Origin of the sequence: Priestia sp. GS2 (genome assembly GCF_036409025.1) — a bacterium.
Classification (GTDB): Bacteria; Bacillota; Bacilli; order Bacillales; family Bacillaceae_H; genus Priestia; species Priestia aryabhattai_A.
This window is the reverse complement of record NZ_JAZGJX010000001.1, coordinates 416201-473266: the sequence shown is the minus strand read 5'-3', so window position 1 is coordinate 473266 and position 57066 is coordinate 416201. Positions and strand designations below refer to the sequence as shown.

Annotated in this window: 66 protein-coding genes and 2 riboswitches (1 of these 68 running past the window's edge); of the genes, 10 read left to right on the top strand and 56 right to left on the bottom strand. The window is 37.4% G+C overall.

What is annotated here, in order from left to right; translation table 11 throughout:
- The 21 genes from dxs to V2145_RS02380 form a co-directional block, all read right to left on the bottom strand.
- A protein-coding gene (gene dxs / locus V2145_RS02480; RefSeq protein WP_094910759.1) for a 1-deoxy-D-xylulose-5-phosphate synthase crosses the window boundary here: on the bottom strand, positions 1-924 show its 5' end (the start). 975 nt of this gene lie to the left of the window's left edge; only the first 924 of its 1899 coding nucleotides appear in the window; the start codon lies at positions 922-924; its stop codon lies beyond the left edge, outside the window.
- A gap of 316 nt (positions 925-1240) precedes the next feature.
- Positions 1241-2134 (bottom strand): polyprenyl synthetase family protein, encoded by an 894-nt coding sequence (locus tag V2145_RS02475; RefSeq protein ID WP_094910760.1) that lies wholly within the window; start codon positions 2132-2134, stop codon positions 1241-1243.
- 2 nt (positions 2135-2136) lie between these two features.
- Complete coding sequence (locus tag V2145_RS02470) at positions 2137-2370, bottom strand: exodeoxyribonuclease VII small subunit (RefSeq protein ID WP_094910761.1); 234 nt, start codon at positions 2368-2370, stop codon at positions 2137-2139.
- Positions 2371-2373: 3 nt separating this feature from the next.
- The gene (gene xseA, locus V2145_RS02465; protein ID WP_094910762.1) at positions 2374-3717 is read right to left on the bottom strand and encodes an exodeoxyribonuclease VII large subunit; all 1344 of its coding nucleotides are present in this window, start codon (positions 3715-3717) and stop codon (positions 2374-2376) included.
- 83 nt (positions 3718-3800) lie between these two features.
- Complete coding sequence (gene nusB / locus V2145_RS02460) at positions 3801-4193, bottom strand: transcription antitermination factor NusB (protein WP_094910763.1); 393 nt, start codon at positions 4191-4193, stop codon at positions 3801-3803.
- A 289-nt stretch (positions 4194-4482) separates the two neighbouring features.
- The gene (locus V2145_RS02455; RefSeq protein ID WP_094910764.1) at positions 4483-4884 is read right to left on the bottom strand and encodes an Asp23/Gls24 family envelope stress response protein; all 402 of its coding nucleotides are present in this window, start codon (positions 4882-4884) and stop codon (positions 4483-4485) included.
- Between the two features lie 29 nt (positions 4885-4913).
- Complete coding sequence (gene accC, locus V2145_RS02450; RefSeq protein ID WP_094910765.1) at positions 4914-6266, bottom strand: acetyl-CoA carboxylase biotin carboxylase subunit; 1353 nt, start codon at positions 6264-6266, stop codon at positions 4914-4916.
- Between the two features lie 13 nt (positions 6267-6279).
- Positions 6280-6783 carry an acetyl-CoA carboxylase biotin carboxyl carrier protein gene (gene accB / locus V2145_RS02445; RefSeq protein ID WP_094910766.1) on the bottom strand — a complete coding sequence of 168 codons (504 nt, stop codon included), beginning with the start codon at positions 6781-6783 and terminating at the stop codon, positions 6280-6282.
- A 331-nt stretch (positions 6784-7114) separates the two neighbouring features.
- Positions 7115-7708, bottom strand: a complete 594-nt coding sequence (locus V2145_RS02440; protein ID WP_094910767.1) for a SpoIIIAH-like family protein — start codon at positions 7706-7708, stop codon at positions 7115-7117.
- Between the two features lie 13 nt (positions 7709-7721).
- Positions 7722-8369 (bottom strand): stage III sporulation protein AG, encoded by a 648-nt coding sequence (gene spoIIIAG, locus V2145_RS02435; RefSeq protein ID WP_094910768.1) that lies wholly within the window; start codon positions 8367-8369, stop codon positions 7722-7724.
- Between the two features lie 7 nt (positions 8370-8376).
- Entirely contained in the window at positions 8377-8988 is a 612-nt protein-coding gene (spoIIIAF, locus tag V2145_RS02430; protein ID WP_094910769.1) for a stage III sporulation protein AF, read from the bottom strand.
- An 11-nt stretch (positions 8989-8999) separates the two neighbouring features.
- Positions 9000-10172: a stage III sporulation protein AE gene (gene spoIIIAE, locus V2145_RS02425; protein WP_210610692.1), complete on the bottom strand. Its 1173-nt coding sequence runs from the start codon at positions 10170-10172 to the stop codon at positions 9000-9002.
- Positions 10173-10209: 37 nt separating this feature from the next.
- Positions 10210-10593 (bottom strand): stage III sporulation protein AD, encoded by a 384-nt coding sequence (gene spoIIIAD, locus V2145_RS02420; protein ID WP_061784668.1) that lies wholly within the window; start codon positions 10591-10593, stop codon positions 10210-10212.
- Positions 10594-10613: 20 nt separating this feature from the next.
- On the bottom strand, positions 10614-10820 hold the full coding sequence (gene spoIIIAC / locus V2145_RS02415) for a stage III sporulation protein AC (protein WP_025911519.1): 207 nt from the start codon (positions 10818-10820) through the stop codon (positions 10614-10616).
- Positions 10821-10837: 17 nt separating this feature from the next.
- The gene (gene spoIIIAB, locus V2145_RS02410) at positions 10838-11350 is read right to left on the bottom strand and encodes a stage III sporulation protein SpoIIIAB (RefSeq protein ID WP_094910770.1); all 513 of its coding nucleotides are present in this window, start codon (positions 11348-11350) and stop codon (positions 10838-10840) included.
- A gap of 16 nt (positions 11351-11366) precedes the next feature.
- Positions 11367-12299 carry a stage III sporulation protein AA gene (gene spoIIIAA, locus V2145_RS02405; protein ID WP_330987293.1) on the bottom strand — a complete coding sequence of 311 codons (933 nt, stop codon included), beginning with the start codon at positions 12297-12299 and terminating at the stop codon, positions 11367-11369.
- A 66-nt stretch (positions 12300-12365) separates the two neighbouring features.
- On the bottom strand, positions 12366-12647 hold the full coding sequence (locus V2145_RS02400) for a YqhV family protein (protein ID WP_025911524.1): 282 nt from the start codon (positions 12645-12647) through the stop codon (positions 12366-12368).
- Positions 12648-12770: 123 nt separating this feature from the next.
- On the bottom strand, positions 12771-13328 hold the full coding sequence (gene efp / locus V2145_RS02395; RefSeq protein WP_094910772.1) for an elongation factor P: 558 nt from the start codon (positions 13326-13328) through the stop codon (positions 12771-12773).
- A 19-nt stretch (positions 13329-13347) separates the two neighbouring features.
- Entirely contained in the window at positions 13348-14406 is a 1059-nt protein-coding gene (locus V2145_RS02390) for a M24 family metallopeptidase (protein ID WP_131888287.1), read from the bottom strand.
- 3 nt (positions 14407-14409) lie between these two features.
- The gene (aroQ, locus tag V2145_RS02385) at positions 14410-14847 is read right to left on the bottom strand and encodes a type II 3-dehydroquinate dehydratase (RefSeq protein ID WP_094910774.1); all 438 of its coding nucleotides are present in this window, start codon (positions 14845-14847) and stop codon (positions 14410-14412) included.
- Positions 14848-14939: 92 nt separating this feature from the next.
- Positions 14940-15464 (bottom strand): YqhR family membrane protein, encoded by a 525-nt coding sequence (locus V2145_RS02380; RefSeq protein ID WP_094910775.1) that lies wholly within the window; start codon positions 15462-15464, stop codon positions 14940-14942.
- A gap of 222 nt (positions 15465-15686) precedes the next feature.
- Here V2145_RS02380 and V2145_RS02375 point away from each other — a divergent pair, with 222 nt between their 5' ends.
- Positions 15687-16634, top strand: a complete 948-nt coding sequence (locus V2145_RS02375; RefSeq protein ID WP_311856712.1) for a DUF1385 domain-containing protein — start codon at positions 15687-15689, stop codon at positions 16632-16634.
- Positions 16635-16675: 41 nt separating this feature from the next.
- Positions 16676-17074, top strand: coding sequence for an SA1362 family protein (locus tag V2145_RS02370; protein ID WP_025911533.1), 399 nt, complete (start codon positions 16676-16678; stop codon positions 17072-17074).
- Positions 17075-17112: 38 nt separating this feature from the next.
- On the opposite strand, the gene V2145_RS02365 is transcribed toward V2145_RS02370, so the two are convergent.
- The 4 genes from V2145_RS02365 to V2145_RS02350 form a co-directional block, all read right to left on the bottom strand.
- Complete coding sequence (locus V2145_RS02365; protein WP_094910777.1) at positions 17113-17994, bottom strand: patatin-like phospholipase family protein; 882 nt, start codon at positions 17992-17994, stop codon at positions 17113-17115.
- Positions 17995-18112: 118 nt separating this feature from the next.
- Complete coding sequence (gene mntR / locus V2145_RS02360) at positions 18113-18544, bottom strand: transcriptional regulator MntR (RefSeq protein WP_094910778.1); 432 nt, start codon at positions 18542-18544, stop codon at positions 18113-18115.
- A gap of 221 nt (positions 18545-18765) precedes the next feature.
- On the bottom strand, positions 18766-21321 hold the full coding sequence (locus tag V2145_RS02355) for a vitamin B12-dependent ribonucleotide reductase (RefSeq protein ID WP_311856710.1): 2556 nt from the start codon (positions 21319-21321) through the stop codon (positions 18766-18768).
- A gap of 274 nt (positions 21322-21595) precedes the next feature.
- Entirely contained in the window at positions 21596-22429 is an 834-nt protein-coding gene (locus V2145_RS02350; protein ID WP_311856709.1) for a lipoate--protein ligase family protein, read from the bottom strand.
- 224 nt (positions 22430-22653) lie between these two features.
- On the opposite strand from V2145_RS02350, the gene V2145_RS02345 reads away from it, so the two are divergent.
- A complete protein-coding gene (locus V2145_RS02345) occupies positions 22654-23028 on the top strand; it encodes a rhodanese-like domain-containing protein (RefSeq protein ID WP_025911539.1) in 375 nt (124 codons plus the stop codon).
- Between the two features lie 41 nt (positions 23029-23069).
- Here the strand turns inward: V2145_RS02345 and gcvPB are convergent, their stop codons facing one another.
- Genes gcvPB through gcvT form a run of 3 tightly spaced genes read right to left on the bottom strand, consistent with a single transcriptional unit; the run spans position 23070 to position 26992 of the window.
- Entirely contained in the window at positions 23070-24533 is a 1464-nt protein-coding gene (gcvPB, locus tag V2145_RS02340) for an aminomethyl-transferring glycine dehydrogenase subunit GcvPB (RefSeq protein ID WP_330987292.1), read from the bottom strand.
- Complete coding sequence (gene gcvPA / locus V2145_RS02335) at positions 24526-25872, bottom strand: aminomethyl-transferring glycine dehydrogenase subunit GcvPA (protein WP_094910782.1); 1347 nt, start codon at positions 25870-25872, stop codon at positions 24526-24528. Before gcvPA ends, gcvPB begins: the two co-directional genes overlap by 8 nt.
- Before the next feature lie 31 nt (positions 25873-25903).
- Positions 25904-26992, bottom strand: a complete 1089-nt coding sequence (gcvT, locus tag V2145_RS02330; protein WP_311856705.1) for a glycine cleavage system aminomethyltransferase GcvT — start codon at positions 26990-26992, stop codon at positions 25904-25906.
- 105 nt (positions 26993-27097) lie between these two features.
- A riboswitch (glycine riboswitch) is annotated at positions 27098-27179 on the bottom strand.
- A gap of 3 nt (positions 27180-27182) precedes the next feature.
- A riboswitch (glycine riboswitch) is annotated at positions 27183-27271 on the bottom strand.
- A gap of 186 nt (positions 27272-27457) precedes the next feature.
- Here gcvT and V2145_RS02325 point away from each other — a divergent pair.
- Both V2145_RS02325 and V2145_RS02320 read left to right on the top strand, forming a co-directional pair.
- On the top strand, positions 27458-29134 hold the full coding sequence (locus V2145_RS02325) for a DEAD/DEAH box helicase (protein WP_311856703.1): 1677 nt from the start codon (positions 27458-27460) through the stop codon (positions 29132-29134).
- On the top strand, positions 29121-29942 hold the full coding sequence (locus V2145_RS02320; protein ID WP_330987291.1) for a YqhG family protein: 822 nt from the start codon (positions 29121-29123) through the stop codon (positions 29940-29942). The genes V2145_RS02325 and V2145_RS02320 overlap by 14 nt, the downstream gene beginning before the upstream one ends.
- 37 nt (positions 29943-29979) lie before the next feature.
- Here V2145_RS02320 and V2145_RS02315 read toward each other — a convergent pair whose 3' ends face one another.
- On the bottom strand, positions 29980-30171 hold the full coding sequence (locus V2145_RS02315; RefSeq protein WP_094910786.1) for a YqzE family protein: 192 nt from the start codon (positions 30169-30171) through the stop codon (positions 29980-29982).
- Positions 30172-30315: 144 nt separating this feature from the next.
- Here V2145_RS02315 and V2145_RS02310 point away from each other — a divergent pair, with 144 nt between their 5' ends.
- Positions 30316-30942 carry a cupin domain-containing protein gene (locus V2145_RS02310; RefSeq protein ID WP_131888291.1) on the top strand — a complete coding sequence of 209 codons (627 nt, stop codon included), beginning with the start codon at positions 30316-30318 and terminating at the stop codon, positions 30940-30942.
- Between the two features lie 50 nt (positions 30943-30992).
- Here the strand turns inward: V2145_RS02310 and comGG are convergent, their stop codons facing one another.
- The 8 genes from comGG to V2145_RS02270 form a co-directional block, all read right to left on the bottom strand.
- Positions 30993-31412: a competence type IV pilus minor pilin ComGG gene (gene comGG / locus V2145_RS02305; protein ID WP_311856701.1), complete on the bottom strand. Its 420-nt coding sequence runs from the start codon at positions 31410-31412 to the stop codon at positions 30993-30995.
- On the bottom strand, positions 31375-31803 hold the full coding sequence (gene comGF, locus V2145_RS02300) for a competence type IV pilus minor pilin ComGF (protein WP_330987290.1): 429 nt from the start codon (positions 31801-31803) through the stop codon (positions 31375-31377). The genes comGG and comGF overlap by 38 nt, the downstream gene beginning before the upstream one ends.
- Positions 31800-32135 carry a type II secretion system protein gene (locus tag V2145_RS02295; RefSeq protein WP_094910790.1) on the bottom strand — a complete coding sequence of 112 codons (336 nt, stop codon included), beginning with the start codon at positions 32133-32135 and terminating at the stop codon, positions 31800-31802. The genes comGF and V2145_RS02295 overlap by 4 nt, the downstream gene beginning before the upstream one ends.
- On the bottom strand, positions 32119-32568 hold the full coding sequence (gene comGD, locus V2145_RS02290) for a competence type IV pilus minor pilin ComGD (protein ID WP_256993310.1): 450 nt from the start codon (positions 32566-32568) through the stop codon (positions 32119-32121). The genes V2145_RS02295 and comGD overlap by 17 nt, the downstream gene beginning before the upstream one ends.
- The gene (gene comGC / locus V2145_RS02285; RefSeq protein ID WP_094910792.1) at positions 32555-32866 is read right to left on the bottom strand and encodes a competence type IV pilus major pilin ComGC; all 312 of its coding nucleotides are present in this window, start codon (positions 32864-32866) and stop codon (positions 32555-32557) included. Before comGC ends, comGD begins: the two co-directional genes overlap by 14 nt.
- A gap of 13 nt (positions 32867-32879) precedes the next feature.
- The gene (gene comGB / locus V2145_RS02280; RefSeq protein ID WP_256993311.1) at positions 32880-33872 is read right to left on the bottom strand and encodes a competence type IV pilus assembly protein ComGB; all 993 of its coding nucleotides are present in this window, start codon (positions 33870-33872) and stop codon (positions 32880-32882) included.
- A gap of 46 nt (positions 33873-33918) precedes the next feature.
- Positions 33919-34977 (bottom strand): competence type IV pilus ATPase ComGA, encoded by a 1059-nt coding sequence (gene comGA / locus V2145_RS02275; RefSeq protein WP_094910794.1) that lies wholly within the window; start codon positions 34975-34977, stop codon positions 33919-33921.
- Between the two features lie 208 nt (positions 34978-35185).
- Positions 35186-35569 carry a Spx/MgsR family RNA polymerase-binding regulatory protein gene (locus V2145_RS02270; protein ID WP_094910795.1) on the bottom strand — a complete coding sequence of 128 codons (384 nt, stop codon included), beginning with the start codon at positions 35567-35569 and terminating at the stop codon, positions 35186-35188.
- A 294-nt stretch (positions 35570-35863) separates the two neighbouring features.
- On the opposite strand from V2145_RS02270, the gene V2145_RS02265 reads away from it, so the two are divergent.
- Positions 35864-36103, top strand: a complete 240-nt coding sequence (locus V2145_RS02265; RefSeq protein ID WP_094910796.1) for a DUF2626 domain-containing protein — start codon at positions 35864-35866, stop codon at positions 36101-36103.
- A gap of 43 nt (positions 36104-36146) precedes the next feature.
- Here the strand turns inward: V2145_RS02265 and V2145_RS02260 are convergent, their stop codons facing one another.
- Entirely contained in the window at positions 36147-36779 is a 633-nt protein-coding gene (locus tag V2145_RS02260; RefSeq protein WP_311856698.1) for an MBL fold metallo-hydrolase, read from the bottom strand.
- A gap of 196 nt (positions 36780-36975) precedes the next feature.
- On the opposite strand from V2145_RS02260, the gene V2145_RS02255 reads away from it, so the two are divergent.
- On the top strand, positions 36976-37149 hold the full coding sequence (locus V2145_RS02255; protein WP_025911564.1) for a DUF2759 domain-containing protein: 174 nt from the start codon (positions 36976-36978) through the stop codon (positions 37147-37149).
- Positions 37150-37203: 54 nt separating this feature from the next.
- On the opposite strand, the gene V2145_RS02250 is transcribed toward V2145_RS02255, so the two are convergent.
- The 12 genes from V2145_RS02250 to V2145_RS02195 all read right to left on the bottom strand — a co-directional run bounded on the left by V2145_RS02250 (position 37204) and on the right by V2145_RS02195 (position 49179).
- Complete coding sequence (locus tag V2145_RS02250; protein ID WP_330987289.1) at positions 37204-38109, bottom strand: M14 family metallopeptidase; 906 nt, start codon at positions 38107-38109, stop codon at positions 37204-37206.
- Positions 38110-38201: 92 nt separating this feature from the next.
- Positions 38202-40106 (bottom strand): LTA synthase family protein, encoded by a 1905-nt coding sequence (locus tag V2145_RS02245; protein ID WP_311856696.1) that lies wholly within the window; start codon positions 40104-40106, stop codon positions 38202-38204.
- 289 nt (positions 40107-40395) lie between these two features.
- Entirely contained in the window at positions 40396-41361 is a 966-nt protein-coding gene (locus V2145_RS02240; protein WP_094910800.1) for an ROK family glucokinase, read from the bottom strand.
- Positions 41362-41368: 7 nt separating this feature from the next.
- Positions 41369-41569 carry a YqgQ family protein gene (locus tag V2145_RS02235; RefSeq protein ID WP_094910801.1) on the bottom strand — a complete coding sequence of 67 codons (201 nt, stop codon included), beginning with the start codon at positions 41567-41569 and terminating at the stop codon, positions 41369-41371.
- Between the two features lie 113 nt (positions 41570-41682).
- Complete coding sequence (locus V2145_RS02230) at positions 41683-43206, bottom strand: rhomboid family intramembrane serine protease (protein ID WP_311856693.1); 1524 nt, start codon at positions 43204-43206, stop codon at positions 41683-41685.
- A gap of 130 nt (positions 43207-43336) precedes the next feature.
- Entirely contained in the window at positions 43337-43513 is a 177-nt protein-coding gene (locus V2145_RS02225; RefSeq protein ID WP_179289214.1) for a hypothetical protein, read from the bottom strand.
- A 58-nt stretch (positions 43514-43571) separates the two neighbouring features.
- Positions 43572-44363 (bottom strand): DUF92 domain-containing protein, encoded by a 792-nt coding sequence (locus V2145_RS02220; protein WP_256993312.1) that lies wholly within the window; start codon positions 44361-44363, stop codon positions 43572-43574.
- A complete protein-coding gene (locus V2145_RS02215) occupies positions 44350-44922 on the bottom strand; it encodes a 5-formyltetrahydrofolate cyclo-ligase (RefSeq protein WP_094910802.1) in 573 nt (190 codons plus the stop codon). Before V2145_RS02215 ends, V2145_RS02220 begins: the two co-directional genes overlap by 14 nt.
- Before the next feature lie 60 nt (positions 44923-44982).
- Positions 44983-45132, bottom strand: coding sequence for a 50S ribosomal protein L33 (gene rpmG, locus V2145_RS02210; protein ID WP_013059189.1), 150 nt, complete (start codon positions 45130-45132; stop codon positions 44983-44985).
- Positions 45133-45318: 186 nt separating this feature from the next.
- Positions 45319-46425 (bottom strand): nucleotidyltransferase family protein, encoded by a 1107-nt coding sequence (locus V2145_RS02205; RefSeq protein WP_330987288.1) that lies wholly within the window; start codon positions 46423-46425, stop codon positions 45319-45321.
- Positions 46422-48692 carry a glycosyltransferase gene (locus tag V2145_RS02200; RefSeq protein WP_330987287.1) on the bottom strand — a complete coding sequence of 757 codons (2271 nt, stop codon included), beginning with the start codon at positions 48690-48692 and terminating at the stop codon, positions 46422-46424. The genes V2145_RS02205 and V2145_RS02200 overlap by 4 nt, the downstream gene beginning before the upstream one ends.
- Entirely contained in the window at positions 48685-49179 is a 495-nt protein-coding gene (locus tag V2145_RS02195; protein ID WP_330987286.1) for a DUF4912 domain-containing protein, read from the bottom strand. Before V2145_RS02195 ends, V2145_RS02200 begins: the two co-directional genes overlap by 8 nt.
- A gap of 128 nt (positions 49180-49307) precedes the next feature.
- On the opposite strand from V2145_RS02195, the gene V2145_RS02190 reads away from it, so the two are divergent.
- Together V2145_RS02190 and V2145_RS02185 are read left to right on the top strand one after the other, a co-directional pair.
- The gene (locus V2145_RS02190) at positions 49308-49613 is read left to right on the top strand and encodes a hypothetical protein (protein WP_330987285.1); all 306 of its coding nucleotides are present in this window, start codon (positions 49308-49310) and stop codon (positions 49611-49613) included.
- Positions 49606-50034, top strand: a complete 429-nt coding sequence (locus V2145_RS02185; RefSeq protein WP_094910808.1) for an endolytic transglycosylase MltG — start codon at positions 49606-49608, stop codon at positions 50032-50034. Before V2145_RS02190 ends, V2145_RS02185 begins: the two co-directional genes overlap by 8 nt.
- Before the next feature lie 37 nt (positions 50035-50071).
- On the opposite strand, the gene phoU is transcribed toward V2145_RS02185, so the two are convergent.
- The 6 genes from phoU to V2145_RS02155 form a co-directional block, all read right to left on the bottom strand.
- Positions 50072-50731, bottom strand: coding sequence for a phosphate signaling complex protein PhoU (gene phoU, locus V2145_RS02180; protein ID WP_094910809.1), 660 nt, complete (start codon positions 50729-50731; stop codon positions 50072-50074).
- Between the two features lie 30 nt (positions 50732-50761).
- A complete protein-coding gene (gene pstB, locus V2145_RS02175) occupies positions 50762-51553 on the bottom strand; it encodes a phosphate ABC transporter ATP-binding protein PstB (protein ID WP_397428330.1) in 792 nt (263 codons plus the stop codon).
- A 66-nt stretch (positions 51554-51619) separates the two neighbouring features.
- On the bottom strand, positions 51620-52495 hold the full coding sequence (gene pstA, locus V2145_RS02170) for a phosphate ABC transporter permease PstA (RefSeq protein ID WP_205687723.1): 876 nt from the start codon (positions 52493-52495) through the stop codon (positions 51620-51622).
- 2 nt (positions 52496-52497) lie between these two features.
- Positions 52498-53454: a phosphate ABC transporter permease subunit PstC gene (pstC, locus tag V2145_RS02165; protein WP_247600451.1), complete on the bottom strand. Its 957-nt coding sequence runs from the start codon at positions 53452-53454 to the stop codon at positions 52498-52500.
- 71 nt (positions 53455-53525) lie between these two features.
- Positions 53526-54476 carry a PstS family phosphate ABC transporter substrate-binding protein gene (locus V2145_RS02160; protein WP_330987284.1) on the bottom strand — a complete coding sequence of 317 codons (951 nt, stop codon included), beginning with the start codon at positions 54474-54476 and terminating at the stop codon, positions 53526-53528.
- 270 nt (positions 54477-54746) lie between these two features.
- Positions 54747-56927, bottom strand: a complete 2181-nt coding sequence (locus V2145_RS02155) for a peptidoglycan D,D-transpeptidase FtsI family protein (protein WP_094910813.1) — start codon at positions 56925-56927, stop codon at positions 54747-54749.
- Positions 56928-57066: the final 139 nt, after the last annotated feature.

Below are 57066 nucleotides of genomic sequence, written 5' to 3'. Positions count from 1 at the left end.
AAAGTCACCAGACTCAATTTTGTAAGGGCCTGTACCATGCCACGCACCGCTAGTATCACTTTCTGCTGGTAAGTACCCCTTACCTTTTTTCGTAATAACATGAACGACAACTGGCCCTTTTGTCTTCTTGGCATACTGAAGAGTTTCTAAAAGCTCTTCGTAATTATGACCATCCACCGGACCGAGGTATGTAAATCCAAGGTCTTCAAAAAACATACCGGATACAACCATATACTTTAGACCATCTTTAACGCGCTCCGCTGTGGCTGCTAGTTTCCCACCAACGGCTGGAACTTTTTTCAAAAGCACTTCTAGCTCATCTTTTACCCAATTGTATTTCCCTGCTGTACGAAGTCGCCCCAGTACGCTGTGAAGGGCACCTACATTTGGAGCAATCGACATCTCATTATCGTTTAAAATAACAGTCATATCTGTTTTTTCATGGCCAATATGGTTTAGCGCTTCCAAGGCCATACCGCCTGTTAAGGCTCCGTCACCAATAATTGGGATAACATGAGATTTTGTTTTTTGTAAATCACGCGCAACTGCCATTCCCATTGCAGCTGATAATGAAGTAGAACTGTGTCCCGTTTCCCACACATCATGTTCGCTTTCATCACGCTTAGGAAAACCGCAAAGGCCTTTATACTGGCGAATAGTATCGAATTCGCATGCTCGCCCCGTTAAAATTTTATGAACATAGGACTGATGTCCAACATCCCATAGAAATTTATCTTTAGGACTGTTAAATACTTTATGAAGGGCCACCGTCAGCTCAACTACTCCTAAGTTTGGCCCAATATGGCCTCCTGTTACAGAGAGCTTTGTAATTAAAAAGCGACGAATGTCTTCACTCAATGCTTCTAATTCTGTTATTGACATCTTTTTTAAAAAATCAGGACTTTTTATCGCTGTAAGATCCAATCTGGATCACTCACTTTCGTACTTGTTATAAAGTTACCTTAATACATTTTGTATGGTTTTATACTAATAGTCAATTATTAACACAGTTACTACTTATAATACCTTTGTCAGGTTATAAGTAAACATACCTCTCTTTAAAAGAAAACAGTGAAAAAATAGCCGCTAACACAAATGTGATAACGGCCACCAAAATATTGTATATGTCTTGCAAACCTATGCACTACGTCTTTGACATAGTAGTAAGGCTATTATAGCATAGGCAATATTGGGACTCAATCTTATTTTATCTCATTTATATAAAAAACAAGGCCGTTGCTTAACGATCACGTTTTGCTACGTATAGACAAATTTCTTCAAGCAACCCCGTATCCAAATTCGCTGTTTTAAGCGCATCTAAGCTCGATTGAATATGGTGATGAAGCTTTTGTTTGGCTTCTTCCATTCCCAGTAGAAGTGGATACGTCGTCTTTTCGTTTTCCTTATCGCTTCCCACTGGTTTGCCAATTGCTTCTTCGGACCCTTCAATATCTAAAATGTCATCTTGAATTTGAAAAGCAATTCCTAAGTTAAAGCTGAACTTTTCTAGAAGCTTCAACTGCTCTTCAGTTGCCTCACCTAAGATTGCACCTGCTTTCACACAAAAACTTAAAAGCTTTCCTGTTTTATGTATATGAATATCTTCTAGCTCCTGAAGGGTTAAATATTCATGTTGCTGTTCTCCTTGCATATCAGCAACCTGTCCTTTAATCATGCCTTCTGCTCCCGCTGCTTTTGTAAGCTCGCTCAGAAGCTCTACTTTTACTTCATCTTTTATTTGTGAGGCATTTATAATTACCTGAAAACTGTTTGTTAATAGCGCGTCTCCCGCTAAAATTGCCGTTGCTTCGCCATATACCTTGTGATTTGTAGGCTTGCCTCTTCGTAAATCATCGTCATCCATGCTTGGTAAGTCATCGTGAATGAGTGAATACGTGTGAATCATTTCAACTGCGCTTGCAACTGCGATTCCTTTTTCTTCATCATGCCCCAATGCTTTTAACGTCGCAAAAACTAACATTGGTCTCAGACGCTTTCCTCCTGCCATTAATGAATACAACATCGACTCTTTTAATAATGAAGGAGCTTGCAGATTTGTTACATACTCATGAAAAAATGTCTCTACTTTCTCTTTTGTAAATTGAATATAATTCTGTAGCTGCTGTTCACTCACGTTTATTCTTCCTCCTGAACAGTAAAAGGTGCTAACGTTCCGTCTTCTTGCAAAATGTTCTCCATTTGTTTTTCGATTTGCTGGAGACGATCATGACAGAATTTTGATAAAGACATTCCTTGCTGAAATTTTTCAATCGCTTCTTCTAACGGAATGTCACCTTCTTCTAAGTTATTTACAATTTTCTCTAGCTGATCCATTGCGTCTTCAAACGTCTGCTCTTTTTTATTCGCCATCTTTTATCGCTCCTTTATATCTGACACTTCACACTGTAGTTGCCCATCAGTTAACCGAACTTGAATAGTATCACCTTTTGCCAATTGCTTTGTTGATTTTATTAACTTCTGATCATCATCATACACCAAGCTATATCCCCGCTCCATTGTTTTTAACGGGCTTAGTGCATGTAGCTTAGAGGCTGTGGTTGCAAATAGAAGGTGCTGCTGTTTCATAAGTTGTTGCATTTCTCTTTGCAACACTTTTGTTAGCTGCATGTGCTGTTCACGTGCTTGCTTGATTTTTTGCTGAGGATGATTGCGCTGCAAGTTCATGGCCAGTTGTTCGTATTGATTTTGCTTTCTTTCGAAAAATCTCTTGCTTTCACGATATAATGTATCGATAACGCGGTCAAGTTGTTGCTCTTTTTGTTCGATTAGTTTTTGTGGATAGCGAAACGCATAGGATTTTTGGGACTTTTCCAATCGTCTTTTACTATGCTGAATTTTTTCATTCATCGCGCGAAGTAAGCGAATATTTCGTTGCGAAATACGCTCCGAAATCTCAGCAATACTTGGTACTGCAAGTTCTGCAGCTCCTGTTGGAGTCGGGGCTCTTAGATCTGCTACAAAATCTGCAATTGTAAAGTCGGTCTCATGCCCAACTGCTGAAATAACAGGTAGCGCTGAATGATAAATCGCACGTGCAACCGCTTCTTCATTAAACGCCCATAGCTCTTCAATCGACCCTCCTCCTCGCCCAACAATTAGTACATCAACTTCGTCTCGCTTGTTTGCTTCGTTGATTGCTTTTACGATTGAAGGAGCAGCATTCACACCTTGAACGAGAGCTGGTATAACAATAATTTTAGCGATTGGGTAGCGCCTTTTCAGCGTTGTGATAATATCGCGGACTGCGGCTCCTGTCGGGGATGTAATTACACCGATTGCACTCGGGTATTTTGGAAGGTTTTGTTTGTGGGAAGCATGAAATAAGCCTTCTTTTTCAAGCTTTTTCTTTAACTGCTCATAAGCTAAGTAGAGATTACCAACACCATCAGGTTGCATTTCCTTTACATACATTTGATAGTTTCCACTTGGTTCGTATACGGATATTTCGCTGCGAATTAACACTTTCATTCCTTCTTCAGGCTGAAAAGCTAACTTGCTGTTATGACCAGCAAACATAACCGCTGCAATTCGAGCATTTTCATCTTTTAAGGTAAAGTACATATGACCTCTACTATGCTTTTTAAAGTTAGATATTTCACCTTTAATCCAAATATCTTGTAAGTGAGGATCAACATCAAATTTCCGCTTAATATAGCGTGTTAATGCTGATACAGTTAAATAACGAACTTCACTCATAATATAACCTCCTTGTTTCTAAAAGGTTCTTCCCCTCTCCTTTTTAGATAAAGGAGAGAAGTACCTCATTAGATTGTACTCGGTTAGCGAGATAGAGTAACAGCTACCTTCGATAATACACCATTAATAAAGCGACCAGATTGATCATCACCAAATACTTTCGCTAATTCAATTGCTTCATTCATCGTAACATTTCCAGGAATTTCTTCTTCGTATTTCATTTCATATACCGCCATACGTAAAATAGTACGGTCTACCGTTGCAACTCTATCTAACGTCCATTTTTCTAAGTGATCACGTAGAATGCCATCGATTTCTTCTTGGTTATTTGCTACGCCTAATACTAATTTTTCTAAGAAATCGTCACCTTTTCCTTCTTGCAACACATTCTCCATTGCTTCTAACGGCTCAATTTGCCCAAGGTCGTGCTGAAATAAGGCCTGTAATGCTTTTTGTCTTGCTGTATGTCTTTTCATTATTTTGACTCCTTTATTTATCTACTTTCACTAGTATACCTAGATAATAGCACAATTTATTGTAAATCAAAGAAGGAATTTCACCCGTCATTACTATCTCACTTTTGCGCGACTGTTAATCATCCAACATTAGAAAGCGTAACATGGCGTCCTTCTTTATTCAGTGCTTTTCCGCCATGTTACACCTTCTAGATCAATTCATAAACACGAAAAAGACCGTCTATGTGACGAGACAGTCTTTTTCACTTTACCATAGCTTGTCTGGAAAAGAAATAACTAAAATCAGGAGTTACTCCTCTTCTTCAACTTCTTGCTTTTGCGTATCAAATTGAACGCCCACAATATGAATATTTACTTCATCTATTTCAATTGCTGTCATATTCTTTAACGCTTGGCGGATATTATCTTGTACCTTTTGCGCCACAACTGGAATAGATACACCAAACTTCATCATACAGAATACATCAACTTTAATACCATTTTCAGTTAAATCGACTTTAACGCCTTTTCCATGGTTTTTCTTCCCTAGCTTTTCAACGACACCTGCTGCAAAATTGCCACGCATAGCCGTAACGCCCTCTACTTCTGAAGCCGCAATCCCTGCAATTACTTCAATAACTTCAGGAGCAATTTCAACTTTACCTAAGGAATTTGGATGTTCTTCCATTTCTAATACATGATTTTCATTCATGTACAGCACCTCCTATTATTTATACTATACTACGAATTCATTACATCATGTAGCTCAAGAAATTTTGTATTGAATTCTCCACCTACAAATTGTTCGTGATTTAATAATTTCAAGTGGAACGGAATCGTTGTTGCAACTCCTTCAATAACAAACTCACTTAAAGCACGCTTCATTCGCTCGATTGCCTCTTCACGAGTTGGTGCATGAACAATTAGCTTCGCAATCATAGAATCATAATATGGCGGGATTGTATAGCCTGGGTATGCAGCTGAATCAACGCGTACTCCGTAGCCGCCTGGTGGTAAATACATTTCAATTGTTCCAGCAGATGGCATGAAGTTTTTCTCAGGGTTCTCTGCGTTAATACGACATTCGATCGCCCATCCATTAAATGTTACTTCCTCTTGTTTCAAAGGAAGATATTCGCCATTTGCTACTTTAATTTGCTCTTGAATCAAGTCAACACCTGTTACCATTTCTGTTACAGGATGCTCTACTTGAATACGCGTATTCATTTCCATGAAATAGAATTTATTTTCACGATAATCAAAGATAAACTCTACTGTACCGGCACCCGTGTAGCCAACTGCCTCAGCTGCTTTTACAGCTGCGTCTCCCATTTTAGCACGTGTTTCTTCATTTAGTGCTGGCGAAGGCGTTTCTTCAATTAATTTTTGAAGTCGACGCTGAATACTACAGTCACGCTCTCCTAAATGAATCACGTTACCATGTGTATCTGCTAATACTTGAATTTCAACATGGCGGAAATCTTCAATGTACTTTTCGATATAAACACCTGGATTACCAAATGCCGTAGCAGCTTCCTGTTGCGTTATCGTAATGCCTTTTACAAGCTCTTGCTCTGTTCTTGCAACGCGAATTCCTTTTCCGCCACCACCGGCTGTTGCTTTAATAATTACAGGATATCCAATATCTTTAGCAATTGACATGCCATCTTCAACTGACTCTACAATACCAGTTGAACCTGGAACAATTGGCACACCTGCTTGACGCATTGTTTCTCGCGCAATATCTTTTGTGCCCATTTTTGTAATAGCTTCAGGAGTAGGTCCCACAAACGTAATATTGCATTCTCGACAAAGCTCTGCGAAATCAGAGTTCTCCGCTAAGAATCCATATCCTGGATGAATTGCATCACAACCTGTTGATGTTGCAACGCTCATGATATTTGTAAAGTTTAAATAACTATCTTTTGATGCCGTAGGTCCAATGCAATAAGCTTCATCTGCAAGCTGTACATGAAGAGCGTTGCGATCGGCTTGGGAATAAACTGCAACTGACTCTACGCCTAATTCTTTGCAGGCACGAATAATACGGACTGCAATTTCTCCTCTATTTGCAACTAAAAGCTTTTTAATCATGTTTTACCGCTCCTTATTCAGGCTTCACTAAGAAAAGAGGTTGACCATACTCTACAAGCTGACCATTCTCAGCTAAAATTTCTACAATTTCACCTTTAACCTCTGCTTCAATTTCATTAAATAATTTCATTGCTTCAACGATACATACAATGGAATCCTTTTGAACTTTGTCACCAACTGCAACATATGCATCTTCATCTGGAGAAGATGATGCATAAAACGTTCCAACCATTGGAGACGTAATTTTATGTAGATTCTCATCTTTAGCTGGCGCTGCTTCTACTGGCTCAGCTGGTTTTGTTTCGCTTACGGCTGCCGCTTGTGGTTGAGCAACAGGTTGTGGCGCTACTACTTCAGGAGTTGATGAAACAACTTGTACAGGCGAAGCGTTCTTTGAAACAATTGCATCTTTCTTTTTCATTTTTACTTTTGATCCTTCATGCTCATATACAAATTCTTCAATGGATGATTGATCAACTAATTTAATTAATTCACGGATTTCTTGAATTTTTAACATATTAAACACTCCTACTTCATGAAATAGAAATCTTTCTACTACTTTGCTATGATACGACAAATTGCAATCTTCATTCAAATTGCTTTGTACGCATTTAAAAGAATAATCTACTCAAAATGGGTTTTAGAACTTACTACTATTTACAATTATAATCGTATCGATGGAGAAATTACAATTGTAGAAAAATATTATAACCTAGTACTAATATAAGGCTATAATGATAATTATAACCCAACCACTTGGATAAATCCACGTTAAAATTTAGCTACCCCCATGGAATAAAACGTAAAAAAAAGCGATGACAATAGGCTTCATCGCTTTTTGAATTGATTTATTTTGTTGGTTGAAACTCAACTGCCACCTCTTTTTGTCCAAGCTCTTTTTTCACTAATTGAATAATTTCATTTGCTTTTGCTTTAGAATGCTTTTCAGTTTTCACAGTAATATTAACCTCGCTACCATCAGCTCTTACCAATGCATCTTCATAACCTTTAGATTTAATTAATGTTTCAATGACAGCCTCTTTTTCTGCTAGCTCTGACAGTTGGTCGATTTTATCCATTGCTTTACTTACTTCAGTAGCTGATACGTTTTTGGAAGCAGCTACTTCTTGTAACTCTTCTTTCAACTTGCTTCTCTCATCAATTAGCTCTAATCGAAGCGCCGTAAATAATTCATCACTTTCTACATTTGATACAGTCGTTTTGCTCTCTGTAGTAGACTTAGCATTTTCTTTTTTTGTATCTTCTTTTGCGGGCTCTTTAGCATCTTCTTTTCCAGCTTCTTTTTTCGTATTTTCTTCTTGTTGATCCACAACCGCTACGTTTGATTGAGGGCTTTCTGGGGTTGTCATATAGTATACTGATAAAACCACTACTAAACTTAACATTGTTAATAACCAAACTGTTTGCTTTTTTAATAACATTTGGATTTCCCCCTTAACCTTTTTTAGGTAATACGGCAACTCTATGACTAGGAACATCTAAGGAGCGTGTCACTGCTTCAATAATCCACTTTTTCACCTCGATATTATCAGCCCCTTTCGCGACGACAAGAATGCCTCGTACTTTCGGTTTTTCTGTTTTCACTACAACAGGCTTTTCCTGGTCACCACTTCTAACGATAACTAACTTTTCATCTGTAGAAATGTCTTCTACCTTTCGCTTTCCACCTTCACGATCCGTTTCATCCGTCGATTGCTTTTGGGTCACCGTATTTTTCTCATAAACTTTCGCCTCTGTTGCATCGAGGTTCACGATTACTTCCACCTTGCTTACACCATCAATCTGTTCTAATACTTCTTGTAACTGTTCTTCATATTTCTTTTCATAATCAGTAATCGCTGTGTTTTTTTTCGAACCAAACGTTGGAACATCCTCTTGGTCCTGTACAGTAGAAGAAGCTGGTTTTGCTTCATCTACTGTTGATTGCAACATACCCTTTGAACCGTTCATGAGCATAAAGACCATTCCTGCTGCTAATAAAATACCCATATAAACGAGCTTAGAAGGCTTTTTGTCACCTGATTTTTTGGTCATGGAGAAAAGTCTTTTAAAAAACGATGATTCTTCTTTTTTATCATTCATGTCACGTTCACTCCTCCTCCAAGTTTACAATCATTTGTTTTTCATCTATGCCCCATTTAGCTGCTAGATACGTAGTAATATCCGTCGCTTCTTTTGAAGGTTCTTTTTCAATTGGTGTGGAGGTGTCAATGGAGATTTCTTTCACAACTGCCACGGCCTGTTCATCTTCAGGCTCTTGTGCACTCATCACAACTGTAATCGTTTTTATGTTGTCGGCTTCAGGATCTGCTTCTTCATTTTTCGTTTCAATGTGCATCTGATCAATTGCTACACCATACTGTTCCATCAGCTCCTCTTTTACCTCTGTCTCCATTTGGACAGCCATTTGTTCTAAAATATATGCACGTTGTGAAGCTTGTATTTCTTTTTTCTTACTTTCTATTAAATTTTCTACTCCTGCATCGTCACCAACCGCTGATAATCGAATCGAATTAAACATTTTATTTACGTCTACTTTTAAAATTTGAAAGACTGGCGTAACAATAATTAGCATTAGGAGTAAGCCAATGACGAGCTTCGTATATTTTTGAAACCCTGAATTAGGAAGCAATAAATTTATAACTGTTGCTAGTAAAATGAATAGAATAATATTTGTAATCCAGCTTGTTAATGCTTGCATTTTTTCTCCTCCTACCTGACCATCATCGTAACGTTGCTGGCTGTAATGATGACTGTTAAACATAGGAAAAACATCAGTGAGACAATTGCCAATGCAGCAAAAATATAAACAACACTCTTACTGATAATGCTTAAACACGAAATAACAGGACCGCCTCCGATTGGCTGTAAAAGTGCTGCAGCTAGCTTATAAATTAACGCAAGCGCTAGCACTTTAATAGCTGGAAAGGCAACGATTAAGAGTAAAACAACCACTCCCGCTATTCCAACCGTATTCTTTAAAAGAAGTGAGGCTGTGATAACGGTATCTGCCGCGTCTGTAAATACCCTTCCCACAACTGGAATAAAGTTTCCGGTAACAAACTTAGCGGTCCGAATAGTAATTCCATCCGCAACAGCAGAAGTAGCACCTTGTACTGAAATGACTCCTAAAAAAATTGTTAAAAAGATTCCTAAAATACCAATGCTGATGTTTCGAAGCAGCTGAGCTAACTGGGTGACCTTATACTGATCTGAAATAGTACTTACAATGCTTAAAAGCGCTGATAAAAACAATAGTGGCATGACTATATACTGGATGAGCATGCCGCTAATATTCATTAAAAATAAGATCACTGGATGAAAGAATGCCGCCGATATTACCCCGCCCGATGAAGCCATTAACGCTAATAATAGTGGAACCAGAGCTAAAATGAACTTAGACATTGTTTCGATTGCGCCTGTTGCGTATGAAATAGCTACTTGAAAACTATTTAGCGCAATGATAATTAACACCATATACACAAGCGCATAGGCAACTTTACTAACAGCTTGTTGATTGAATGCGCTCTGTAACGTTTGTAAAAAGACGCTGAATACGGTTAACATAATGAGTGTTCCTAGCAGTTTTCCATTTGAAATAATTTCATGAAGTAAAAATTTCACCAACCCGCTCAGCCACTCTTGAAGTGAAAACTCTTTGTCACCTTTTAAGAAGTCAACTAAGCTACCTTTTTGACTTTCTGGTAAAAAGCCACCATATTGAGTCAAGATATCATCCCAAAACTGCTTCACTTCGTCGATATTGAGCTGGTCAATTTGTTCATCTACTATTTCTTCTTGAGGCGCAGACTGAGAGGCTTGTACATTATTTGGAAAGAAAAAGAAGAGGAGCAAAAGGAATGCGAGCAATTTTCGTTTACTCATACACCACTTCATCTCGTCACCTCATGAGTTTAATAATTTAAGACGGTAGCATGGAAATAATTGTTTCAATAATTACTGTTAAGATGGGAATAGCCATTGATAAGATTAAAATTTTACCGCCCAGTTCAATTTTAGAAGCGATCGCACCTTGCCCAGCGTCCTTCGTAATTTGAGCACCAAATTCTGCAATATAAGCAATTCCTATAATCTTTAAGATCGTTTCAACATAAATCATGTTAACGTGTGCGTTCACAGAGAGCTTTTCAATCATTTTAATAATCTCGTATATCTGATCGATTAAAAATAAAAAGATCACACACCCTACAAAGACAACAAGTAAAAAAGCAATGGGGGATTTATGCTCTTTTAAAATGAGTGCTAAAAAGGTAGCAACTAAGCCTAGGCCCACAATCTGTATCATTTCAATGGCTAATCACCCCCTTAGCTTTGAAATAAAAAAACGGCTTTAATTTTTTGAAATAAATCTTCAACAATCGATGCAACCATAAACAAGATATAAATAAACCCTATAAGTGTTACCCAGTTTGCATAATCTTTCTTGCCCATTTGCTCTAACACCGTAACGAGAAACGCTACAACAATACCAATCCCTGCTATTTGAAAAATTGTATTCATATCAATGTTCATCCTTATTCCTCCAATCACTACATCAATAAAATGACGAGTAGCAATCCTGATAAAAAGCCAAGGCTTTTTATCATTTTTTCATACCGACTTTGCTGTTCAAGCGCATCCTGCTCTTCCCGGTCCAAGTGGTTAATAGCTAACAATATATGTTTTTGCTGGGAATACCGATCATGTTGCCCTAACGTTTCACCAAACTGCTTTAACACTTCAAGTTCTCCCTCTTTAAAGGCAAGCGCTTTTTTATGTGCTTGAAGAGCATGTTCCCACGCTTCTTTCGCAGTGGTCATTCCTTGTATTAAACGCTGTTCGAACTCCTTAAAAAAAAGCGATAATGGATTAGGAAATTGTTTTGAAAGCATGTTTGATATTTCATGAAGAGGGCGGTTACTGTACATGATTTCTGACTCTAACGATCGTAGCGCTGTTTTTAGTTGCCGAAGTTGTCTTGGCCTTTCACTAAGCTGCTTGGCAACTTCAAAGCCTGTGAACGTAGAAGCCAGTAAAATAAAAATAGCTCCTAAAATTTTCATTTCTTCGTCACCCTTTTTATTTCAAAGAATAATTGGACTTCAACGAAAGTGGTTTTCTTGCTTGATCATAGATGGCTTTCACAGTTCCTGGCCCATTCTCATTGGTTAATACCATATAGCGATCGAATACTTCAAGTTCTAATAATTGTTTCAAAGAAGGGCGTTTATTTAAATCAAACAGATTGTAACCGTGCACCGTCATGAATACTTGTACTCCTGCATTGACGGCCTCTAGCACGGCTTGACAGTCTTCTTCGCTTCCTACCTCATCCACAATTAATACGTTTGGACTCATCGATCGAATCATCATCATCATTCCTTCGGCTTTCGGACAGCTATCTAAAACATCTATTCGTGTTCCAAAGGTATGTTGGGGAACACCTTTGACACAGCCTGCAATTTCCGAGCGTTCATCTACGATACCCACTTTAACCGCTCCAATCTTCTGTTGACTATTTCCTGTGCTCATCATTCTTGCTAAGTCTCTTATCATTGTTGTTTTTCCTGTTTGTGGAGGACCAATCAAAACAGTACTAAGCCATCTGGATTGATAGAGCAGAGGAATTAGCGGTTCTGCTATGCCGATTTGTTCTTTTGCTACTCGAATGTTAAACGAAGTCACATCGCGAATTACACGAACATGTCCATTTTCAGTAATAACTTTACCCGCAAGCCCTACACGATGACCGCCTTCAATCGTCACATACCCTTTTTTTAATTCTTCTTCAATCATATAAATAGAGAAATGACTGAGTTTATTTAAAATAAATAGCGTGTCTTCTGCCGTTACCACATAGGGCAAAAACACAGGTTCACTGTCAATCGTTAACTCAATTTGCCTTCCAATTCGAATGCGTACTTCCTCTAAAGTTGCTATATAACGCTGTATATACGGCTGGACATTATGCTTAATACCTTCTGGAAAAATAGCGACAATTTCATCTAGCATTGAAATCCCCTCACCTTTATACTCATTTCAATGTATGGCAAGCTTTTAGTTGTTATGTCAGAAACTTCACTTAAACACTCCAATTAAAATTAAAAGGACGCCTGTACCGATGAGCACAAGCTTACCAAAAGATAGCTGATCAGCAACCGACACTAACCCAAGGCTAAATGACGTGATCATCACAATTGGCCCTACGAGCGCCAGCATTCCATTAATCATTAATGCTTTTTTGACATCATTATTCGTAAAAATTAAAATAGCCGCAATGAATTCAATAAAAGATGAAACAAATCGTAAGCAAGCCATTGTCAAAACAGTTCCGTTTATGTGATCAAACCAATGCTTCATAACTTCCTCCCACGTATTACATCATTTAGTACAACCTATGCAATCGGTGGACAACTTATCACTTACGAAAAAGAAAAGCACAAAAAAAAGAAGAGATAATTATCTCTTCTTTTTTTTGCTTTATTATGCACGTGATACGTAGCTGCTATCTGTTGTGTTGATAATTAATACATCGCCTTCATTTACGAAGAATGGAACTTGTACAATTAGGCCTGTTTCAACTGTAGCTGGCTTCGTGCCACCTGATGCTGTATCACCTTTAATACCTGGTTCTGTTTCAGTAACTTTTAATTCAACTGTATTTGGAAGCTCAACACCTAGCGTTTCACCTTGATACATCATAATAGCTACTTCCATATTTTCTTTTAAGAACTTTAGCTCATATTCAATTGCTGTTGCTGGAAGTTCTAATTGCTCGTATGAGTGGTTATCCATAAATACGTGCTGATCACCACTTGCATATAAATACTGCATTTTACGGTTATCGATTTGTGCTTTTGCTACTTTTTCCCCTGCACGGAATGTTTTTTCTTGAACAGCTCCAGTACGTAAATTACGAAGTTTTGAGCGAACAAACGCTGCTCCTTTACCTGGCTTTACGTGTTGGAAATCCATTACGCGCCAAATACCTCCGTCCACTTCTACTGTTAGACCTGTGCGAAAATCGTTTACTGAAATCATGAAAAAATCCTCCTACATCTTATAAAATAATAAGTTCTTTCGGTGAGTATGTTAATGACTCATTTCCTTCTTCTGTTACCACGGTATCGTCTTCAATACGAACGCCACCAAGGTTTGGTATGTAAATACCTGGTTCAACGGTTACAACCATTCCTGGCTGCAGCGTATCCTGAGACTTCACAGAAAGCGACGGGCCTTCATGAACTTCTAATCCCACACCATGACCGGTAGAATGACCAAAATACTGTCCGTATCCTTTTTCTACAATATAGTCTCGTGTTAAGGCATCGGCTTCTTTACCCGTAATACCCGCCTTAATTCCTTTCATGCCTCTTAACTGCGCCTCTAATACTGTATCATAAATTCCCTTTAGTTCTTGACTGACTTTCCCTACCGCAAATGTGCGCGTAATGTCAGAACAATAGCCTTTATAATACGCACCAAAATCAAGCGTAACAAATTCTCCTGCTTCAATGACTTTTTCAGAAGCAACGCCGTGCGGTAATGCCGAACGATGACCTGACGCCACAATTGTATCAAACGAGGACGAAATTGCACCTTGCTTTCGCATAAAGAACTCCAGCTCATTAGACACTTGAAGCTCTGTTACACCAGGCTTAACGAAGGTCAAAATATGCTCATATGCTGCATCTGCAATTTTTGCAGCTTCCTTTAATATCTTAATCTCTGAGTCACTCTTTATCAAGCGTAAGTTTTCAACCGCATTGGAAACTGGAACAAGCTCTGCTTTAACATGCTTTTTAAACTGTTGAAACTGAGCGTATGAAACATGATTTTCTTCAAAACCAACGCTTTTAATTCCAAGCTGTGTAATAACTTGACCTACTTCTTCCAGGATTGGGCCTTTATGTTGAACAATTTCAAACCCCTCTGTTTGTTCACTAGCCTGCTTTACATAGCGAAAATCTGTGATAAATACAGCTTTATCATTGGAGATTACTGCTATACCTGCTGAACCAGTAAAATTAGTCATATAGCGACGGTTGTATTCACTTGTAATAACTATTCCATCAACATTTAACGTTTGCAACTGCTTACGTAATTTCTCTATTTTCATACTTCATTCCCCTTTCTTTTGCAACAGAGCAAGAATCGCTAACTCATATCCATAAATGCCCAAGCCTACAATTTGTCCTGCTGTGACAGGTGCCGTCACGGATTCATGACGAAATTCTTCTCGCTTATGTACGTTTGAAATATGAACTTCAAGCACAGGAACTGAAATACTTGCAATCGCATCCCGAATTGCGTAACTATAGTGTGTGAATGCCCCTGGGTTAATGACAATGCCATCAAAGTTCTCGTCTGCTTCATGAATCCAGTCAATAATGACTCCTTCATGATTAGACTGAACGCATTCAATATGCACACTCTGTTGCTCAGCAAGCTGATGTAGGTTGTGCTCTAACGTTTTTAAATTCTCTCTACCATAAACCGCAGGCTCTCGAACGCCCAGCCTATTTAGGTTTGGACCATTAATTACTAAAAACTTTCTCATGGACACTCTCCCTTACTTACACAGCTAGTTCTATTATTAAAATAGACCCTATGTTTTCTCTTTTTAGTTTATCATAAATCAAAACATTCACACTACTCATTCACAAGTTCTGATTTATGTCCAGAACTGCTGTTTAGCTCTGCTGCCTCAAAGGAAATGGAATACCCGACAAATATCCCGTATAAGATGTATAAACAAATAGTTGTAATAATGGTATTAGAAGTTAGTTCTCCTATCGTTTTCATGCTTGGAAACAATGGGTTAAGCAGCAGAAAGACGAACGCCCAAAGCACTGCTCCATATACAATACCAAACCATATTGACTTGAACTTTTTCAAGAACACATAGTAAAGAAGCGCTACACCAATTGATATAATACCAATAATCAAAACGCTAACAATAAGCCCTGGCCAACGGTCTTTCCAACTACCAAAAGCCCACGGCTGTAAAATTGTATTAGGATGAATTTCACTAAAGCTAAATAAATACGTAACGTATCCCATTAAGCTCCAAAACACTCCTCCTACAAAACCAATAACTATCGCTTTAGCTAAGAATGAGCCTTCCTTTGATTGTATTTGTTGATTTGCCGGCTTATTATCTTGTTTAGCTGTCATCTTCATCACCTCTACTGGATAGTATGAGCTGATTTTTGTTGTTCTATTATACTGCGAAACGTTTCTTAAAGATAAAAGCAGGAAAATTTTATCATTTAATGTGTGATATAGAAAAATTTTGTCTAAACTAGATAACATACATCGACCTAGAGGTTTATTCGAAATTGCTGTAGAATATAGATTATTAAGAGACAATTAGTCTGGGTTAGGTTGGTGTCTGAAATGTCTAAATTACAAAAAGCCGCATACGGTGGGCAAGCCGTCATTGAAGGTGTCATGTTTGGTGGCAAGAAAGTGATGGTCACTGCCATTCGTCGTAAAGATCAATCTATTGAGTATTTTCAATCTCCTCGGAGATCAAATCGTGTACTAACAGCGTTGAAAAAAATTCCGTTTTTAAGAGGAATTGCAGCAATTATTGAAGCAAGTGCAAACGGTACACAACATTTAAATTTTTCATCTGAACGTTACGATGTGCATCCTAACGAAGATGATGTAATTAAAGAAGAAAAAAAAGAATCAAAACTATCCTTAATATTGGGTGTTGCAACAATTGGTGTACTTTCTTTTCTATTTGGAAAAGTGCTTTTCACCCTAATTCCGGTGTTTTTGGCAAATTTGACTCGTCCTATTTTCGCTTCTGATTTAGCACAAGTAGTTATTGAAAGCTTCTTTAAGCTTTTATTATTGCTCGCTTATATTTACGCGATTTCACAAACTCCGCTTATTAAACGCGTCTTTCAATACCACGGAGCAGAACACAAAGTCATTAATGCATATGAAAACAACCAGGAGCTTACGGTAGAATCAGTTCAAGCTCAGTCTCGCCTTCACTATCGCTGCGGAAGTAGTTTCATTCTATTTACAGTTGTTGTTGGAATGTTTGTTTACCTACTCGTCCCTACGGACCCGCTTTGGCTTAGAGTTGTAAACCGACTTGCATTAATTCCAGTCGTGTTGGGGCTGTCTTTTGAAGTACTACAATTAACCAATAAGGTTCGCCATGTACCTGTTTTACGCTTCTTAGGTTACCCAGGATTATGGTTACAGCTCCTTACTACAAAGGAACCTAAAGATGACCAAGTCGAAGTTGCAATCTCTTCATTTCAAGAGCTTTTACGCATTGAAAACGAAGGGAGGTCTGTACCCGGTGGCGAACAAGTAAGTTAAGACTGTTTTGCTTTCTTTTATCATTTTAGGAGGTGAACAAAATGAGACGTCCATTCGTTAAACCACTTGTTAATTCATTAATTGCTTTAGGGATCATTGGATTTATTTACACTCTTGCAACAAATCCAACAAGCCTATTGCGTCAAGCAGGCTATATCTTTTTATTTATCATTTTGTTTTACTTAGTTTATCGATTTATTATCCGCCCTGCTCAAACAAAAGGGCAAGACAAAGGATACCATCGAGCTGTGAAACAATCAAAAATACGTCAAAAAGAAAAAGAACGAAGCGGTAATAAAGTGGATATGAACGCTTATCGCAACGTCCAAAAACGTCCATCTGCTAAAGTTAACAAACCGTTAAAGAAAAAGAAAAGCAATACACATTTAACAGTCATTGAAGGCAAAAAAGGAAAAAAGAAAAATCGTGCCTTCTTTTAATGAAAAACTGCGCCTTACAAAGACGCAGTTTTTTCTATTTAATAGCACCACTTTTTTAAAAACAGCTCTGCTTTATTCTTTCCATAGTGAAAAAGCTGGTGCTTCTGTTCTTCTGATAAAGAAAATTCCGTAGCCAACACTTCACTAACTGGTAAAAAGATGATATTTCGTTCGTGACGTTTTGATATATGCCTTGCATCATGTGCGTCTTTCATTGTATCAAATAAAGCTGAAAACATCGCGATTGCATTTTTTATATTTTTTTTATCTTCTTCTTTTTCACGAGGACTAAGTTTAATACCCAACACAGGCCTCTGTTTACGTTTTTGATCATCATCAAATAAAAAAATGGGAAAATTACTTAATACCCCACCGTCAACAATAAGGCTTACGGGATTTGTCCGCAGCCTAACTGGTTCAAAGAAGTAGGGAATACTACAGCTCATCCGTACCGCTTTTGCTACGGGAAATTTCTTTGGATCTATTCCATATTTAGGCAAATCATCAGGTAATACTACTAGCTGGCTATTTGTTAAATCAGAAGCAATGATTCGTAATGATCCGACTGGCAAATCACCAAATGTAACAATCCCTCTTGCTTTTAACTTGCTAGCTATCCATTTTTCTAACTTTTCACCTTTATATAAGCCTAAGTTCCAATAGAGAAGAAGCCATTTTGTAAGAGCAGACGGCAAAAAAGAAACACGTTGATCTAGTAAAGACTTCACGTTCATTTCATCCATCATTTCCATCATTTCCTCACTTGTATAACCCGCTACAATAAGGGCGCATACAATCGAACCAGCACTTGTACCCGCTAGGCGCCTGAAAATAAAATCTCGCTCTTCTAAAGCTTGCAAGGCTCCAAGTAGCGCGAAACCTTTAAGCCCACCACCTGAAAAAACACCATCAATATACAGAAGTTCTCAACTCCTTCAGTCTGCCTCCTATCTACACTTTAGTACCTCTCGCATTAAATTATGCTAAAAATAAAAAGAGCCGCTCTAATCTAAATTAGAACGACTTTTCCAATATGCATTATAACTGTTGCTCTTCTTCATTTTTCCTTTGGACGCTTCGCAAGCCTTGCACACGCTCTGGATCTTCCTCAAAGTATTGTACTAGATCACCGATTCTGTCAATTGAGTTCCAGCTTAGATGGTGTTCAATACCTTCAACATCTTCATAAATATTCTCTTCATCTACGCCGATAATACGCAGCAGCTGCTCCAATAGCTCATGACGATAAACAAGGCGTTTACCAATCTTTTGTCCTTTTGGAGTTAAAACAAGACCACGGTATTTTTCATAGATTAAATATTCATCTTTATCAAGCTTCTGCACCATTTTTGTGACTGATGAGGGATGAACTGTTAAAGCATCAGCGATATCCGAAACCCTAGCATATCCTTTATCTTCAATCAGCATATATATTTGTTCAATATAGTCTTCCATACTTGGCGTAGGCATGAAATCTCCCCCAATAAAATAATTATTATGTATAAACTACCGAAACACGCTTCTATAAACTTTTAGTAATCTATTGCTCAAAAAGTTAAAAACTAACGATACTACAAAAGACATTCATGTAAAATCATACTATATAGTATAAGCAAATACAAGAAAATCTAGTATGCATTTACTTCAACATATAAAAAGGCTGACACATTGTCAGCCTTTTTATGACTTTCTTATAAACCACACTTTAACTGGGCACCACAATTTGTACATGTGTTGCAGCCACCCATTTCTTCAACTGTTCCTTGGCGACAAACCGGACACGTATTTCCAACTTCAGAACCAATCGTTACGTCTGTTGATCCTACTTCGTTGATTGTATCTACTAATACAACGTGTGGCTTTTCTGCTTTTCTTTCTTTTACTTCTTCATCAAATGTGTTTTCTTCTGCTTTTAGCGTTAATACCTGAGCATCACGGCTACCGTCTACATAAACTGTACCACCTTTTGCTCCGCCTTTATATAAACGCTCGTACACTTTTTGAACTTGTTCAACTGTATAGCCACGAGGTGCGTTTACTGTTTTACTAATTGAACTATCAATCCAACGCTGAATAACACACTGAACATCAGCATGAGCTTCTGGAGCCAATTCCATTGCTGAAATAAACCATTCAGGAAGGTTATTTGGATCCGCTTCTGGATGTTGGTCTAAATATTCTTGAACGATATCTGCTTTTACTTCAATAAATTTCCCTAAGCGACCGCTTCGGAAGTAAGAGAATGAGAAGTATGGTTCAAGACCTGTTGATACGCCAACCATTGTTCCTGTGCTACCAGTCGGTGCTACAGTTAGTAAGTGTGAGTTACGAATACCGTGCTCTTTGATGCTTTCTCGAATATCTTCCGGCATTTTTTTCATAAACCCTGTGTTAGTGAAAGCTTCACGTAAACGAGCTGTTTCCTCTTCTGAATCACCAATTAAGAATGGGAAGCTTCCTTTTTCTTTTCCAAGCTCTACAGATGCACGGTATGCTGTTGTTGCAATTGTTTCAAATACTTGATCAACAAGTTCATTTCCTTTTTCAGAACCGTACTCTGTTTCACAGTAGATAAGTAAATCATGAAGCCCCATTACACCAAGACCTACACGACGCTCACCAAGAGCTTGCTTTTGGTTTTCTTCTAAGAAGTAAGGCGTTGCATCAATAACGTTATCCTGCATGCGCACACCCGTTTCAACCGTTTGACGAAGTTTTTCAAAGTTCACTGTTTTTGTCTCTTTATCTGCCATTTGCGCTAAATTTACAGCGGCTAAATTACAAACTGAAAACGGTGCAAGTGGTTGTTCTCCACATGGATTTGTCGCTACAACATGCTGACCGTATGCTTGTGCATTTGTCATGTCGTTCGCATTATCAAAGAAGAAGATACCTGGTTCTGCGGAGTACGTTGCACAAATGTTAACTAAGTTCCAAAGCTCTTTTGCACGAATTTTACGATACGTACGAACCTTATTACCTTGTTTTTCCCACTCGCGAACATCTCCTACCTCATGCCAGCTTTCGTTGTAGTGTGCCATTTCTTCTTTCGAATAGCTTTCTACATCTGGGAAGCGAAGATCGTATTCACTATCGTTTTCAACTGCATCCATAAACTCTTTTGTTAAACAAACAGAAATGTTTGCTCCTGTTAAGAATTCAGAATTATGAACGCTATACGTTCCACCAGTTTGTAGCTTTTCTTCAGCATCTGCAATAATTTTCTCGCTGAATCCACCAAGACCTGGAATTTGCTTATAATTGATAATTCCTTGGTACATGTCCTTTTCAGATTCCGTAAGCGGCGTAAATTTCAGCTTATCTTGGGCATGTTTTTTAATCATTTCATCATTTGTGTTTTCAATTAAGAATCGTAAAATGCGTGGATTTTGCATTTTAGAGATAATAAACTCAACAATATCTGGATGCCAATCCGCTAACATAATCATTTGAGCACCGCGACGAGAACCGCCTTGCTCTACAAGGTGCGTAAGTTTCGCAATATCGTCTAACCAAGAGACAGAACCTGATGATTTACCGTTTACACCACGCGCTAGCGTGTTGCGTGGACGCAGAGTTGAACCATTTGTTCCAACTCCTCCACCTCGGCTCATGATTTCCATAACTTGCTTACGGTGTTCAGAAATTCCTTCGCGAGAATCTTTTACATATGGCATTACATAGCAGTTAAAGTATGTAACATCCGTTTCAGCTCCCGCTCCGTACAGAACGCGTCCAGCTGGTACAAAGTTCATTTGAACAAGCTCTTGATAGAATTTTTCAAACCATTCGTTTCGCTTCTCTTCCGTTTGTTCAGCGGAAGCTAACCCAGTAGCGTTACGTTTTGCAATTTGCTCGTAGAAGATTTCCAGTGGTTTTTCAATTACGTCTAATGAACGAGTAATAAGTCCACTTTCTGCTTCTTCAGGCGCTAAAGCTCCGCGAAATTCATCTTCAACCTTTACGACTGCCATCTTTTGGTCAAAATTAATGCTTTCCACATAGCCAAGTCCTCGAGCTGGAAACTTCGGATCTTCCTTTACGGTTAAAACAACAAAGTCTCCTTTTGATAACGTAAGTTTTTCCGTATCTTTAAACGCATAGCGGTCTAACATTACGAGTCGAGATACACCTTTATGAGTAATTTTCATATCGGGTGTAATTGGGTGTACTTGCGGAAAGCGTTCAATATCTTGATTGAGCTTTTCAATATTCATATTTACTTTTTGATTAACTATAACAGTCATTCTGACAACTCCCTTACCAATCGTGCTCTATTTTACCAATCATTTACCTCATTTTGGAAAAAATAAAATTTCAACTATCAATAACTTACCACACGAATTGGACAAATTCAACATGTAGTATTCAACCAAAAACCAAGCACCCACATATAGACAGGTGTCAAGAGAAATATTTTTTTTACATTAAAAAAAGTATTTGACTTTTACATCAATTACTTTCGTCAGTTGAATAAAACCTGCAGGAGTACAGATTAAATCCGGTACTCCCACGCAGTCATTATCTTCTAAAATTCCATTCATCAGAAGCATACTTCTTTTGTGCCAATTCTTCTACATAACGCTCTTCTTCTTCTGTTAACTCATAAGGTTCTAAGTCAATATTTAAAGCGCTAGCAAAGCCTTTATAAAATGCTTCCTTAGCTTCTTCCATTTGAATTTTACGACCTGCAATAGCGTTAATTGCAACAGCTTTGGAACGAAACGCACGCTGCATTCTCTCTTTCACACGATCATTTGGATAATTAAATACGCTAAATAATTTATCTTCATCAATCTCTAATAAAATTGAACCGTGCTGTAAGATAACCCCTTTTTGACGAGTTTGTGCGCTTCCGGCAATCTTACGTCCTTCTACCACAAGCTCATACCATGAAGGTGCATCAAAACAAACAGATGAACGTGGATTTTTTAAGCTATTCTTTTCTTCTTCCGTTCGAGGAATTGCAAAGTATGCTTCAAGCCCTAATGAGCGAAACCCCTCTAATAATCCTTCAGAAATGACGCGATACGCCTCAGTCACCGTCTTAGGCATATTTGGATAGTTTTCCGATACAATAACGCTGTAGGTAAGCTCCTCGTCGTGCAAAACGCCTCTACCACCTGTTGGACGACGTACAAACCCTAATCCTAATTCATCTACTTGTTCAAAGTTAATTTCTTTTTCGGCTTTTTGAAAGTAGCCAATTGATAATGTTGGAGGATTCCAGCCGTAAAATCGAATCGTTGGTGGTATTTGACCAGTGCTATGCCACTCTAAAAGCGCCTCATCAAGTGCCATGTTATAATATGGCGAACGTTCTTTTGAATCAATGAATCTCCATTTTTGCTTCATTTTTCTCATCCCTAACTAGTATAGTAGACATTTACATATGTAATAAACTTAATCCGTTTTTTAGTCTACCAAAAGATAAGCAGAAGGAAAAGAAAAGTGAAGCAGTAATTTTTTACTTTTCTTTCGTAAAAACTACCCTGACTTCAGGAAGATTCCCTTTACTTCTAATTTCATTCACTTATATAATAAGGTTATGTATTTTGTCGAAGAAAGGAAGAAACAACATGTGGGCACTAATCATTGTACTTGCGGCAATTATTATCTATTCTGTCGTAATGTTTTTTTACCAACGTCGCATTATGAAAACGTTAACGGAGGAAGAATTCCGAAGCGGTTACCGTAAAGCACAGCTAGTTGATATTCGCGAACCAAATGAGTTTGAAAACGGACATATTTTAGGCGCAAGAAATATTCCCCTTTCACAGTTCCGTATGCGTATAAAGGAGTTTCGCACTGATCAACCTGTTTATATTTATTGCCAAAGTGGCATGCGAACAGGTCGTGCTGCTCAACTCTTACGCAAGCATGGTGTGAAAGAAATTCATGACCTAAAAGGCGGATTCAAAGCATGGAACGGTAAAATTAAGACAAAGAAATAATTCATAAAAACAGCCCCTTCTTAGATGAAGGGGCTGTTTTTTTAATTTTCTTTTTGATAACGAAGTACAGGCTTTCTTGCTGCGAGCGTTTCATCCAATCGCTTAACAACTGTCGTATGAGGTGCTTCTTGAACGATTTCTGGTTTTTCTTCCACTTCTTTTGCAATTTGAATCATTGCATCAATAAACGCATCCAGCGTCTCTTTTGATTCAGTTTCAGTTGGCTCAATCATCATGCACTCTTCCACAATGAGAGGGAAGTAAATTGTCGGCGGATGATACCCAAAATCAAGCAATCTCTTCGCAATATCCAAGGTGCGAACACCGAGCTTTTTCTGGCGTTTTCCTGACAAAACAAATTCATGCTTACAATGACGATCAAATGGTAAATCATAATGTTCTGCTAATCGTCTCATCATGTAGTTTGCATTTAATACCGCATTTTCCGTTACTGCTTTTAAACCGTCTGGTCCCATAGAGCGGATGTACGTATAAGCACGGACGTTAATACCAAAGTTTCCGTAAAACGGCTTAACTCGTCCAATAGACTGTGGACGATTGTAGTCAAAAGCAAAGCCGCTTTCTGTTTTGACTAGTACTGGCTTTGGTAAGAACGGAATCAAATCTGCTTTTACACCAACTGGACCAGAACCTGGACCACCACCACCGTGTGGGCCCGTGAATGTTTTATGCAGGTTTAAATGCACAACGTCAAAGCCCATATCACCTGGTCTTGCTTTACTTAATACAGCGTTCAAATTCGCTCCGTCATAATAAAGCTTCCCACCAGCGGCGTGAACGATTTCTGCCATTTCCAAAATATCTTCTTCAAAAAGACCCAACGTATTTGGATTTGTTAACATAAGAGCAGCTGTTTCTTCGCTTACTACTTTACGAAGATCATCTAAGTCTACCAACCCATGTTCATTAGATTTTACAGTAACTGTTTCGAAACCAGCTACTGTTGCCGAAGCTGGATTTGTACCGTGAGCTGAATCAGGAACAATTACTTTCGTACGCTTCGTATCCTCGTTCGCTTCATGATAAGCACGAATCATCATTAATCCTGTCCACTCACCGTGAGCACCTGCTGCTGGCTGAAGCGTAACTTCATCCATCCCTGTAATTTCTGTTAAGTGTTCCTGTAAATCATACATTAACTCCAGAGCACCTTGAACGGTTTCTTCATCTTGAAGTGGGTGGATATTAGCGAATCCTGGAATACGAGCTGTATATTCATTAATTTTCGGATTATATTTCATCGTACAAGAACCAAGCGGATAAAAACCGGAGTCTACCCCATGATTACGTTTTGAAAGAGCGGTATAGTGACGCATAATGTCTAACTCAGATACTTCTGGAAGTTCCGGCGCTTCGGTACGTACATATTCTGCTGGCAGTATTTCTGTACTGATTACTTCCGGCACGTCTAGTTCTGGTAATGAGTAGCCAACACGTCCTTCTTTACTCATTTCAAAGATAAGCGATTGATGTTGATTATGCATAAAGATCCCCCAATTCCTTCACAAGTTGGTCGATTTCTTCTTTTGTACGGAGTTCAGTAAAAGCAAGTAGCATATGATCCTTAAGCTCATGATAGTCACGACCTAAATCATAGCCGCCAATGATGTGTTTAGCTAGTAACTTTTGATTTACTTCCTTACTAGATTGAGGTAGTTTTACAACCAGCTCATTGAAGAATGGCCCATTAAATACAACGTCTACTCCACTTGCTTTTAATGCATTATATGCATAATGCGTTTTTGATAAGTTTTGGGTAGCCATTTCCTTTACTCCTTGCTTTCCTAAGGCAGTCATTGCTACTGAAGCTGCAAGTGCATTTAGCGCTTGGTTTGAACAAATGTTTGAAGTTGCTTTATCACGGCGAATATGTTGCTCACGTGCTTGAAGTGTTAACACAAAGCCGCGTTTACCATTTTCATCAACCGTTTGACCAACTAAGCGCCCTGGAATTTTACGCATCAGCTTTGTCGTTGTAGCAAAATACCCGCAATGAGGACCGCCGAACTGTGTTGGAATACCAAAAGGTTGTGCATCTCCTACAACAATATCAGCACCAAACTGGCCTGGAGGAGTTAGCAACCCAAGGGATAGTGGGTTACTTGATACAACAAACATTCCTTTGCCTTGATGAGCAATGGCTTCAATTTCTCTTAAAGGTTCTACTTGACCGAAGAAGTTTGGATATTGAACGATGACAGCTGCTACATCATCATCCATGCGCTCCTTGAGCACAGTCAAATCTGTTACGCCATCTTGACTTGGTACTTCTACGACTTCAATGTACTGACCTGCTGCGTACGTTTCTAATACAGCGCGTGATTCCGGATGAACTGTTTCTGAAACTAACACTTTTTTCTTTCTTGTTTGACCTGCACTTAACATTGCTGCCTCAGCAAGTGCTGTACCACCATCGTACATAGATGAATTGGCAACATCCATTCCTGTTAGTTCACAAATCATCGTTTGAAATTCAAAAATAGCCTGCAGTTCTCCTTGTGAAATTTCAGGTTGATATGGTGTATAAGCCGTATAAAACTCTGAACGCGAAATAACGTGATCAACAATAATTGGCATATAGTGATCATAAACACCCGCTCCTAAAAATGAAGCATATTCCTTTACGTTCTTATTTTTAGTAGCCAAGTTTGTTAATTCTTTTATTAATTCAGATTCTGATGCCGCTTTTTTTATATTATATTCCCCTTGGAAACGAACGCTTTCTGGAATATCTGAAAATAGCTCATCCACTGAAGACACGCCAATTGCCTTTAACATTTGCTGCTGATCTTCTGATGTCATTGGTAAATAACGATGTACCATTCTTTTGTCCCCTCTCTTTAATTACCCAACATTATTTTGAACGCTTATAAAAAGGTGTCTTCACGACTTTTGCTTTTAAACGTCTTTTTCGCACTTGCACATATACTTCTGTACCTAGCTCAGCATATTTAGCATCAATAAGTGCAAGACCAATGTTTTTATTTAAAGTTGGCGATTGTGTGCCTGTTGTAACAAAGCCAATCTCTTCTTCCTCACTAAACACTTCATATCCGTGTCGTGGAATTCCTTTATCAATCATTTCAATCCCAACAAGCTTGCGGCTCGGGCCTTCTTCACGCTGACCCTTTAATACTTCTTTGCCGATAAAATCCTCTTTATCCGTTTTCACAGCAAATCCGATACGTGCTTCAATCGGCGTAATATCTTTTGAAAGCTCTTGGCCATATAAAGCTAACGTTGCTTCAAAACGCAGCGTATCTCGCGCTCCCAAACCACATGGAACGACCTCTTTATTTTTTAAAAGTTCATTCCAAAGCGTTACTACATCTGATGCAGAACAATACAGTTCAAAACCATCCTCGCCTGTATAACCTGTACGTGAAACAAGCACTCTCACACCAGCTACTTCTACATTATCTTTAAATGTAAATGGCTTTAGGTCAGATAATGATTCAGCTGTTAATCTCTGCAAAACATCTTGTGCAGCTGGACCTTGCAAAGCTAGTAAAGCAAATTCACTTGAACGATTTACAAGTTCGATATCCTGTGACTTATGTTGTTGTAACCATTCAAAGTCTTTTTCAATATTTGCTGCGTTTACAACCAGCAGGTAGTCACCTTCCCCTTTTTGATAAACAAGGAGATCATCCACTGTGCCTCCATCTTCATAGCACATCGCAGTATATAGTGCTTTACCTGGACGTAATGCTGAAATATCATTCGTCATAACTTTTTGTAAAAATTCCAAGCTATTTGTACCTTTCACATCGAACTCTCCCATGTGAGAAACATCGAACAAGCCAGCTTTTGTACGAACCGCATGATGTTCTTCTTTAATGGATGAGAATTGAACTGGAAGAGCCCAACCTCCAAAATCAATAATCTTTCCACCGTATTGTTGATAGACATCGTAAAGTGGTGTTTTGTTTAGCTCAGTCATTTAACATCCTCCTCATATAAGGCCATTTGCTTTGGTTTTGGGGAATCATTGTATCTTTTTACACATAAAAAAGGACAGAGAACTCCCTGCTATATAGCAGGAAGTCTCTGTCCTTTTCACCTGAAAGTTTACCCGTTAAATAGGTTTGCCTCGTGGGTGGTCTATTCGAAATAGACGCTCTCCAGAGTTGCGTCCAACAAGAGTCTTTTTGCCTGAGAGATTCACATGTTGTTTGCTCCTTCGGCGCTACTTTAAAGCAGTCTCTCCCCTTGTCATCATTCGCCTCTATAAAGTTTGTAATTTTGGGCATACTACTAAGAAACTATTACTTACACATATCAATAACACAATAGTTTTTTTAGTGATAATCTATTTTCTATTTAAAATTTTCTAAAATATATTTTTATCCTACATGATTCTGTTCAGCAGTTCAATAAAAACTTTCAGAAAGGAGCAAAACTAACGATGAACATTAGTATGAAGCAAGATGAAGCATGGGAATCTACTTTTTTAAATAAACTTGAACAAGATGGACCTTGGTCTGATTGGGAAATGTATAAATTAGCATATGAAATTGAGGAGCAAACGTTAATTACTGAATTCGAAGGTCTACAAGCACCTCGTCATTTAACAGATCTAACGCCACATCCACACCAGTTAGAAGTAGCTAAAAAAGTGGTAGAAGAGATGAATGGAAAAGCAATTCTAGCCGATGAAGTGGGGCTTGGAAAGACAATTGAAGCAGGGCTTATCCTAAAAGAATATATGATTCGTGGTCTTGTAAAAAAAGCCCTTATTCTTGTACCGGCATCTCTTGTATCTCAATGGGCAATGGAACTTAATCATAAATTTTTCATCCCTGCTGTCCCCCAAAAGAAGACGTACGTGTGGGAGCAATGCGACGTAGTGGTATCATCCATTGATACAGCCAAACGCTCTCCTCATCGTGAAATTGTGTTAGAACAAGATTATGACCTTATCATCATTGACGAAGCTCATAAACTAAAAAATAACAAAACAAAAAACTATGAGTTTGTTCAAAGCTTAAAGAAAAAGTTTTGCTTATTATTAACAGCAACACCAATTCAAAATCGTGTAGAAGAGATTTTTAATTTAGTTTCGTTATTAAAGCCAGGGCATCTAGGAAACAAAGATTATTTTGCTGATTTATTTTCTGCTAAGAAGCGTTCGGTTCAAAATGATGAGCATTTAAAGGAGCTCGTTAACAAAGTGATGATTCGAAATCGCAGGCAAGACACAGGTATTGAATGGACAAAGCGCATTGTTCAAACTGTTCCTGTTGAGTTTTCATCTGAAGAACGAGAATTATATGATCAAATCACCTCATTTAAGCAGCATGCCCATCTACCCAGCAGTTCCTTTGCCATTTTAACATTGCAACGCGAAGCTTGTAGCAGTCGTGAAGCCGTATTTATGACGTTAAAAAGCATGCTTGAACGCCAAGAGGATGAAAATAGTGAAAAAGCTACTCAGATGCTTAAACCATTACTTGAAAAAGTACAAACAGTTCCTCAAAATGCAAAAGCAGAAAAGGTGATTGAATTAATCCAACAGATTAATGATAAAGTCATTATTTTTACGGAGTATCGTGCAACTCAGCTTTATTTACAGTGGTATTTAAAACAACACGGTATTACATCGGTTCCGTTTAGGGGTGGATTTAAGCGTGGGAAAAAGGACTGGATGAAGCAGCTTTTTGAAAGTCACGCTCAGGTTTTTATCGCAACGGAAGCTGGTGGTGAAGGAATTAACCTTCAATTCTGTCACCATATTATTAACTACGATTTACCTTGGAATCCAATGAGATTAGAGCAGCGGATTGGGCGCGTTCATAGACTAGGCCAGCAGCATGACGTGCACATTTATAATCTAGCAATTGAAAATACAGTCGAAGAACATATTTTGAAGCTGCTTTATGAAAAAATAAATTTATTTGAGCGTGTTGTTGGCGAGCTGGATGAAATTTTAACAAAGCTAGAAATTGACAACATTGAAGATCACATTCAAGATATCCTTCTTCATTCACGAAGTGAAGGAGAAATGAAAATTAAGATGAACAATCTCACATCCATTATTGAATATCACGAAGATGAAGAAGGTGAACAACATGCAGCAAACTGACATTCATCAGTTTCTCAAAACATATTTTACGGCACACGGCTGTAACTTGACAGAAGACCACCCATCTTACTTAAAAGTTCAGCTTACTATTGACATGGATAAAGAGCTTATGAATCGGCCCTTTTATTGGCATTATATTGAAAAAACAGGTGGAGAACCTAATCCGGCTTCACTTACGTTTATAACTGATCCAACTTATGATGATTCATCTGTACAAGGCGAAAAAATTCACTTTGGTTCACCGCGCTTACACCAAATTTTTGGCTCTGCTCAAAAATTTGGTGGATTCGTTCATCTATATGAAAAAATGCATTCTCACTCACAATCGCAGCGTTCGCTTCAGCCTTGGCTTGCTTTAAATATGAAAGTATCGTATAAGTGTGACCGAAAAAAAGATGAATTACTATCGCTTGGGTTAAATTTAATTACAGGAGTAATTCTTGATAACTTTCAGCTGATGATGTCCAAGCAAGACTTTACGTCAAAGATTCCCGACTACTGCTTTACACTCTCACCAATCATTCGCCCAAAAAGTGGAATTTCAAGATTATCAGCTTATGTGGAAGATCACATTTCAAAGCAACCGATGGAATGGGCTAAAAAAGCGCAAGAAAGATGGTATGAAGACCTAGGACTTTTAGATCATTTCTATGAGAATATGGAAGAAGTACCGGAAAGCTATACAACAGAAAAACAAGCCTTACAAGATTTATATGAGCCTGTTATTTTAACAAAAATAACAAATGGAGGGTTGTTCTACCTGTCTGAACAAACTGTAAATCATCACCTTTCACGTCACTTCGCATAAGACATTTCATAAATAAAAAAGGTAAAAAGAGCGCTAGCTACTTTTTACCTTTTTTCGTATTTCGATACCAAATTTGAAATGACAGAGGAATCATTCCAAACCACCTATTAAAAAATGGATCTCGTGCTTCTTTCTTTTCAATTCGTTTGGTTTTACGAATCTCTTTCGGTTGATCCATATATTGAACAAGCTGCTGCGTTACGTACTTCACATAGTCGTTTGTTTTCAAATAATCATCTCCTCACGAACTAGTATATCCTCGCTGAAAAGCTATTAATCAAAACAAGAAGACTTTATGGTGATGTAACACACTCTTTCCTAACTAATAATATGATACGTTATATTCCATTGTAAGAAAGAGGTTGAAACAACTATGAGTCACTCTGGATTCGTTCCTGATAATTCGAATATTAAGAAGACGTCTGGTACACCAAACTTATCGTTTAACTACCAAAACAGCATATTATTTAAAAGAGACGCCAACAACATTGCGTATCGAGTAACATCTACTCAGCTTCCCGCCATGATTGGTGGAGCTTTTGTAGACTTATATTTAACAAAAGGTCATATGAGAGAACCTCATTGGCATCCTAACGCTTGGGAATTAGATGTTGTTGTATCTGGAGAAGTTCAAGTATCTATTGTAGATCCAGATACAAGCAGTCTACACACATTTCAAATTAAAGAAGGAAATGTAGCTTTTATCCCAATGGGTTGGTGGCATTGGATCGAACCACTAACAGAAGAAGCCCATTTACACCTTTTCTTTAATAACGACCAGTTCGAATCATCGGAAGGATCGGATATCCTCCGCTTAACACCTCCCGAAGTATTTCAAAAAGCTTATAATGTCAATGAAAAGACAATTAAACAAGCGTTGGAGCCCATCGATGAAACCGTAGTTATTGGTCCACCTTCCAATAATTACTCAGACCGCGATGTTGAAAAGCATCATGTAAAAATCAAAATCAACGATAAAGATGTTGAAATCGATGATTAATGACAAAAGACCTTGAATTTTTGATAAATTCAAGGTCTTTTGCTTTGTGCCTAAACCCAAGCAATCACCTTACCGCTTTCTCGCTGAAAAGTAATTGTATGAATAAGTTGTCTCCCTTCATTTGTAGCGCAGCGAACCTGAATAGTCACACTATCCTCCGCTTGCCTTAGCACTTGATACTTAACCGTTCCTGAATCATAAGTCATGGATCCATCGCTTTCTTGTGAAAAATGATGTCTGCGAACATCAACTTGTAAATCTCGAATTCCTTTTTGAAGTAAATAATCTAATTCATGACGCTGATTTACTTCTGCATAAAATGTACTTTTCGTTACAAAATACACTAACTGATGGGACAGTAAAAACAAAAATAATGCACTAAAAGCTAGTACAAAAGGGAGAACAAATCCCGCTTGGCACGCTTTTGTAGCCTTATTCAACGTGCATAAATGTTTTAATCGCTGTTTCATGAATTTCACCGTGTTTATATACCACCTTAATACGAAGTAAATTGTTTTGGTGCTTGTACTCAATTGATTTCACAAACTGCAAGACAACTTCATGACCACTCTGATCGACTCTTCGACGGACTTTATCACTAAAAGGTTCATACGTAATTAAGGGCTCTCCATTTAGTTGTAAGGATAAAATTTTTTCATTAATACTAACATGCTGCGCTCTTCGATATTCCTTTGTTAGCTGCTGAATAAAGATTTCCCATTCCATTTCCGTCGCTAAATTATCCTTATCATGGTTTGGGTTAGCTAATGACAGAATAGGTGGAATGAAGGACACTATGACAAAGAAAATCGTTAAACTAAGTAACATCTCTACTAATGTAAAACCTTTTTGGTTCTTCATTGTAACGTAGATTCACATCTTTCTATTGTTTTCTGATTAACTCTTTTCCAAGAAACACACCACTCTGAAACCGGTTCTTCTTTGAATACAATGACATAGTCAATGCCGTTATACGTCCTCTTTTCAGACAGTAAATGTTTTTGATTAGCCTCAGTCATGACTTTTTCATACAAAAGTGCATTTCCCACATACATTCGCTTCTTATCTTTTTCAGCTTGTATTGCTTGAATATATAAAGGAACAATGACGGTAGTGAGCATAATAAGCGCACTGAATGCTACTAGCATTTCCAGTAGTGTGAAGCCTGTTTGATTATCATATTTTCGTAACATAAAAGCGCCCTCTTCCAATTTGGAACGTGACCTTATATGTTTCTTTGTTGTTCGAAATGAACAAACTTTTCGCTTGAGAAATATTTCCTTGCTCATTGTATTGAATTGAATTTGTGCCGCTGCTAAACACAATACGAATGTTGGAATGATAACCTCTTTGCATAATGGGCTTTTCAGCTCCAACTCTAAGCAACACGTATCGGGAATTCACTGGCTCAAATGTAAGCCTTGCCGGACGTTGCGTAGTCATAGCTAGCTGCTGCGTATAAAAGGTATCTGCTTGAAGTTGACGTAAAAAAGAGGTTAACTGATAGTGGTCCATAAGAGGTTTTAAATTGATGACAATAATTAACACCATAACTTGCACAACGGCTAATATGATTAAGGACTCAATTAGCGTAAAGCCTTTTTGATTCATTTTACGAGTTTCCATCACTCGCTGATACCCGCCCATCCGTGCCTATTGTAATTTTGGAACCATTTGGACACACCGTTCCTTCTTTTAAGTACCCTCCGCTTTCAAGATCGTTTAAAGTAGGTTTTTTTCCGTTTTCAAGCTCATACACCTGTACTTGTGCTTCGACTGTCTTCACTAAAGCAGAACACCCTTTATTGTTAATAACAGCATTGTGCTTTAATACGTTTGGCACCATAATAAGCAATAGCACTGTAATAACTAACATAACAATGAGCATCTCAATTAAAGTAAAACCTTTCTCATTTTTTAACATATTTGAATCTCCTTTATAAACTCGACATGATTTCTAGCATTGGCATCATGACTGACATATACATAAGTAGAATAACGATACCGATAAAAGCGAACGTAATTGGCTGAATATACTTTAGAATATGAAAAATCCACTCTTCCATTCTCTCGACCATATATAGACTGTAGTCGTACAATTCTTCTGCTAAATCACCATTTTTTTGTCCATGAATAACCACCTCTGCTAAATCTTTTTGATAATAAGGGCGGGATTGTAGAATTTGATTAAGAGCTTTTCCCGCGGCAAGTTCTGTTGTGAAAAGCTTGGCCTCTTCTCTAAAGAACGGATAATGTTGCTGCAATTGAAAGAGTGAAAGACACTCGTAAATTGACAGCCCCCCTTTTAATAAATTACTTGTATGGACAGCAAAAAAATATGAATTGAACAGCCTAGTAAATTGCTTCATAAAAGGAACCTTCATTAAGATATTCATCTTTTCTACAGGAGCTAGTTTTTTTGTACTAATAAGATACAAACCTCCGATTAGCAATAAGGTTCCTGTAATCCCAACAAGTGCATGTGGAAAGTAAGACATAGTCGACATGAAGATAAGAAGAAACGGTGATTGTTCGTGTCCCATTGTTTTATACAGAGACTGAAAATGTGGTAATAAAACGGTGCTTAATATGAATAAAATTCCCAGTATAAACCCTAAAAGTAAAAGTGGATATTGTACTAGCTTTTGAAATCGTTTTTTGTTCTTTATTTTCTCACTTAGCATATAACTACTTTCTTTTAAAGCAAAATGAAGGTCTCCATGCTGTTCAGCAAAATAAAGGTAGCTTAGCACATCTCGGTGAAAATTCAGTTTTAAAAGACAGCTGTGCAAAGAATTCCCTTGACGCATTTCTGTTAAACAAGCTTTTATATCGCTGCGCTGCTTCGCTGATAGCTGAAATGCTATAAAAGATAAGGCTTGAGATAACGTATAGCCTTTTTCAACAAGCTTTGATAGCTGACTTAACATTTTAGCTTGTTTAGAAAGCCCCCAATGTTTGTTAGATCTTTTTCGTTTAATAGGACCCCCACCCATCTAGCGCATGTGAATATAAATAGCCAAGCGCAATACCTTTTCGAATTGCATCTCTTAGTCGTGCATATTCATATTGAAATTCCTTTCCTTTCACTTCATTGAGTACTTGATTTACTTCTCTCCCATATAGAAGCTCATACACGCTTGCCTGTCTATTTAAACGCTCTCTCTTACATAGTGGATGACATTTCCCTTCACAGAAATTACATTTTATTTCGACCAATCGCTGCGCAGCTACAGCTACCAACGTTTGTTCAATTTCTTGAATACTAACACCAAACTCAAGCAACCGATAAATAGAGCCTTTTGTATCTTTTGTATGCATAGTTGTCAACACTAGATGACCGGTTAAGGCTGCACGAACCGCGATTTGAGCTGTTTCAGCGTCACGAATTTCACCGACCATAATAATATCAGGATCATGACGTAAAATTGCTTTTAATCCCGTTGCATACGTAATACCAGCTCGTTCGTTGACCTGTACCTGCAGGACTTTTTCGCTCTGCTGTTCAATCGGATCTTCAAGCGTAATGACATTGCGATTTAACAAATGTTTAACCTCATGAAGTAGCGTATATAAAGTCGTTGTTTTACCAGATCCCGTCGGCCCAGTAAACACAATTAAACCATGTGAATGCTTAAGCAGCGAAATAAGTTTTTTTGTATGATTTTGAAAAAGTGATAAGTGTTTAAGAGAAGTTGTTTGTGTTTGGGGTAATACACGAATAACGAGACTTTCATCCTGCGATGTAGGTAAAGTGGATAAACGTAGATTAACTTTGATGTGATTAATTGTTGTAGACAGTGCACCATTTTGAGGCTTGCGTCTTTCACCAATATCCATGCTTCCTAGAAATTTAAAATGGGAGATAAGTCGTTCAGATACATCTTTTGGGAGCGTTTGATGAGCCACTAAATCTTGATCAACCCTTAGCTGAACTATGGCATCTCTAGCTCGAGGAATAATGTGAATGTCTGAGCTCTTCATCTCACATGCTTCACCAATCATGCGGGTGGCTAATTGTTCAATTTCGTTCAAAGAACATCTCTCCTTTTCCTGTCATATTTAAGCATGTTTCTCGGTAGTGTTAGTTAAAATTCGACTTATTTAGATAAATTCCTTCTTTTTTTATTTTTTTTTCAAAAAACCGACTCAGAACTACTTTTTCCACGAAAACATAAAAAAACGGTAACGATTTATTTAACTTTAATCGTTACCGTTCATTCATCTATTATAACTACTGACATTACCCCACCATGGATGAAACTTTTTTCTGCTTTTTTACTAAGTTTTTTAAAGCTGATTCATTGTATCCTACTACAAGCTTTTTACCATCTGTTAAGATGGGCCGTCTCAGAAGTCTTGGTTGCTCTATCAACAAATGAACGACTTCCGATAGCGTCATGCTTTCTACATCGACATCTAAATTTTTATATTCTTGACTCCGCTTCGCTAAAATTTCGTCAATACCTTCAGTTGTCATTGATAATAGTTCAAGCATCTCTTCATAAGTAGGGGTTTCGCGGAAAAGGTGGCGCTCATTGAAATTAACTTCTTGCTTTACAAGCCATTTTTTCGTCTTACGACAAGATGTACAACTTGGATACGTATAAAACATCACTGATTCCATTTTATAGCCTCCTGTAAGATCGTTTAATTAATTTATATACATTGTACATGTTTTGTATAACTTTTGTACACTATTTTATATTATTTTTGTTGTTTTTCATAAAAATATTAACAAAACCCAAAAGATAACGTTTTCATCAAACTATAAATGTACTATAATGGAAAAGAATTACTTATCTTTTTATATACACGTGTTTAATACTCGTTAAACACGCTCGCTTAGATTATATTTACAATTGGATAAATTGTACTTTATAATTAATAATTGACAAGTGGGATAAAGGAGGCAACAAACATGGAACGTATGTACCGTGTAATGGGGTTTTGGACAGGGATTTTTGCAGTCATGTTTTACCTTGGACATATGCCACAAACATCCTTGCTCTTTTTAGCTCAAACAGGTTTTTTTGTCTTACTAAGCTATTTAAAACTGTCAGAACGTATGTACATCTATGTGTTTGGTGCTTATTTAACAGTATTCTTTGTAGGATTTACTTACTGGAGTACATTTATGATGGCGCCAGGCGGACAATAATGATAAAAAAAGAAGCAGCGATGAATTTATCGCTGCTTCTTTTTTAAAATCCATTTAAGAACGGATTGTGATCCATTTCCTGACCGATTGTTGTTTCTGCACCGTGTCCAGATAAAACTAACGTTTCTTCAGGCAGTACTAAAAGCTTTGTATGAATGCTTTTCAACAACTGTTCGTGATTCCCATCATGTAAATCGGTACGTCCAACACTTCCTTCAAACAATGCATCTCCTGAAATAACTAACTCTGCTTCTTTAAAGTAAAGGGATACACTGCCTGGTGAGTGACCTGGCGTTTCATATAATTCAAACGAAAATGATCCAATCGTTGTACTACCCTCTCCGGCAAAAAGCGTCACATCAGATTTAACCGTTACTTCTCCTAAGCCAAAGAATGTGGAACCATTTACTTCTGGATCTTTTAACCAAGATTTTTCTTTTTTATGAACATATATAGGGATAGAGAAATGTGATGCTACATCATCCACTCCACCAATATGATCAAAGTGCGCATGAGTTAACACCACTGCTTGTGGTTTATATTGTTGCTTATGTATGAGTTGATTAAGCTTTTTTCCCTCGCCGCCTGGGTCAACAATTAAGCATTCTTTATCATTATTTACGAGTAAATAGCAGTTTGTTTGTATAGGTCCTAGCGGTACGCGATGATATTTCATCAGCAGCGCCTCCTTATCTTTCTAAGTTCATTGTCTCTATGTTTTATCATACACATAAATATAGATAAATGAAAACCCTTGAACATTGTTTTGCGAATTTTTCACCTCGACAAATGTTTAGAAAAGTTTTACAATAAAGAAGTTAGAAGTATGTTAGCGCTTTACTTTCAATCCTTACAAATAAGGAGGTTGTTTCATGGGACTAATGATTATATTAGGCTTAACAACACTATTAGGTATTTTTGCCGCTATTTCATCTTTGCGCAATAAAAACTTCCTTGGAGTAGGCTTTGCTGTGGCAACGTTTGCTGTGTTTGGTTGGTTTACGGTTATGACTATTTTACATCACGGATATCCAGCAGCTCATTAACGAATGAGTATAAGAAAGCGCCTCTTTTAGAGGCGCTTTTATTAATATTATACTTTATTTACATGCAAGCATATTCATTGCATTAGCCAAAATGGCTTCTGTTTTTGGATATAAAATATGAAATTGTGATAAAGGAATTGGGTTAATTCCTTTACCAAGTTCAAGCGTAAAGCCCAACTTTCCAGTTTCAAGAATGAACCAATCCTTATATCCAGCATGACTGTCAATTGTTCTTACCGCTCGGTATCCGCTCACTTTCTCAAAATAATCAGCCATTTCTTTCGCTTCCTTCGGTTCTGTATTCATATATCCCCAGTAAAACTCTTCCCCTTGTGTATGCAGCGCAATTACACAGTCAAATTGATAACGTTTTGCAACTTTTACCATGGCTTTAGCCTCAGGTTCAGATAAAGGAGCATAGCCAGGGAAGTCTCGAAAATGAGGTGACTTTGGAATTTTTCGATCCCTTTCAATTTCCCAATATGCTGGAAATTGATTATTTAAATCCACTCCTCTAATATTTGCTTTCCACCCTTGAAAATCATCAACCTCCCTTCCTATATAAGGAATGAAAGCTGCATACCCTTCTTGCATGTTTATTCCATCTATAACTAAGTTCACACCATCTGGATTTACCATTGGTACAATTGATAAAGTAATATTTTCGTATAAAAGCTGAGCGTCAATTCCGGCAACGCGTTCTCCTCGATAAATGGCTCGTAAATATGTTTCTAGAAATTTCATTAGCGCGTTTGTTGTAATCCACTCGTTTGCATGGAATGAAGCATTTATATGTACAACATGGGTTCCATGGCCAATGAGTAGATGTGGAATTTGTTTTCCAAGTACACTCCTTCCAATGCTTTCAACCTTTCCATAAGGATACTTAGAAAGTAGTCGATAGAGGTCAGTTACTGTTCGCTCATAGTTATATGGAACAAATTCATTTACAATGGTCATCACATCACGCTCCTCTTTATTATCTATATGTTAAAACTATGACGAAGCATGAACAAAAAAAGACTTTAACACGAATGTTAAAGTCTTTTTTCTTATTCTTTATCAGCTTCTTTTTGCTTTTTATCTGGACGATAATTTGTTCCGTCATAGAAACGTAGAAGATCTCCATATACAATTTGGTCAGAGTAACTTAATTCCTGCTTTGCTTTCTCCATATAAGGTTCACAATTACTTATATCTGTTTCTTGCTCAGTAGATTTATCATAGCATTTATCACTAGCATACACATATTTATCGGTGATAAAGCTTCCGTCACGAAGTACAGTGAAATCTAACTTATCTTCCGAAAACATATCTGTTCCAAACTGCACGTGATTATCTGTAGCTATACCTAATAAGTGTAAAATAGTAGGTTTTAAATCAACTTGACCTGAAACTTTTGAAATTGTTTTATTATCGGTTTCTCCAGGAATGTGAATCGCCATAGGCACTCGCTGTAGCTGTGTCCATACATAAGGCGTTACTTCTTTTCCTAGATATTTTTCCATTGCTGCGTTATGGTTTTGTGAAATACCATAGTGATCACCATATACAACAATAATGGAATCCTCATACAATCCTTCGTCTTTTAGCTTTTGAATGAATTGTTTAAACGCTTCATCTTGATAACGTAATGTTGGGAAGTAACGATTTAACGTGCGACTGTTTGAATCGTACTCATCAACCATTCGATCTTCTTCATCTAGCTCAAACGGGAAGTGGTTTGTTAAGGTAATGAACTTTGAATAAAAAGGCTGTGGTAATGTTTTCATATGTTCCACAGATTGTTCAAAGAATTCTTTATCTTTCAATCCCCATCCTACAGAATTTTCATCTGTTACGTTGTAATCATTAATATTGAAGAATCGATCGTAACCAAAGTTAGGGTATACAATATCTCGGTTCCAGAAACTACTGTTATTTGCGTGGAAAACAGCAGAGTAGTAACCTTCTTCTTTCAATATTTCAGGCGTTGCATTAAATTCATTGGTTCCATGCGTAAAGAATACCGATCCACGCCCTAGTGGGTACAGTGAATTGTCTAATAAGAACTCACTATCAGCAGTCTTTCCTTGTCCTGTTTGGTGATAAAAATTATCAAAGTAATAGCTCTCTTCAATAAAGTCATTTAAAAATGGCGTAACTTCTTCACCGTTTATCGTATTATTCACAACAAAACTTTGGGTAGACTCTAGTGAAACAACAATTACGTTTTTCCCTTTTGCTTTTCCAAACATATCAGGATTTGGGTCTTTTTGATTTGCTTTTAAGTAGTTTTCTGTTTCGACAAATTCGCTACTATCAGCAAATGCTCGCTGGGCTTTTGTTTTTGACTGCAGTACAATATCGTAAATATGATAGTTGTACGTACCGATATTTTTCACCAGCATTTCACGATCAAATGCACGAGTTAATAGTTCTGGACGTTCTGTTTCAGCGAGAGCCAAGTTTGAAATAAACACGGCCACCACTGCGATATAAAAAGCAAACCTTGTCTTACGAGTAGTCGGCTCGTCTACTTTATTGTTTGCTTTAAATAAGAAAGCGAGAATTGCTAGAAAAATCACGTCTACAAACATTAAAACGTCCGTCAATTTAAACAGCTCAAACGCACTGTTTCCTAAGTCTCCCATATTACTTGTTTGAAAAAGAACGGGTAACGTTAGGAAATCATTAAAGAAACGATAGAACATGACGTTTGCAAATAAAATAAAGGAAACTATGAAGCTAGTAGTTAAAACGTAAGCTTTAGCTCCTTTACGTGTTTTAAAGAATAAACCTACCCCTAGAATAAGCAATAAAAAGCTCAGTGGGTTTATAAACAATAGAAACTCTTGTGTCGAATTCTCAATTGTAATATCAAACTGTGTTTTATAAACAATATATGTTTTTATCCAAAGTAAAACGACAGCAGTAAGAATAAACGACAACTTTGACAATGAAATTTTGTCTTTCATTAAGGACCTCCTTATCCACTGTTTTCAGACATAGTAAATGTCATATAACGACCCTAATCTTAATGTTTTTTTTACAAAAAAGCAAATGATTTATAACATATTACCTGTACAATTGAAATGTTATGATAAGATTGGATATCTCTCTTTTTCTACGTTTTTTCTTCTAAAAAGTTTCAAAAAAACATAATTAAGATAATTTACCAAAGAGTTCAGATAATCCTTCTTTTATTTTACATAAAAAAGAGAATGGTAGAATCATCTACCATTCTCTTTTTTGTTTTACATCTATTTATACATATGTTTTAACTAACCATGCACCGCCAATAATTCCAGCATCATTACCGAGTGTAGCAATTGCTAACTCTGCCCCTTCAGCTACTCGTGGGAACGCAAACTTTTTAAAGTAAGACTTCACTGGGTTGAGCAACACATCTCCGGCACGTGATACACCACCCCCAAGAACAATCTTCTCAGGATTCAATGCGTTAGCCGAATTTGCAAGCGCTAGTCCTAAATGAAATGCTACTTTGTCAACAACTTCAACTGCTAATTCATCGTCTGCACGCGCAGCATCAAACACGTCTTTAGCAGTAATTTGATCATGCTCATCTAGAAGTGTACGAAGAGTGCTTGGCTTATCCGTGTTCACAACTGCTTCCATTGCTAATCGCACAACACCTGTTGCAGAAGCAATAGTTTCTAAGCAGCCTGTCTTCCCACAGTTACATGGTGCTCCGCCCTCAGGAACTGATGTAATATGTCCAATTTCACCAGCAGCACCGTTTACCCCTTGAACGATTTCACCGTTTGCGATAACGCCGCCTCCTACACCTGTTCCAAGCGTTACGCATAATAAATCTTTCGCTCCGTCTCCTGCACCTTTCCACATCTCACCAATTGCTGCAATGTTTGCATCATTATCCACTACCACAGGCAAAGAAGTTTCTACTTCTAGAATATCTTTGATAGGGAATTTTTCCCAACCTAAGTTAACTGCTACTTCAATTGAACCGTTTGCAAAATTCACAGGGCCTGGAGCACCGATACCAATCCCCATAAGCTTTGACTTACTTTCTCCTAGGTTCACTACTTCTTTGTCAATTGCTTTCGCAATATCTGTTGGAATTTTGCGACCCTGTTCACTAATGTCTGTGGGGATTTCCCATTTATGAATTACTTCTCCATATTGATTAACAAAAGCCATCTTAATTGTTGTACCACCTAAGTCAACACCAACTAACCATTTATCATCCATTGTGTACTCATCCTTTTTCCTTTTGTTTTTGTAATTCTTGCCTAAGTAATAAAATTGCCATTTGATAATCTTGTGTTTCAATCAGTTTTGATTGATATAGCTCTCGTATCTCTGTTTCCATTAACTCTATATCAGCTTGACGATTACCAATATATATGATGATTCCAAACGATTTTAAAAGTTGTTGCACATCGTATAATGTGTTCATCTCTTCACCTGCATATAGTCATAAAATAATGAGTCCATTTAATCCTATCTAGTTTATTTTAGTAAACGTTCTCACAATAGTAAAGCAGAAAATCTTAAGTTCTCTGTCTATTTTTATCCATTTAATTTCCTTTGTAAATTTTGATACTTTTTGTTAGCTGGTTCTATTGCTAAGGCTTTTTCTACGTTGTCTTTCGCTTCATCTATGTGATTTAACTCCGCATTCAATAAAGCTAAGTAGTAATAACCTTCGTGAAAATTAGAGTTAAACCTAACGGACTCTCTTAGATCTTGCTCTGCACGTTCATATTCTTTAAGCTGTGCGTAAGCATACCCTCTTAAGTAGTAAATCAATGCATTGTTTGTATCTCGTTCTACAAAGCTGTCTAAAGATTTAACCGCTACTTCATATTCTTTTTGTTCAATATACTCGTTTGCTAAGCTGAGAGCGTACGGCTCATCTGATGTTGTTGTTCGAACATAAAATCCATAATATAATAGGCCCATTACGAGCAATATAGTTGATACAAGTGCTGGTATCTGTACGTATAGCTTTGGTTTCTTCGGCAAACTAACAATACTTGCAGCTAAGAACCCACCGATGAGCCCACCAATATGTCCTGCGTTATCAATTCCTGGTACTACTAAGCCAAAGATAAGGTTAATGACGATTAGAGCTAATACATTGTATCCAATTGTCCGAAAGAAGACTCGTGGATTTGTACGTGCTAAAAAGAGCAGCGCACCAAAACAGCCAAATATTGCACCTGAAGCTCCTGCTGATAAATTTGAAGTCCACACAAAACTTCCTAAAACGCCAGCAAATCCTGCTAGTATATAAATAAATAAGAAGCGTGCGTTACCATACATTCTTTCTACCAATGTTCCTAAATAATAGAGCGCTAAGCTGTTCATTAATAGATGAAAAACACCAATATGTATAATGATTGGCATAAAAAACCGCCACCACTCTCCCTCTAAAATAAGAGGATTGTATTTAGCACCATACTCAATGAGAGTTAACGGATCTTCACTGCTTCCTTTCCATTCTAAAAATAGAAACATTAAAATTTGAGCAGCAAGAAAGATGTATGTAAAGAAAGGTTTTCCATACTGAAATAATTTCTCTTCTTCTTTACGTTCTGCATCAATTTTACTTAATACTTCATAGCGTATTTGGTGTGCTTGGTGAAATAACTCTTCTTCAGAGTACCTTTCAACATTTGGTGCTGCTAAGTCTAAAAGTGAAAATAGCGATTCCATTTTATAAACTTGTTCGCCAACATACCTTTCTACTTTTACCTTCATTTTTTTTAACTGAAGATTTTTTTGCTCGTTGCCCTCGTATTGCAAAGGTTCAAAATCCATTATGTATATATTGTGAAAGGTCATTCTACGCTGAAACCGTTGCTTTCGCAGCCCTTCAGCGCGCTCTAACGCTAGCACTTGATCTTTTTGGAAATCGTTCTCCCAGCTAAAGGTTTTACGAGCCACTCGAAACGTTGTTTTTTCACCTCGTCTGTTATAATCAAACCACACTTCTGTTCCATCATGATTCGTATGTATAAGCGAATATTCTTTCTTATGTTGTACTGCATGAATAAAGGACCAATAATAATAATCTTGCATGGCCGACATTTCTTATGCCTCCCCCTGTTTTTTTCTCTTTATTACCATCGCAAAAAAAACTTAAAAAATCAATCTTTTCTCCCCATAATAAAAGCACTTTATAAGTTGGCTTATAAAGTGCTTTTATTATGCGTTGCATTTAGCGAAACACTTGATTCATTAAACGCTCACGCACATAAGGCATATTAAAAAATGAACGAACTGCTAAGCTACGTAAAAACGAATTACGAAAAAACACGTTAACTAAACGATATCTTATCTGGTATATAACATAACCGATTAAAAGTACACTAAGCCATCCTACAAAACGTTTCATTTCGCTAAACCTCCTTACGATTTAGCATGCACAGTTTCACTTCCTTTATCCTTTAGCTTTACATAAGATAAAAAAGCCATCCACCAAAAGTAGTCGCAAAAATAATTGATAACAAGTTAACAGCATCATTATTACAATACTTCCAGCCTTTTTCATAAGCAGTTGGAACCCCACAGTGCTGTTCTTTTTCAGTTTGCAAATGACAAACTGAACAGCGATACCTCAGTTGGATTGTCGCTCCTAAAAACGTATCAATAAGGTTTCCTAAAAACCCAAACATACTAATAAGTAAGCACTCTATAATTGATAGTTCGGGAAAAGCATAGAAAGCAGTAGCTGCAATAATGAACGACCCACCGATACTCGCTGCTGTTCCAAGTATTGAAATAGCGCCCGACGTCCCTGGATCTACATGTTTCAAAGTTAAGATAAAGACTGGTTTGGTTTTACTTAATACGCCGATTTCAGAAGCCCATGTATCGGCATTAGCCGCTGCTAAACTAATGACAAACATCATTAAAAAGACGTGAGATTCAAAGTTAAAGAATAAAAGAGCACTCAGCGCCGCAACTCCACCATTTGCAGCTACTTGTACATAGTCACGCTGATTATGCTTAGCTACTTTTTCCTCCACTATTTTCTTTTTCACTTTTTTATACTGACTAAAGAACGTAGATGTGCCAAAAAACACTCCTAACAATAATAAGCCTTTTAATTCAAAACCAATATAAATGCTGATGCCAACAGCAGCAGCCATAATGGCACCTGACCTTGATAAAACACGAAGTACATATCCTATAAAGGACACAAAGCAAATGATTACATAAATAAGAAAACTATTTATGAGCACAATGTATAATCTCCTCATCTGTAATAATAGCGTCCACCGGGATATCATGGGATTCAACCGGGACACTTTGTACAATTTGTTCATGAAAAGCCAAGCTTACCTTCATTTGTTCGTAACCGACGAGAAAGCGATCATAATAGCCTCCTCCGTATCCAATTCGATAACCATTTGAACTAAATACAACACCCGGTACAAGAATGAGGTCAATCTCACTCTTTTTAATAACCTCTGTTTGTAATTCAATTGGTTCCTGCAAGTTAAAAAATACGACTTCTAGCTGAGAGAAAGACGTAATTTTCCGAAAAATCATTTCGCTTTTTTCGGAGACACATTTTGGAACAGCAATCGTTTTTCCTTGAGACCAAGCTATTTCAATTAGTCGTTTTGTATCTACTTCTTGTCCTCTAGAAATTGTTATTGCAATTACATCAGCCTCTTGCCACCAGGTAGTATCCAAGAGTTTTTTTGCAATTAACATTGATTTTGCATGGTATGTACCTGCTGTCGATAAATTCAATAACCGCTGCTTCATTTTACGTCGCATGTCCGCTTTGTTCATCTTTCCACTCCTTACACTGATATTTATATAAAAAAAACAGCAGGAATATTCTCCTACTGCTTACTTAGTTTCACGGTGAAGTGTTACTTTTTTAAGTCTTGGGCTATATTTTTTCAACTCAAGACGATCTGGGTTGTTACGTTTGTTTTTAGTTGTGATGTAGTTACGATCACCAGTTTCAGTACAAGCTAATGTAACGTTTACGCGCATCTATTTTCCCTCCAAACATTATAAACATAAATCAGACTTTACTATAATATCATTTTTCACTTCGGAATGCCAGTCTGTTTTTTTAACTAACATAGTTAATTTTTGATTATATTGTTTCTTTTCACCTTTAGCACAGATTAGCACGCACATTCGCTAACTAATAAATTCCTTCTAATGATGATTTTTCTAAAATTCTTTTTTTTGTTTTTGCACTCTAAGTGAAAATTGATTCATAAACTTTGCGATACTAAAAAGAGGCTTAGCTTTTACATCAAACACACGCGCTACAGCTCCGCTTTCGGCTTTATCATTTAAAAGAACACTCTCTCTTTCAAGAATCATCCCATGTTCCAATGCAACATCGTATAAAAAGCAGTTCTTTTTTACAATAACATCATTCATCAACACACTTTTTCGAATTGTTGCGTTACTATTAATATGACTATTCTTCCCAATAACGGTCCATGGACCGATTGTGCATCCTGATTTAATTTGTACCTTTTCTCCAATATAAACTGGAGGAATTACCTTCACATCTTCTGCAATAACAGCGGTTTCTGAAATATGGTTCAAGCTGTTAGAACCGAATAGCTTTTCATATAAATCATAATGTGCTTGCCGATAATGATGTAGCTGTCCGATATCAATCCAATAGCTTGCCGTTGTATAATGATAGACTTTACGCTTTTCCTTTAGCAGTGCAGGAATAACATCAAAGCTAAAGTCAACTGCTCCTTCACATCTAATACTGTTTAAAACTGACTTATGAATTACATAAATACCAGTATTGATTAAGTTGCCAGTTGCTTCGTATTGTTTTGGCTTTTCAATAAAACGCGTGACCTCATTTTTGTCATTTGCAGATACCAGTCCGTAATGTGTAACGTCTGGTACAAGCTTTGTTACAATTGTCATTTCACTTTTATGCTGTCGATGAAACGCAATAACGTTAGCTAGATTTAAATCCGTTACAGCATCTCCACTAATGATGATACATTCTTCTTCAATAAACCAGTCTGCTTTTTTGACCCCTCCAGCTGTTCCAAGAGGCATATCTTCAATAAAATAGGTAATTGAGACATCCCACTTCTTTCCGTCCCCAAAGTAATTCATAATTTGCTTAGGTAAATATTGCAGCGTAATGCCAATTTCATTAATTCCATACTTTTTTAAGAGTTCAACTATATATTCAATAACAGGATATTCATAGAGTGGAAGCATTGGTTTTGGAACGTCGTTTGTTAGTGGCTGTAAGCGCGTCCCTCTACCACCGGCAAGTATAATGGCTTTCAACGCTTTTCCTTCCTCCTTTTACTCTGTTTGATTTGATTTTGAAATAACACGCTTGTATCCCGTGCAATTTGTTCCCAACTAAACATTGTAGTTGCTTCAATATATCCTTTTTCGCTAATTTCTTGAACCAGTTGTGAGTCTGTTATCACAGTAAAAATGCAGTGGATTAACTCTTCGACAACTCCAGGCTTAAACGTAAGTCCGGTTATCCTATGATTAACGATATCTTTTAAACCGCCTGTTTCAGAGACAATTGTAGGTTTTTTCGCTACCATTCCTTCTAATGCCACAATCCCAAATGGTTCATACAGACTCGGGAATATTACTCCGGTGCTTAAGTGTAGCAGACAGTTTCGTTCTTCATCCGTAATATACCCAATAAATTTAATATACTGATTTAGCTTTCGATCTTTAATTTGCTGTTGAAACTCATGTAAAAGTGGACCCTTACCAGCAATGATGAATTGAATATCAATATTTACCTTCTTAAAATATTCTGCAGCTTGAATTAAAAGCTGAAAGCCTTTTTCATAAACAATACGACCAATTGAAAAAAAGATGGGTGTGTTTTGCAGCTTAAACTTTCCTTTGACCGCTACTTCTTTTGAACGATTAACAACACTAGCAACCATATGCTGATCAATGCCGTTTGGAAAAATTGAAATGCGCTCTTCTTCTATATTAAACAATTCCATTATTTCTTTTTTCATATAGCTACTGCATACGATAATAGCTGTGGATTCATGCACAAGTTCTTCTTCACGCTGATGAATCTTTTGCTGCATGTCATTATGAATGCCATTATTTCGTCCATGCTCTGTTGCATGTATAGTTGTAATAAGCGGTTTTTTCACGTGGGTAGCAATACTTTGTGCTGCTGTTCCAACCAGCCAATCATGAGCATGAATTACTTGGAATGGCCTAGCAGTTGCTAAACGAATACCTTCTAGTGCCATTGCTACATTTAAACTATTTACCCATGTAAGAAAATCAGCATGATGAGGTTGTAAACTTTTCACCCGGTAAACATGAACACCATACATACATTCATACAAGGGTAACCCTTCTACAAATGTTGTAATAACAACCACATAATGGCCAGATTTCGCTAAAGCACGGGATAAATCAAATACGTGTCGAGCCAATCCGCCAATAACAAGCGGGGGATATTCCCATGCCAGCATTAAAATCGACATATTTCCCGGTAAATATAAAGAAATCTCTTTATCCGTTTCTTGATAAACAATCCCGCATTCTTTTAAAACAGAAGGAAGCCATTGTAAGTAGTCATTCTTCATTACTTTTTGTTCTTCAGCCTGGCATAGCTGGTTGAATAAGTTTAACTGCTTGCTATAGTCATATTTGGCATGAATTAACCAATCACTGCACGCCAAGATAATCCAGGTACGCTCTAATTCTTTTTTTCTCTCAAATGTATGCAGCTTAGGATAGACTTTACTTAACTTTGCTTCCGTCTGTTGCATTGTCTTATAAAACCAGCTGTTTTCCTCTGTGATGGGATAATTATATTTAGATGACTCATACTTAGGCGAAATCTTCACTGGTTTCTGTTGATTTTTTATATCTTTCACACATTGATATAGTAGCTTTCCATCTTTTAAAAATTTCATGGCTTTTGCACTTGTTGAAATGATCGGTGTTAACTCAGCATGCTTAAGAAGGCATATACCGCTTGGTGTACTATATAGATTGACTCCGTCTCCGTAATCGTACTGTACATCAATAAAACTATATTCAATGTTATGCGCTTTCAATAACTTATCAATTTCATACGTATAATCTCCACTTGGCAAGTAAAACCCCTTAGGGCTCTCCCCAAGGTATTTACTAAATAGCTCAATCGCAAGGCTAATCTGTAAATGGTAGCCGTTAGGTGTTTTTAATAAAGATGGATGCCGCGTGGTCATAGGTGTTGCTATACACTCTATAATTTGTTCGCGCTGATAATAGTTTAACGCGTCAAGCAGCCTTCCGTCCCATTGTTTCAGGGTATTAATAAATTGCCCTTGACGTTGTATAAAATCATTGAATCGTTGATTAAAGTCACTATGATCTAAAATTCCTAAAATAAAAGAAGAAACAATAATTGAAGCACCTTTTAACCTATTATTTTGAATGTCATGTACAAGCGGGAGATAATTTTTAAACAAATGCTCAAATAGTACGTTTTCATTCGCTTTATCCCAACAAATCATGTCGTATACAGGGTCTTCCATATTAATAATTAAGCACGTACAGTCATTCATCACTTTTATTCACCTTGTCCCACTCATTTGTATAATAAGAATACGTACTAAAGCAGTCATCATGAAAATAATCGGTTTGTGGTGCCTTTTCACTCCAGGACCACGTTATTTGTTCCAACTGTTCGGTTTCTATATCTGACCTCAGCTGAACTCGGCTGGAACGTATCAGCGCAAAGAAGTGATGTTCGTATACACCCACATCTACAACATATGTACAGTTAGTATCCATATCTCTCAAGAATGCTTCTGTCTGATGACTACAAATCTCTAAAAGCGTATGCCGCTTCGATTGATGTCCATCAAATGCAACGCTAAGACCGGTTACGTCATAAATACATAAAGCAAATGACAGATCATTCCATTTCTTTTGATACATCTTTTCTACCATTTCCTGAACAGCGTCAGAAAAAGACCAGTGTACATATAAGGCCGAAGCGTTTACTCGATTTATAACGCATACATCCAATTCATTTACTTCTGTCTTCAAAGCCTCACCACTTTACTTAAGATATACTTATTGTCATATTACCACTAAGAAAAAACTGTAACAATAAACACAATTTGTCGATTTATGGTATCATGGATTGATTTTATCTTTTATAAGAGGTGAACCACATGTTATATGCTTTTATTACACTAACTATAATTTCCTTATTTTTACTTTTATTTTCTTTTTTAAAGGAAACAAAGGTACATTCGCTAGAAAAACAGCTAGAGCACCTTTCATTAACTGTGCTACAAGACCAATATCAAACCACTAAGCGTTTAGATTCATTAGAAGAAGCCTTATTCTCTGACGAAGATGATGATAACGCGATTCGCTCGGCCAACGCTAAGCTTTTATCTCCAAATCAGCAACCACTTCATAAAGAAGATATAAAACGACTGCTTAGCATGCAAGGGACACATCACTATGAATAGTTTAACAATACGAGGATTTGCTATCGGGATATTAACAGCCACTTCAATTCTAGCTGTCGTTTATGTGATTCAAGAGAACAATGCTGCTTCTTTAAAAATTAGCGTTGCTGACCTACGTGCTTACGCAAAAGACCATGAGTATATATTAATTAAGGAAAAAGAATACAAGGATTCATTGAAGCCTGGCTTTGAGAAGCAAGAGAATATACCTAAAACAAACGAAGTCTCAATCTCTATAACAGCAGGGATGTCTAGTTTAGATATTGCAAATACATTAGTAAACAATCATGTTATTAATTCGACAGATGAATTTGAAGACCTCGTTGCTCAAAAGAACGCAAGCACAAAATTTCAAGTTGGTACATATACGCTTACATCGAATATGAGCTTAGAGCAAATTGTTAACACTTTAACAAAATAAAAAGCACACAGCAAATGCTGTGTGCTTTTTATTTTTATTATTCATTTAAGTCGTATCGTTTTCCTTTCACTAGGTAAAATACGCTTTCTGCTACGTTTGTGGTATGGTCTGCCATTCTTTCTAAGTAGCGAGCAATAAATAACAGCTGCGTAATTTGATTCATAGCTTCCTGCTTTTCTTTAGCAAGGCTAAGCAGCTCTTTAATAGTAATGCCATAAAGCTCATCTACTTCATCATCCATTTCAGCAACTTTTTTAGCAAGAGTTAGGTTCTCTTCATGATATGCCTTCAAGGACAAGCTAAGCATTTCAATTGAAATAGAATGCATCTTTTTCACATGCTCTAGAGGCTTAATTAAGTCTTCTTTGCCAATCCGAATTGCTGATTTAGCGATATTCACTGCAAAGTCTGCCATTCGCTCAACGTCAGATGCAATCTTAATAGCTACAATAACTCTTCTTAAATCCGTAGCAACTGGCTGCTGTTTTGCAAGCAGCAGAATAGCTAAGTCATTAATTTCTTCTTCAAGTTGATCAATCTCCGTATCCCCATCAATAATTTCAAGCGCTAAATCGACATTTTGCGTTTGTAAAGCTTCAATAGCCTTTATTAATGCCTCTTCTGTCAATCGACCAATCTCTAAAAGTTTTTCACGTAAAATTTTTAAATCAGCATGAAACTTTTCGCGTACAACCATGTAGTCCCTCTCCCCTTAATTAATCAATTATTAGCCAAAACGTCCTGTAATATAGTCTTCTGTTCGTTTATCAGATGGGTTTGAGAAAATTCGATCTGTCTCTGCAAACTCAACAACTTCTCCATTTAAGAAAAACGCCGTTTTATCTGAAATACGTGCAGCCTGCTGCATATTGTGCGTTACGATAATGATACTGAACTCTTTCTTCAATTCTTGAACAAGCTCTTCGACTTTTAATGTTGAAATTGGATCCAGAGCAGACGTTGGCTCATCCATTAAAATTACATCTGGTTCAATTGCTAAACATCTCGCAATACATAAACGTTGCTGTTGACCACCTGATAAACCATAAGCATTTTGATTTAAACGGTCCTTTACTTCGTCCCAGATTGCTGCACCACGTAAACTTTTTTCCACGATCTCATCTAAGATTTTTTTATTTCGAATACCGTGAATACGAGGTCCATAAGCTATATTATCGTAAATTGATTTCGGGAATGGGTTGGGCTTTTGAAAAACCATTCCTACTTGGGTACGCAGCTCTTCTACTCGATACGACTTATTAAAAATGTTTTGTCCGCGGTATTCAATTTCACCGGATGTTTTCACAATTGGACTCATTTCAACCATTCGGTTTAACGTTTTAATATACGTAGACTTTCCACACCCTGATGGACCAATAATGGCTGTTACTTCGTTTTCATAAATATCTAAATCAATATTTTTTAATGCTTGATTTTCTCCGTACCATAAATTTAAACCTTTTGTTTTGTAAACAACTTCTTTTTGTTTTTTAATGGGATTTATATCTTTCTCTGTCATTTTTTGATCAATTGTGATTGTCATGGAAAGCTCCTCCTTCATCCTACTATCATCATTCAATTAAGCTCAATAACGCTTTTGAAATTTGTTACGAATAAATACAGCAATAGAGTTCATTACAATTAAGAACACTAATAGCACGATAATTCCTGCTGCTGCTACACTTTGGAAGTCTGCTTGTGGTCGACTCGTCCAGTTATAAATTTGCATTGGTAAAGCAGTTGCTGTATCTAATACACCCGCTGGTAAGAAGGCAATGAATGTAGGTAAGCCAACTACTACAAGCGGCGCTGTTTCACCTACGGCTCTTGATAGAGCTAGGATGCTTCCCGTTAAAATACCAGGGACTGCTGCTGGGAGTACCACACGGTAAATCGTTTGCCACTTAGTTGCTCCCATTCCAAATGAAGCTTCACGTAGATGGGTTGGTACTGACCTTATGGCTTCTTGTGCCGCTACTACAATAACCGGTAAAATTAACAAACTCATTGTTAATCCAGCTGCTAGAATACTTCTCCCTAAGGATAACTCACGAACAAAAATCGTTAATCCTAACAATCCAAAGACAATTGAAGGTACACCGGCTAAGTTAGAAATATTTAATTTAATAAAATCGTTAAATTTATTTTTCTTTGCGTATTCTTCCAAATAAAGAGCTGTTCCTACTCCTAAAATTAATGATACTGGTGCAATGACAGCCATCAGCCATAAGGAGCCAACTAGTGCTGCCTTAATTCCAGCATCTTCTGGTCTTCTTGATGCAAAGTTTTGTAGAAACCCCGCATCGAGCCAGCCTAATCCTTGAGTCAATACCCGATATAAAAGTATACCTAGAACTGCTAATCCAAAAATCGTTGCACAGAAAAAGATGAATCTTAAAATACTATTTTTTAATAACCGCCCATGCATACGTTGTTGTACTTGCTCGCGATCCACGTACATAATTAGTACTCCTCTCTAAAGCGCTTTGTAATAAACTGAGCTAGTAGGTTCATAATGAGTGTAAAGACGAATAACGTCATTCCCACAGCATAGATACTGTAATAAACAGTCGTCCCGTACCCTGCATCTCCCGTTGCTACTTGCACGATATATGCAGTCATCGTTTGAATTGAACCCGTTACGTCTAGTGCCATTGTCGGTGTAGCTCCACCAGCTACTGTAACAATCATCGTTTCACCGATCGCACGCGAGATGCCGAGTACAAACGATGCGATAATTCCTGACAAAGCTGCTGGCAGCACTACTTTTAATGCCACCTCTAAACGTGTCGCCCCTAAAGCTAAAGCTCCTTCTCTCATTGATTGAGGTACAGAACTCATTGCATCTTCTGATAAAGAAGCAATCATAGGAATAATCATGACACCAACTACAATACCTGGACTTAAAGCATTAAATAATCCTAAATCTGGAATAACACCTCTTAAAAGCGGCGTAACAAATGTTAATGCGAAGAAGCCATATACAATTGTTGGGATACCCGCTAATACTTCTAAAATCGGCTTAATAATACGTCTTGTTCGATCCGACGCGTACTCACTCAAAAAAATAGCTGCTGCTAACCCGATTGGAATCGCAACAATCATTGCAATTACCGTAATCAGTAGCGTTCCCGTAACAAGTGGTAAAATCCCAAAGTTACCTGCTTTTTCAATAAACGGAAGCCATTTTTGCCCCGTAACAAACTCAACAAAAGATACTCTTTCAAAGAACATAATTGTTTCAAAAATTAATGTAAACAAAATCCCCACGGTTGTTAATGCTGATACAGCAGCCGTACAGAAAAGCAAAATGGGCATCACTTTCTCTATAATCATTGATGCGCCTTTTTTTGATTTATTCTGCTTGATTAATTCTCTAACGGAACCCTTCTTAGTATTGCTATTATTCGCTAAAGCCAATGTAGTAAACTCCCTTCCATCGCATGGAAAGATGAGAAGCAAGCGTTGCTCTGCTCCTCATCTTCATTTGTCTATTTCTTTAAACCTTCAAGCGTTTTTAACTGCTCGTCGTATTCCTCATCTTTTAAGCTCACATAACCTACTTCTTCAGCAAGCTCTCCTGCATTTTCAAGCGTAAACTTAACGTAGTCATATACTTGCTCTTTATCTTGTAATGCTCCAACACTTGCATACGTATATAGTGGACGAGATAATGGTGCATATTCACCGCTCATTACCGTTTCTTTTGTTGGTTCTACTGGGCCGTTTCCACCATCAATTGGTACAACTTTTAACTTATCTTTGTTCTCTGAGTAATACGCATAACCAAAGTAACCAATTGCGTTTTTATCACCCGTTACACCGTTTACTAATACGTTGTCATCCTCTGATAATGTTGCAGACTCTGTAATCTCTTTTCCATCTAAAATTACTTCATCAAAGTAATCAAATGTCCCAGAGTCATGTCCTGGAGAATAGAATTTAATTTCTTCATCTGGCCAACCTTCACGAATATCAGACCATTTTTTTGCTTTTCCATCGTTAACCCACATTTTTTCTAGTTCTTCAACTGTTAAATGATCAACCCAATCATTTTCTTTATTAACAACAACTGATAGTCCGTCGTAAGCTAGTTCAAACTCTTGAAAGTCTACTCCGCCCTCTTCAGCTGCTTTCTTTTCTTCATCTTTAATTGGACGAGATGCATTACTTAAATCCGTTTCACCTTTTGTGAATTTTTCAAATCCACCGCCCGTACCAGACAAACCAACGGATACTTGAACTCCAGGTTGAGTTGCCATATATTCTTCGCCAACTGCCTCCATGATTGGATACACAGTAGATGAACCATCAATTGCCACGTTTCCTTTTAACTGTTCACCTGACCCACCAGCGCCACTTCCTTGGCCACCGCCACATGCTGCTAGTGCAACTGTTGATCCAATTACTGCTGACATTGCTAGAAATTTAAAGCTTTTCATTCTCAAATTCCTCCTACGACATTTCGTTGTTTTGTCCTACAAGCTATACATTAAAGCCCAACTATTAATTCCGTTTTAAGCAAATGTAAAGCTTTTGTAAATCAAGGTCCTTTTACTTAAACTATTGGAAAAACAACAGTCCTTTTTCTTATTTTTGGATTTCATATTACTATTTAACTGATCTTTACTCCTTAATTTAGAGATATTATTTCCTTAAGAAAACAAGAGCATGCAAAAAAGACGCTGAGTTCCTCAGCGCCTTTTCCTTTTCTATTCTTCTGTATTTGTAGCTTCTGCATCAATTACTTGTTGCTGTTGTTCTTGTTCATCTACTTCTTTTTCACCTTTTTGCTTTAAATCAAAATATAAATCCATTGATTCTCGAGCTAGTTCTTTTGTAATATTGTTCGGGCTACTTGGTGTGAATGCAGACGGAACAACAACCGCCATTGCTACTTCTGGATTGTCAGCCGGAGCGTAAGCGATAAATGTTGAATTATTAATTGCAATTGGGTCGCCACCATTTGGGTTTTTCTCATAAGCCTGCGCCGTACCAGATTTACCTGCTGGATTATAAGAAGCACTTGCAAATGCTGCATATCCACTTCCACCTTGCTCTTGCGTAACACGTTTCATTCCGCTTTGTACAGCTTCAATATATTCCTGCTTCATAGTAATTCGGTTTAATACTTGTGTTTCAAACGAGTATTCAACACCACCAATTTCTTCTTCTTTAATTGTTGGCTTTCGAATCTCTTTTACAATCTGGGGCTTAATACGATAGCCACCGTTCGCAATTGTAGATGCATACTGTACAACTTGAAGAGGCGTATACGTATCATATTGACCAATAGCTAAGTCAAGAGCTGTACCTGGGATGCTGCTTCCGCCTTGAAAACCTGTTGCTTCATTGTCAAGCTCAATCCCAGTAGACACGCCAAGACCGAATTGACTATAGTACGAGCGAAGCTGCGCAAAGGTATCCGCTTTAATAGGTAAAGAACCATTATACTTATACTGAACATCAGCCATTGCCATAACCGTTTTAAACATAAATACGTTTGACGATTGCTTTAACGCGGTAGAGTAATTAATAGGCCCCATATTTTTAAAGGACTTCTTTTCTTTTGTTCCTGCAAACTTAATTGGCTCATCGACAAAAACAGTGTCTGTTGTGATGGCACCAGAATCAAACCCTGCTAGTACGGTAGCACCCTTTACTACTGAACCCATTGTATATGAAGTCGATAAATTCCCCAAGGCAAAATCTTCAATTTTAGCAGCACCTGTTTTAGAATCAGTTGTATATCTTTTCCCTGCCATTGTCAAAATCTCACCTGTATTTGGATCCATCATAATAACAAATGCTCGGTCTAAAAACCTTGTACCAGACATTTGTTTCTTCTCAATTAGTTGCTTTGTAATTGCTTCTTCTACTGCTTGTTGAAGCTCCATATCAATAGTTAATACTAAATCACTTCCGCGCTGCCCTTCAGTTAACTGTAAGGTATCGACAAGATTTCCGCTTCGATCCGTTACGTATTGAACCTGCTCTTTTTGACCTTTAAGCTGTGATTCGTATTCTTTTTCAAGATAGCTCGTACCAACTTGATCATTACGGCTGTATCCTCTGGACAAGTAGTAGTCTACTTTGTCTCTTGGAAGACCTTCATTGGCCGATGATACATTCCCCAGCAGTGTACGAAGCGTACCACCTTGTGGATAATAACGTTCCCAGTAAGTAGTTGTATCAACACCTGGAAGTTGCGATAGATTTTCACTAACAATAGCAAATTCAGCCGGAGTTACATTTTTCTTAATAATTTGAGGAGTTTGAGCATAACCTGCTTCCATTTGTCTTTTAATTGCCAAAACTTCTAAGTCGCCCGCTAATGTTTGTAAATCTCCCTCTGTAATACGACTTAACTGCCTGTTATAAAGCTCTTCATCCGTCATTTCTCCCGCTTCTACTTTGCTTCGATCACTATCACTGATTTTCTTTTCAGCTTCTTTTGGATTAAGCATAATCCAATAATCTTTTAGATCACGCTCTGTGATTTTCACAATATCTTCGGAATCTTTATCTACGTTTTTTTCCGGTACATCAATTGCATTCGTTGAGTACGAAACATCGATTAGCTTTGCTAGTTGTCGAGCAATTTTTAACCGTTCCTCCGCAGTATTTCCTTGGAAGCGTGTATATGTAATCGCATTTAATGGTGTATTGTCGACGATTACACGATTATAACGATCATACATTCTACCTCGTGGAACAGGAGTGTTAACGGTTACGTCCTCCGTACGTTCAACTTCACGTTGGTAACTTTCTCCATGTACAATTTGTACTAAACCTAAACGTAATATCAGTACCGAAAACAGTGCAAAGATGCCTAGAAATAAAATGTTCATTCGAAACGAGACATGACTTTTACGTTTATTTTTCTTTTTCATTTCTTCACCTACAATTTATCAGCATATATACAATCTCATCATAATTTTTTAAATTTGGCAAATAAATAGACACCCTAAAGGTGTCTATTTATGCTGTGTCTATTGTAAAAGAATTTTGTGTTGATTTCTATAGTACAAA

What these genes read in the sequence shown, in the direction of transcription:
- V2145_RS02240 (WP_094910800.1), bottom strand. Translation starts at nt 41,361, where the DNA reads ATGGATGATAAATGGTTAGTTGGTGTTGACTTAGGTGGTACAACAATT.
- rpmG (WP_013059189.1), bottom strand. Translation starts at nt 45,132, where the DNA reads ATGCGCGTAAACGTTACATTAGCTTGTACTGAAACTGGTGATCGTAAC.
- V2145_RS02325 (WP_311856703.1), top strand. Translation starts at nt 27,458, where the DNA reads ATGAACATTAGTATGAAGCAAGATGAAGCATGGGAATCTACTTTTTTA.
- V2145_RS02235 (WP_094910801.1), bottom strand. Translation starts at nt 41,569, where the DNA reads ATGAACACATTATACGATGTGCAACAACTTTTAAAATCGTTTGGAATC.
- accC (WP_094910765.1), bottom strand. Translation starts at nt 6,266, where the DNA reads ATGATTAAAAAGCTTTTAGTTGCAAATAGAGGAGAAATTGCAGTCCGT.
- V2145_RS02375 (WP_311856712.1), top strand. Translation starts at nt 15,687, where the DNA reads ATGTCTAAATTACAAAAAGCCGCATACGGTGGGCAAGCCGTCATTGAA.
- V2145_RS02270 (WP_094910795.1), bottom strand. Translation starts at nt 35,569, where the DNA reads ATGGAATCAGTGATGTTTTATACGTATCCAAGTTGTACATCTTGTCGT.
- V2145_RS02320 (WP_330987291.1), top strand. Translation starts at nt 29,121, where the DNA reads ATGCAGCAAACTGACATTCATCAGTTTCTCAAAACATATTTTACGGCA.
- V2145_RS02455 (WP_094910764.1), bottom strand. Translation starts at nt 4,884, where the DNA reads ATGAATGAAAATCATGTATTAGAAATGGAAGAACATCCAAATTCCTTA.
- spoIIIAB (WP_094910770.1), bottom strand. Translation starts at nt 11,350, where the DNA reads ATGAAAATTTTAGGAGCTATTTTTATTTTACTGGCTTCTACGTTCACA.
- V2145_RS02265 (WP_094910796.1), top strand. Translation starts at nt 35,864, where the DNA reads ATGGAACGTATGTACCGTGTAATGGGGTTTTGGACAGGGATTTTTGCA.
- V2145_RS02190 (WP_330987285.1), top strand. Translation starts at nt 49,308, where the DNA reads ATGTTATATGCTTTTATTACACTAACTATAATTTCCTTATTTTTACTT.
- V2145_RS02185 (WP_094910808.1), top strand. Translation starts at nt 49,606, where the DNA reads ATGAATAGTTTAACAATACGAGGATTTGCTATCGGGATATTAACAGCC.
- efp (WP_094910772.1), bottom strand. Translation starts at nt 13,328, where the DNA reads ATGATTTCAGTAAACGATTTTCGCACAGGTCTAACAGTAGAAGTGGAC.
- V2145_RS02345 (WP_025911539.1), top strand. Translation starts at nt 22,654, where the DNA reads ATGTGGGCACTAATCATTGTACTTGCGGCAATTATTATCTATTCTGTC.
- mntR (WP_094910778.1), bottom strand. Translation starts at nt 18,544, where the DNA reads ATGCCTACGCCAAGTATGGAAGACTATATTGAACAAATATATATGCTG.
- pstA (WP_205687723.1), bottom strand. Translation starts at nt 52,495, where the DNA reads ATGTACGTGGATCGCGAGCAAGTACAACAACGTATGCATGGGCGGTTA.
- V2145_RS02400 (WP_025911524.1), bottom strand. Translation starts at nt 12,647, where the DNA reads ATGAAGCATTGGTTTGATCACATAAACGGAACTGTTTTGACAATGGCT.
- comGG (WP_311856701.1), bottom strand. Translation starts at nt 31,412, where the DNA reads ATGAAACAGCGATTAAAACATTTATGCACGTTGAATAAGGCTACAAAA.
- V2145_RS02225 (WP_179289214.1), bottom strand. Translation starts at nt 43,513, where the DNA reads ATGAAACGTTTTGTAGGATGGCTTAGTGTACTTTTAATCGGTTATGTT.
- V2145_RS02200 (WP_330987287.1), bottom strand. Translation starts at nt 48,692, where the DNA reads ATGAATGACTGTACGTGCTTAATTATTAATATGGAAGACCCTGTATAC.
- pstB (WP_397428330.1), bottom strand. Translation starts at nt 51,553, where the DNA reads ATGACAGAGAAAGATATAAATCCCATTAAAAAACAAAAAGAAGTTGTT.
- nusB (WP_094910763.1), bottom strand. Translation starts at nt 4,193, where the DNA reads ATGAAAAGACATACAGCAAGACAAAAAGCATTACAGGCCTTATTTCAG.
- V2145_RS02470 (WP_094910761.1), bottom strand. Translation starts at nt 2,370, where the DNA reads ATGGCGAATAAAAAAGAGCAGACGTTTGAAGACGCAATGGATCAGCTA.
- V2145_RS02380 (WP_094910775.1), bottom strand. Translation starts at nt 15,464, where the DNA reads ATGACAGCTAAACAAGATAATAAGCCGGCAAATCAACAAATACAATCA.
- V2145_RS02355 (WP_311856710.1), bottom strand. Translation starts at nt 21,321, where the DNA reads ATGACTGTTATAGTTAATCAAAAAGTAAATATGAATATTGAAAAGCTC.
- xseA (WP_094910762.1), bottom strand. Translation starts at nt 3,717, where the DNA reads ATGAGTGAAGTTCGTTATTTAACTGTATCAGCATTAACACGCTATATT.
- V2145_RS02155 (WP_094910813.1), bottom strand. Translation starts at nt 56,927, where the DNA reads ATGAAAAAGAAAAATAAACGTAAAAGTCATGTCTCGTTTCGAATGAAC.
- spoIIIAA (WP_330987293.1), bottom strand. Translation starts at nt 12,299, where the DNA reads ATGCTAGATGAAATTGTCGCTATTTTTCCAGAAGGTATTAAGCATAAT.
- V2145_RS02215 (WP_094910802.1), bottom strand. Translation starts at nt 44,922, where the DNA reads ATGAACAAAGCGGACATGCGACGTAAAATGAAGCAGCGGTTATTGAAT.
- V2145_RS02255 (WP_025911564.1), top strand. Translation starts at nt 36,976, where the DNA reads ATGGGACTAATGATTATATTAGGCTTAACAACACTATTAGGTATTTTT.
- V2145_RS02440 (WP_094910767.1), bottom strand. Translation starts at nt 7,708, where the DNA reads ATGTTATTAAAAAAGCAAACAGTTTGGTTATTAACAATGTTAAGTTTA.
- gcvPA (WP_094910782.1), bottom strand. Translation starts at nt 25,872, where the DNA reads ATGGTACATCGTTATTTACCAATGACATCAGAAGATCAGCAGCAAATG.
- spoIIIAF (WP_094910769.1), bottom strand. Translation starts at nt 8,988, where the DNA reads ATGCAAGCATTAACAAGCTGGATTACAAATATTATTCTATTCATTTTA.
- V2145_RS02370 (WP_025911533.1), top strand. Translation starts at nt 16,676, where the DNA reads ATGAGACGTCCATTCGTTAAACCACTTGTTAATTCATTAATTGCTTTA.
- comGB (WP_256993311.1), bottom strand. Translation starts at nt 33,872, where the DNA reads ATGTTAAGTCAGCTATCAAAGCTTGTTGAAAAAGGCTATACGTTATCT.
- V2145_RS02160 (WP_330987284.1), bottom strand. Translation starts at nt 54,476, where the DNA reads ATGAAAAGCTTTAAATTTCTAGCAATGTCAGCAGTAATTGGATCAACA.
- spoIIIAC (WP_025911519.1), bottom strand. Translation starts at nt 10,820, where the DNA reads ATGAACATTGATATGAATACAATTTTTCAAATAGCAGGGATTGGTATT.
- V2145_RS02295 (WP_094910790.1), bottom strand. Translation starts at nt 32,135, where the DNA reads ATGTTACGAAAATATGATAATCAAACAGGCTTCACACTACTGGAAATG.
- spoIIIAE (WP_210610692.1), bottom strand. Translation starts at nt 10,172, where the DNA reads ATGAGTAAACGAAAATTGCTCGCATTCCTTTTGCTCCTCTTCTTTTTC.
- V2145_RS02390 (WP_131888287.1), bottom strand. Translation starts at nt 14,406, where the DNA reads ATGAAAATAGAGAAATTACGTAAGCAGTTGCAAACGTTAAATGTTGAT.
- comGC (WP_094910792.1), bottom strand. Translation starts at nt 32,866, where the DNA reads ATGTTAAAAAATGAGAAAGGTTTTACTTTAATTGAGATGCTCATTGTT.
- spoIIIAD (WP_061784668.1), bottom strand. Translation starts at nt 10,593, where the DNA reads ATGATACAGATTGTGGGCCTAGGCTTAGTTGCTACCTTTTTAGCACTC.
- V2145_RS02310 (WP_131888291.1), top strand. Translation starts at nt 30,316, where the DNA reads ATGAGTCACTCTGGATTCGTTCCTGATAATTCGAATATTAAGAAGACG.
- comGF (WP_330987290.1), bottom strand. Translation starts at nt 31,803, where the DNA reads ATGAAGAACCAAAAAGGTTTTACATTAGTAGAGATGTTACTTAGTTTA.
- V2145_RS02245 (WP_311856696.1), bottom strand. Translation starts at nt 40,106, where the DNA reads ATGAAAGACAAAATTTCATTGTCAAAGTTGTCGTTTATTCTTACTGCT.
- gcvT (WP_311856705.1), bottom strand. Translation starts at nt 26,992, where the DNA reads ATGACTGAGCTAAACAAAACACCACTTTACGATGTCTATCAACAATAC.
- V2145_RS02260 (WP_311856698.1), bottom strand. Translation starts at nt 36,779, where the DNA reads ATGAAATATCATCGCGTACCGCTAGGACCTATACAAACAAACTGCTAT.
- spoIIIAG (WP_094910768.1), bottom strand. Translation starts at nt 8,369, where the DNA reads ATGAATGATAAAAAAGAAGAATCATCGTTTTTTAAAAGACTTTTCTCC.
- phoU (WP_094910809.1), bottom strand. Translation starts at nt 50,731, where the DNA reads ATGGTTGTACGCGAAAAGTTTCATGCTGATTTAAAAATTTTACGTGAA.
- comGD (WP_256993310.1), bottom strand. Translation starts at nt 32,568, where the DNA reads ATGGAAACTCGTAAAATGAATCAAAAAGGCTTTACGCTAATTGAGTCC.
- V2145_RS02230 (WP_311856693.1), bottom strand. Translation starts at nt 43,206, where the DNA reads ATGTCGGCCATGCAAGATTATTATTATTGGTCCTTTATTCATGCAGTA.
- V2145_RS02250 (WP_330987289.1), bottom strand. Translation starts at nt 38,109, where the DNA reads ATGACCATTGTAAATGAATTTGTTCCATATAACTATGAGCGAACAGTA.
- gcvPB (WP_330987292.1), bottom strand. Translation starts at nt 24,533, where the DNA reads ATGCATAATCAACATCAATCGCTTATCTTTGAAATGAGTAAAGAAGGA.
- accB (WP_094910766.1), bottom strand. Translation starts at nt 6,783, where the DNA reads ATGTTAAAAATTCAAGAAATCCGTGAATTAATTAAATTAGTTGATCAA.
- aroQ (WP_094910774.1), bottom strand. Translation starts at nt 14,847, where the DNA reads ATGAGAAAGTTTTTAGTAATTAATGGTCCAAACCTAAATAGGCTGGGC.
- V2145_RS02350 (WP_311856709.1), bottom strand. Translation starts at nt 22,429, where the DNA reads ATGAAGCAAAAATGGAGATTCATTGATTCAAAAGAACGTTCGCCATAT.